Annotated in this window: 47 protein-coding genes (1 of these 47 running past the window's edge); 29 read left to right on the top strand and 18 right to left on the bottom strand. The window is 70.2% G+C overall.

Annotated elements, in window-relative coordinates; genetic code table 11:
- From yjfF to mmsB (AB0B68_RS27180), 8 genes are all read left to right on the top strand, one after another.
- Window positions 1-713, top strand: partial view of a galactofuranose ABC transporter, permease protein YjfF gene (gene yjfF, locus AB0B68_RS27215; RefSeq protein WP_355006877.1) — the 3' portion only. 277 nt of this gene lie to the left of the window's left edge; the window shows 713 of its 990 coding nt (coding positions 278-990); its start codon lies beyond the left edge, outside the window; the stop codon is at window positions 711-713.
- Between the two features lie 26 nt (window positions 714-739).
- Window positions 740-2242 carry an L-arabinose isomerase gene (gene araA / locus AB0B68_RS27210; RefSeq protein WP_357205451.1) on the top strand — a complete coding sequence of 501 codons (1503 nt, stop codon included), beginning with the start codon at window positions 740-742 and terminating at the stop codon, window positions 2240-2242.
- Between the two features lie 340 nt (window positions 2243-2582).
- Window positions 2583-4703, top strand: a complete 2121-nt coding sequence (locus AB0B68_RS27205) for an RICIN domain-containing protein (RefSeq protein WP_357205454.1) — start codon at window positions 2583-2585, stop codon at window positions 4701-4703.
- Between the two features lie 411 nt (window positions 4704-5114).
- Complete coding sequence (locus AB0B68_RS27200; protein WP_357205456.1) at window positions 5115-6101, top strand: LacI family DNA-binding transcriptional regulator; 987 nt, start codon at window positions 5115-5117, stop codon at window positions 6099-6101.
- Between the two features lie 302 nt (window positions 6102-6403).
- Window positions 6404-8059 carry a ricin-type beta-trefoil lectin domain protein gene (locus tag AB0B68_RS27195; protein ID WP_357263643.1) on the top strand — a complete coding sequence of 552 codons (1656 nt, stop codon included), beginning with the start codon at window positions 6404-6406 and terminating at the stop codon, window positions 8057-8059.
- 312 nt (window positions 8060-8371) lie between these two features.
- On the top strand, window positions 8372-9514 hold the full coding sequence (gene chvE, locus AB0B68_RS27190; protein ID WP_357263640.1) for a multiple monosaccharide ABC transporter substrate-binding protein: 1143 nt from the start codon (window positions 8372-8374) through the stop codon (window positions 9512-9514).
- Between the two features lie 85 nt (window positions 9515-9599).
- Window positions 9600-11138, top strand: coding sequence for a multiple monosaccharide ABC transporter ATP-binding protein (gene mmsA / locus AB0B68_RS27185; RefSeq protein ID WP_357208410.1), 1539 nt, complete (start codon window positions 9600-9602; stop codon window positions 11136-11138).
- Window positions 11135-12385, top strand: coding sequence for a multiple monosaccharide ABC transporter permease (gene mmsB / locus AB0B68_RS27180; RefSeq protein ID WP_355006870.1), 1251 nt, complete (start codon window positions 11135-11137; stop codon window positions 12383-12385). Before mmsA (AB0B68_RS27185) ends, mmsB (AB0B68_RS27180) begins: the two co-directional genes overlap by 4 nt.
- 186 nt (window positions 12386-12571) lie before the next feature.
- On the opposite strand, the gene AB0B68_RS27175 is transcribed toward mmsB (AB0B68_RS27180), so the two are convergent.
- A complete protein-coding gene (locus AB0B68_RS27175) occupies window positions 12572-13951 on the bottom strand; it encodes a DNRLRE domain-containing protein (protein WP_357263637.1) in 1380 nt (459 codons plus the stop codon).
- 213 nt (window positions 13952-14164) lie between these two features.
- Between AB0B68_RS27175 and AB0B68_RS27170 the strand changes: the two genes are divergently transcribed.
- From AB0B68_RS27170 to AB0B68_RS27155, 4 genes are all read left to right on the top strand, one after another.
- Window positions 14165-15460, top strand: coding sequence for an MFS transporter (locus AB0B68_RS27170; protein ID WP_357263634.1), 1296 nt, complete (start codon window positions 14165-14167; stop codon window positions 15458-15460).
- Window positions 15457-16440, top strand: coding sequence for a hypothetical protein (locus tag AB0B68_RS27165; protein ID WP_357263631.1), 984 nt, complete (start codon window positions 15457-15459; stop codon window positions 16438-16440). Before AB0B68_RS27170 ends, AB0B68_RS27165 begins: the two co-directional genes overlap by 4 nt.
- A gap of 218 nt (window positions 16441-16658) precedes the next feature.
- Entirely contained in the window at window positions 16659-17825 is a 1167-nt protein-coding gene (locus AB0B68_RS27160) for a peptidoglycan DD-metalloendopeptidase family protein (protein WP_357198963.1), read from the top strand.
- Window positions 17826-17891: 66 nt separating this feature from the next.
- Entirely contained in the window at window positions 17892-19265 is a 1374-nt protein-coding gene (locus AB0B68_RS27155) for an N-acetylmuramoyl-L-alanine amidase (protein WP_357263628.1), read from the top strand.
- Window positions 19266-19288: 23 nt separating this feature from the next.
- Here AB0B68_RS27155 and AB0B68_RS27150 read toward each other — a convergent pair whose 3' ends face one another.
- The 3 genes from AB0B68_RS27150 to AB0B68_RS27140 are packed head-to-tail and all read right to left on the bottom strand — an operon-like array spanning window position 19289 to window position 23025.
- Window positions 19289-19870 carry a TetR family transcriptional regulator gene (locus tag AB0B68_RS27150; RefSeq protein ID WP_357263625.1) on the bottom strand — a complete coding sequence of 194 codons (582 nt, stop codon included), beginning with the start codon at window positions 19868-19870 and terminating at the stop codon, window positions 19289-19291.
- Between the two features lie 51 nt (window positions 19871-19921).
- On the bottom strand, window positions 19922-20587 hold the full coding sequence (locus AB0B68_RS27145; protein WP_357230093.1) for a hypothetical protein: 666 nt from the start codon (window positions 20585-20587) through the stop codon (window positions 19922-19924).
- Complete coding sequence (locus tag AB0B68_RS27140; RefSeq protein ID WP_357263622.1) at window positions 20584-23025, bottom strand: PEP/pyruvate-binding domain-containing protein; 2442 nt, start codon at window positions 23023-23025, stop codon at window positions 20584-20586. The genes AB0B68_RS27145 and AB0B68_RS27140 overlap by 4 nt, the downstream gene beginning before the upstream one ends.
- A 121-nt stretch (window positions 23026-23146) precedes the next feature.
- Between AB0B68_RS27140 and AB0B68_RS27135 the strand changes: the two genes are divergently transcribed.
- From AB0B68_RS27135 to AB0B68_RS27125, 3 genes are all read left to right on the top strand, one after another.
- On the top strand, window positions 23147-23806 hold the full coding sequence (locus tag AB0B68_RS27135; protein WP_357205107.1) for a M23 family metallopeptidase: 660 nt from the start codon (window positions 23147-23149) through the stop codon (window positions 23804-23806).
- Between the two features lie 72 nt (window positions 23807-23878).
- Window positions 23879-24109 (top strand): DUF2188 domain-containing protein, encoded by a 231-nt coding sequence (locus AB0B68_RS27130; RefSeq protein WP_354942245.1) that lies wholly within the window; start codon window positions 23879-23881, stop codon window positions 24107-24109.
- Window positions 24110-24270: 161 nt separating this feature from the next.
- On the top strand, window positions 24271-27279 hold the full coding sequence (locus AB0B68_RS27125; protein ID WP_357263619.1) for a fibronectin type III domain-containing protein: 3009 nt from the start codon (window positions 24271-24273) through the stop codon (window positions 27277-27279).
- A gap of 190 nt (window positions 27280-27469) precedes the next feature.
- On the opposite strand, the gene AB0B68_RS27120 is transcribed toward AB0B68_RS27125, so the two are convergent.
- From AB0B68_RS27120 to AB0B68_RS27105, 4 genes are all read right to left on the bottom strand, one after another.
- Window positions 27470-28393 carry a hypothetical protein gene (locus tag AB0B68_RS27120; RefSeq protein ID WP_357205101.1) on the bottom strand — a complete coding sequence of 308 codons (924 nt, stop codon included), beginning with the start codon at window positions 28391-28393 and terminating at the stop codon, window positions 27470-27472.
- A gap of 76 nt (window positions 28394-28469) precedes the next feature.
- On the bottom strand, window positions 28470-29015 hold the full coding sequence (locus AB0B68_RS27115; RefSeq protein ID WP_357205098.1) for a hypothetical protein: 546 nt from the start codon (window positions 29013-29015) through the stop codon (window positions 28470-28472).
- A 250-nt stretch (window positions 29016-29265) separates the two neighbouring features.
- Window positions 29266-30288, bottom strand: coding sequence for a DUF4331 family protein (locus AB0B68_RS27110; protein WP_357205095.1), 1023 nt, complete (start codon window positions 30286-30288; stop codon window positions 29266-29268).
- 170 nt (window positions 30289-30458) lie between these two features.
- Window positions 30459-31718 carry a family 16 glycosylhydrolase gene (locus AB0B68_RS27105; protein ID WP_357205092.1) on the bottom strand — a complete coding sequence of 420 codons (1260 nt, stop codon included), beginning with the start codon at window positions 31716-31718 and terminating at the stop codon, window positions 30459-30461.
- A gap of 377 nt (window positions 31719-32095) precedes the next feature.
- On the opposite strand from AB0B68_RS27105, the gene AB0B68_RS27100 reads away from it, so the two are divergent.
- A complete protein-coding gene (locus AB0B68_RS27100) occupies window positions 32096-32494 on the top strand; it encodes a hypothetical protein (protein ID WP_112585399.1) in 399 nt (132 codons plus the stop codon).
- Window positions 32495-32512: 18 nt separating this feature from the next.
- Here the strand turns inward: AB0B68_RS27100 and AB0B68_RS27095 are convergent, their stop codons facing one another.
- The 3 genes from AB0B68_RS27095 to AB0B68_RS27085 form a co-directional block, all read right to left on the bottom strand.
- A complete protein-coding gene (locus AB0B68_RS27095; RefSeq protein ID WP_357263616.1) occupies window positions 32513-33979 on the bottom strand; it encodes an aminotransferase class V-fold PLP-dependent enzyme in 1467 nt (488 codons plus the stop codon).
- Entirely contained in the window at window positions 33969-35654 is a 1686-nt protein-coding gene (locus tag AB0B68_RS27090) for an ATP-binding cassette domain-containing protein (RefSeq protein ID WP_357205086.1), read from the bottom strand. Before AB0B68_RS27090 ends, AB0B68_RS27095 begins: the two co-directional genes overlap by 11 nt.
- 111 nt (window positions 35655-35765) lie before the next feature.
- Entirely contained in the window at window positions 35766-36386 is a 621-nt protein-coding gene (locus AB0B68_RS27085; RefSeq protein WP_357205083.1) for a TetR/AcrR family transcriptional regulator, read from the bottom strand.
- Window positions 36387-36454: 68 nt separating this feature from the next.
- Between AB0B68_RS27085 and AB0B68_RS27080 the strand changes: the two genes are divergently transcribed.
- Entirely contained in the window at window positions 36455-37171 is a 717-nt protein-coding gene (locus tag AB0B68_RS27080) for an SDR family oxidoreductase (RefSeq protein WP_357205079.1), read from the top strand.
- 89 nt (window positions 37172-37260) lie between these two features.
- Here AB0B68_RS27080 and AB0B68_RS27075 read toward each other — a convergent pair whose 3' ends face one another.
- Both AB0B68_RS27075 and AB0B68_RS27070 read right to left on the bottom strand, forming a co-directional pair.
- Window positions 37261-38094 (bottom strand): alpha/beta fold hydrolase, encoded by an 834-nt coding sequence (locus AB0B68_RS27075; RefSeq protein ID WP_357263613.1) that lies wholly within the window; start codon window positions 38092-38094, stop codon window positions 37261-37263.
- Window positions 38091-38675 (bottom strand): TetR/AcrR family transcriptional regulator, encoded by a 585-nt coding sequence (locus AB0B68_RS27070; protein ID WP_357263610.1) that lies wholly within the window; start codon window positions 38673-38675, stop codon window positions 38091-38093. Before AB0B68_RS27070 ends, AB0B68_RS27075 begins: the two co-directional genes overlap by 4 nt.
- 718 nt (window positions 38676-39393) lie before the next feature.
- Here AB0B68_RS27070 and mmsA (AB0B68_RS27065) point away from each other — a divergent pair.
- The 7 genes from mmsA (AB0B68_RS27065) (at window position 39394) to AB0B68_RS27035 (ending at window position 47884) form a co-directional block, all read left to right on the top strand.
- Complete coding sequence (mmsA, locus tag AB0B68_RS27065) at window positions 39394-40941, top strand: multiple monosaccharide ABC transporter ATP-binding protein (protein WP_357207873.1); 1548 nt, start codon at window positions 39394-39396, stop codon at window positions 40939-40941.
- Window positions 40938-42236: a multiple monosaccharide ABC transporter permease gene (gene mmsB, locus AB0B68_RS27060; RefSeq protein ID WP_357207871.1), complete on the top strand. Its 1299-nt coding sequence runs from the start codon at window positions 40938-40940 to the stop codon at window positions 42234-42236. The genes mmsA (AB0B68_RS27065) and mmsB (AB0B68_RS27060) overlap by 4 nt, the downstream gene beginning before the upstream one ends.
- 52 nt (window positions 42237-42288) lie before the next feature.
- The gene (locus AB0B68_RS27055; protein ID WP_357207869.1) at window positions 42289-43392 is read left to right on the top strand and encodes a sugar-binding protein; all 1104 of its coding nucleotides are present in this window, start codon (window positions 42289-42291) and stop codon (window positions 43390-43392) included.
- Window positions 43393-43561: 169 nt separating this feature from the next.
- Window positions 43562-44767: an ROK family transcriptional regulator gene (locus AB0B68_RS27050; RefSeq protein WP_357263649.1), complete on the top strand. Its 1206-nt coding sequence runs from the start codon at window positions 43562-43564 to the stop codon at window positions 44765-44767.
- Window positions 44768-44932: 165 nt separating this feature from the next.
- On the top strand, window positions 44933-45898 hold the full coding sequence (locus AB0B68_RS27045) for an ATP-binding cassette domain-containing protein (RefSeq protein ID WP_357263607.1): 966 nt from the start codon (window positions 44933-44935) through the stop codon (window positions 45896-45898).
- A complete protein-coding gene (locus AB0B68_RS27040; RefSeq protein ID WP_357263604.1) occupies window positions 45895-46725 on the top strand; it encodes an ABC transporter permease in 831 nt (276 codons plus the stop codon). The genes AB0B68_RS27045 and AB0B68_RS27040 overlap by 4 nt, the downstream gene beginning before the upstream one ends.
- 70 nt (window positions 46726-46795) lie before the next feature.
- Window positions 46796-47884 (top strand): crosslink repair DNA glycosylase YcaQ family protein, encoded by a 1089-nt coding sequence (locus AB0B68_RS27035; protein ID WP_357263601.1) that lies wholly within the window; start codon window positions 46796-46798, stop codon window positions 47882-47884.
- A gap of 47 nt (window positions 47885-47931) precedes the next feature.
- On the opposite strand, the gene AB0B68_RS27030 is transcribed toward AB0B68_RS27035, so the two are convergent.
- From AB0B68_RS27030 to AB0B68_RS27020, 3 genes are all read right to left on the bottom strand, one after another.
- Window positions 47932-48918 (bottom strand): transporter, encoded by a 987-nt coding sequence (locus AB0B68_RS27030; RefSeq protein WP_357263598.1) that lies wholly within the window; start codon window positions 48916-48918, stop codon window positions 47932-47934.
- A complete protein-coding gene (locus AB0B68_RS27025; protein ID WP_357206278.1) occupies window positions 48915-49805 on the bottom strand; it encodes an ABC transporter ATP-binding protein in 891 nt (296 codons plus the stop codon). Before AB0B68_RS27025 ends, AB0B68_RS27030 begins: the two co-directional genes overlap by 4 nt.
- Before the next feature lie 85 nt (window positions 49806-49890).
- Complete coding sequence (locus AB0B68_RS27020) at window positions 49891-50298, bottom strand: GntR family transcriptional regulator (protein ID WP_112678633.1); 408 nt, start codon at window positions 50296-50298, stop codon at window positions 49891-49893.
- A 263-nt stretch (window positions 50299-50561) separates the two neighbouring features.
- Between AB0B68_RS27020 and AB0B68_RS27015 the strand changes: the two genes are divergently transcribed.
- Entirely contained in the window at window positions 50562-51830 is a 1269-nt protein-coding gene (locus AB0B68_RS27015; RefSeq protein WP_357206281.1) for an Nramp family divalent metal transporter, read from the top strand.
- Window positions 51831-51919: 89 nt separating this feature from the next.
- On the opposite strand, the gene AB0B68_RS27010 is transcribed toward AB0B68_RS27015, so the two are convergent.
- Complete coding sequence (locus tag AB0B68_RS27010; protein WP_357206283.1) at window positions 51920-52192, bottom strand: hypothetical protein; 273 nt, start codon at window positions 52190-52192, stop codon at window positions 51920-51922.
- Between the two features lie 266 nt (window positions 52193-52458).
- Complete coding sequence (locus tag AB0B68_RS27005; protein ID WP_357263595.1) at window positions 52459-53409, bottom strand: hypothetical protein; 951 nt, start codon at window positions 53407-53409, stop codon at window positions 52459-52461.
- 150 nt (window positions 53410-53559) lie between these two features.
- On the opposite strand from AB0B68_RS27005, the gene AB0B68_RS27000 reads away from it, so the two are divergent.
- The 4 genes from AB0B68_RS27000 to AB0B68_RS26985 all read left to right on the top strand — a co-directional run bounded on the left by AB0B68_RS27000 (window position 53560) and on the right by AB0B68_RS26985 (window position 57565).
- Window positions 53560-54672 carry a hypothetical protein gene (locus AB0B68_RS27000; protein WP_357263592.1) on the top strand — a complete coding sequence of 371 codons (1113 nt, stop codon included), beginning with the start codon at window positions 53560-53562 and terminating at the stop codon, window positions 54670-54672.
- Window positions 54673-54701: 29 nt separating this feature from the next.
- Complete coding sequence (locus AB0B68_RS26995) at window positions 54702-55751, top strand: nitronate monooxygenase (protein WP_357263589.1); 1050 nt, start codon at window positions 54702-54704, stop codon at window positions 55749-55751.
- A 67-nt stretch (window positions 55752-55818) separates the two neighbouring features.
- Complete coding sequence (locus tag AB0B68_RS26990; protein ID WP_357206291.1) at window positions 55819-56916, top strand: SRPBCC domain-containing protein; 1098 nt, start codon at window positions 55819-55821, stop codon at window positions 56914-56916.
- A 13-nt stretch (window positions 56917-56929) separates the two neighbouring features.
- The gene (locus AB0B68_RS26985; RefSeq protein WP_357263587.1) at window positions 56930-57565 is read left to right on the top strand and encodes a hypothetical protein; all 636 of its coding nucleotides are present in this window, start codon (window positions 56930-56932) and stop codon (window positions 57563-57565) included.
- The last annotated feature ends 106 nt before the right edge of the window (window positions 57566-57671 follow it).

Here is a 57671-nt window from a genome sequence, read left to right as displayed (position 1 = left end):
TGCTGCAGGACGGCATGCCGGCGGCGCTGGTGCTGGTCATCGCCCTGCTCATCGGTCCGACGCTCGGCCTGTTGATGGGCTGCGTCATCCACTTCTTCGAGATCCAGCCGTTCATCGTGACGCTCGCCGGGATGTTCTTCGCCCGGGGCATGTGCACCTTCATCTCCGGCGCGTCGATCCCGATCACCGACGGGTTCTGGACCTCGATGTCGCAGGAGCGGATCGGGGACCCGCGGGGCAACTTCGTGTCGATCAGCGTGCTGATCGCCTTCGTGGTGGTCGTCATCGCCGCGTACGTGCTGGCCTACACCCGGCTGGGACGCAACGTGTACGCCATCGGCGGCAACCCGCAGTCGGCGCTGCTGATGGGCCTGCCGGTGGGGCGGACCCGGATCGCCGTCTACACGATCAGTGGTCTGTGCTCGGCCATCGGCGGGATCCTGCTGTCCTTCTACACCCTCTCCGGCGCGCCGCTGATCGCCGTGGGGATGGAGCTGGACGTCATTGCCGCCGTCGTCATCGGTGGCACTGTGCTCACCGGCGGCGCGGGTTACGTCTTCGGCACGGTGCTCGGCGTGCTGGTCCTCGGCGTGATCCAGACTCTCATCACCTTCGACGGGAGCCTCAACTCCTGGTGGACCAAGATCGTGATTGGCGGTCTGCTCTTCGCGTTCATCCTGCTTCAGCGCCTCATCGGAATCCGTTACAAGTGACCGCCCCTCTCGCGGAAGGCAACTCCATGGCACCACACACCGAACCCGAGATCTGGTTCCTCACCGGCAGCCAAGGCATGTACGGCGAGGAGACGCTCCGCCAGGTGGCAGAGCAGTCTCGCCAGATAGCGGCCGCGCTCGACGACTCGCCGCAGATTCCCGCCCGCGTGGTCTGGAAGCCCGTCCTGACCAACAGCGGTGAGATTCTGCAGGTCTGCCGGGACGCCGCCGCTCAGGGTGCCGTCGGGGTCATCGCCTGGATGCACACGTTCTCGCCGGCCAAGATGTGGATCTCCGGTCTGGACGCGTTGCAGACACCGCTGCTGCACCTGCACACCCAGGCCAACGTTCTGCTGCCGTGGAACGACATCGACATGGACTTCATGAACCTGAACCAGGCCGCCCACGGCGACCGCGAGTTCGGGTACATCCAGACGCGTCTCGGCGTGGCCCGCAAGACGGTGGCCGGGCACGTCAGTGACCCGCGGGTGACCAACCGGGTCGGGGCGTGGGCCCGCGCCGCGCTGGGCTGGTCGGCGATGCGGTCGCTGCGCCTGGCCCGCTTCGGTGACAACATGCGCGACGTCGCGGTGACCGAGGGCGACAAGGTCGAGGCCGAGCTGCGGTTCGGGGTCTCGGTCAACACCTACGGGGTCAACGACCTGGTCGAGGTGGTCGGCGAGGTCACCGACGCGCAGGTGGACGACCTGGTCAAGGAGTACGAGGACACCTACCGCATCGTCGGCGCGCTGCTGCCCGGCGGCGAGCAGCACGACTCGCTGCGGTACGCCGCGCGCCTGGAGCTGGGCATGCGCGCCTTCCTGGACGCTGGCGGTTTCCGGGCCTTCACGACGAACTTCGAGGACCTCGGTGGGCTGCGTCAGCTTCCGGGCATCGCCGTGCAGCGGCTGATGGCGGACGGCTACGGCTTCGGCGGTGAGGGCGACTGGAAGACCTCGGTCCTGGTCCGCACCCTCAAGGCGATGTCGGTGGGCGTGAGCGGCGGCACGTCGTTCATGGAGGATTACACCTACGACCTCACCCCCGGCAACGAGTTGGTGCTGGGCGCCCACATGCTGGAGGTCTGCCCGACCATCGCCTCCGACGTACCCAACGTGGAGATCCATCCGCTGAGCATCGGTGGCCGGGAGGACCCGGTCCGGTTGGTGTTCGACGCCGCTGCCGGTCCGGCCGTGGTGCTCGGGCTGGCCGACATGGGGGAGCGCTTCCGGCTCGTGGCCAACGAGATCGACGTGGTGGCCCCGCCGCAACCACTGCGCCGGCTGCCGGTTGCCCGTGCCGTCTGGCGTCCGCGCCCCGACCTGCCGGTCTCGGCCGAGTCGTGGATCACCGCGGGCGCCCCGCACCACACCGTCCTGTCGCAGGCGGTGGGCGTGGAGGAGCTGCACGACCTGGCGGAGATGAGCCGCACCGAGCTGGTCGTCATCGACGCCGCCACGGAGCCTCGCCGCTTCGCCGACGAGCTGCGCTGGAACCAGGCCTACCACCGGCTGGCTCGCGGCTTCTGATCAGCGCGGCCTGACGGCCCCCCTCGATACGGGTGGTCCATCCCTGCCTGCGGGCTGGGTGGACCACCCGTTCGCGTGTGGTCCTGGCAGCGACGCGAGGCGGCTGTGTTACGGCTTGACTAACAGCATGTTATCGCTCACAGTCTATAGCCAAGATGGTCGATGTCTTTGGCTGTCCGGCCACGCGCTCCCCACCTCTCCCGGTTTCGGCATCTCGTCGCCGTCACTGTCGGGCTGGCGGTGTTAGCGATCACATGGTCGGGCTCGGTCAGATTGGCGCCCCGCCCGGTGCCGCAGACGCCGACCCAGATCGCTCGGTTCGCGTCAGCAGAGGAGGATCATGCTTTCCATCGGTCGGGTTCCCCGGGGTGCGCCACGTCGGCGCGGGTGGCTGTCGAGACTTGCTGTCGCCGCGATGGCACTGGTGGTCGGTGGCGCGGCCTCAGCCGTCGCCTCGTCGCCCGCGTCAGCGGCGACTGTCGACACCAATGCGTGGTACGTGTTGGTGAACCGCAACAGCGGCAAGGCGCTGGACGTCTACAACCTGGCGACGAACGACGGCGCGCGGATCACCCAGTGGACCCGCAACAGCGGCAATCAGCAGCAGTGGCAGTTCGTCGACTCCGGTGGTGGCTACTACCGGGTGAAGTCGCGGCTCTCCGGCAAGGTGCTGGACGTCTCGGGCTTCTCGACCGCCAACGGCGGCAGCATCGTGCAGTGGAGCGACACCAATGGCACCAACCAGCAGTTCCGGCTTGCCGACTCCGACGGTGGCTACGTTCGGTTGATCAACCGCAACAGCAACAAGGTGATGGAGGTGCAGGGCGCCTCGACCGCCGACGGCGGCAACATCGTGCAGTACGACGACTGGAACGGCACCAACCAGCAGTGGCAGTTCGTCCGCGTCGACGGCGGGACCGACCCCACGACGCCGCCCCCCACCACGCCGCCCCCGTCGAACGGTACGTTCTCGAACCCGGCCATCTGGCAGGACTTCGCCGACGTCGACATCATCCGGGTCGACAACGTCTACTACCTGACGTCGTCCACCATGCACTACTCGCCCGGCGCGCCGGTCCTGCGCTCGTACGACCTGGTGAACTGGGAGTTCGCGGGTCACGCCGTACCCCGACTCGACTTCGGGTCGAAGTACGACATGAGCGGCGGTAACGCGTACGTCGACGGGATCTGGGCGTCGACGTTGAACTACCGGCCGAGCAACAGGCAGTACTACTGGGCCGGGTGCATCGACTTCGCGCAGACCCACATCTACACCGCGTCCGCCGTCGACAGCACGTGGAGCAAGCACGCCACCATCCCCAACTGCTACTACGACGCCGGCCTGCTGTTCGACGACAACGACACCCCGTACGTCGCGTACGGCAACGGCACCATCAGCGTCGCGCAGCTCTCCGCGGACGGGAAGTCCCAGGTTCGTGCCCAGCAGGTGTACCAGACGCCGTCGAGCATCGGGACGCTGGAAGGCGCCCGCTTCTACAAGCGCAACGGCGCGTACTACATCTGGCTCACCCGCCCGGCCAACGGCCAGTACGTGCTGAAGTCGACGAACGGCCCGTTCGGCCCGTACGAGCAGCGTCAGGTGCTGCTCAACCTGCCCGGCCCGATCTCCGGTGGCGGTGTGCCGCACCAGGGTGGGCTGGTGCAGACCCAGAACGGGGACTGGTACTACATGTCCTTCGTCGACGCGTACCCCGGTGGTCGGATGCCGGCCCTGGCCCCGATCACCTGGACCGGCGACGGGTGGCCCGTGCTGCAGACGGTCAACGGCGCGTGGGGCAGTTCGTACCCGAAGCCGAATCTGCCCGCCCCGCCCCGGGCGGTCAAGCCGCTCACCGGCACCGACACGTTCGCCGGCACCACGCTCGGCCCGCAGTGGGAGTGGAACCACAACCCGGACAACAGCAAGTGGTCGGTCAACAACGGGCTGAACCTGCAGACCGCCACCGTCACCGGTGACCTGTACAAGGCGCGCAACACGCTGACCCACCGCATCCAGGGTCCCACCTCGACCGCGACCATCGAGTTGGACTACTCCACCATGCGCGACGGTGACCGCACCGGCCTGGCGGTGCTGCGCAACTCGTCGGCCTGGATCGGAATCAGACGCGACAACGGCTCCACCCGGCTGGTGATGCAGAACGGTCTGACGATGGACGGCAGCTGGAACACCACGAGTACCGGCAGCGAGGTGGCGAGCACCGCCGTCTCCGGTGGCCGGATCTGGTTGCGCGCCAACGCCGACATCAGACCAGGTTCCGGCCGACAGGCACGCTTCTCGTACAGCACGGACGGGGTGAACTTCACCTCGTTCGGCAACGCCCTGACACTGGCGAACAACTGGCAGTTCTTCATGGGCTACCGGTTCGCCGTGTTCAACCACGCGACGCAGGCGCTCGGTGGCGCGGTCACCGTGCGGCGTTTCGACCTGACCACCCCGTGACACCGATCACACGACGATCGCTCTGACCGGTGGCGCTGCGACGCAGGCCTGGCGGCATGTGTTGCCCGCGCCACCGCGTCAGGTCCTCGCCGGCCTGTTCCGCGCTCTGTCCAGGAGTGAGGAACAGGCCGGCGCACCACACAAGGACCATGTCCCGTACCGGTTGGTGCGGGATTCCGGACGGCACCGCGTTGTACGGCTTCGGCGCGTCGGGCGGTCCCCGCACAGGCATGCCGTGTCCGGGGTCGTTGCTGGCGTAGACTGTCGGCGATCCAGCGCTGGTCACCTGGGATTCAGCACCGGCGTGGTGACTGAGCGAGGGGGATCGGGCCGGACCGCTCCAGTCGACGTCGACGGGCCGCGGGCCGGAGATGTAGCGGGGGGAGCGAAATGGCCGTCCACGGTCCCGCGATGACGGACGTTGCTCGTCTCGCCGGTGTCTCCCATCAGACGGTGTCGCGGGTGCTCAACGGGCACCCCAACGTCCGTGAGCAGACCCGGCTTCGGGTCCGCGCGGCGATTGCCGAACTCGGCTACCGCCCCAACGGCGCGGCACGCGCCCTGGTGACCGGTCGATCGCAGGTCATCGGCGTGGTCGCGCAGAACACGACGCTCTACGGTCCGGCATCGCTGCTGGCCGCGCTGGAGCAGACCGCCGCCGAAGAGGGCTTCGCGGTCAGCGTCGGCAGCGTGCGGAACCTGGACCACCGCTCCATCTCGGCCGCCGTGGAGCGGCACCTGTCGCACCGGGTCGCCGGCATCGTGGTCATCGCCCCGGTCGAGTCGGCCGGTGAGGCGCTGGAGCGCCTGCCCAAGGATGTCCCGCTGGTCACGGTCGACGGTGACCCGAGTCGGCCGGTGCCGTTGGTGACCGTCGACCAGGTGGCGGGCGCCCGGGCAGCGACGCAACATCTGCTCGACGCCGGGCACCGCACCGTCTGGCACGTCTCCGGGCCGACCGACTGGTTCGACAGCGTGGGTCGGATCGACGGTTGGAGGCAGGCGTTGCTGGCCGCCGGGCTGGATCCGCCGCCGCCGATGCCGGGGGACTGGTCCGCGGCCTCCGGTTACCGGTGCGGGCAGATGTTGGCGCGGATGCCGGAGGTCACCGCCGTCTTCACCGCCAACGACCATCTCGCGCTGGGCGTGCTGCGGGCGCTGCACGAGTTCGGCCGACAGGTGCCGCACGAGATCAGCGTGGTCGGCTTCGACGACGTGCCGGAGGCGGCGTACTTCATTCCGCCACTGACCACCGTCCGACCGGACTTCGACGCGGTGGCGCGAGCGAGCCTGCAGATGCTGCTGTCGCAGATCGAGTCGGGCACCGGCGGGGCGCTGCGGCAGACCATCGCCCCCGCTCTGGTCGCCCGCGAGAGCGTCGCTCCACCTCGCCGCTGACCGTCGGAGCAACCGCAGGTCGCCCCGCGTAGTGGCGGGGAGCAGTCCCACCGCAGCGCGTATGGGTCCGCGCCAGCGTGCGCGAATTCCGCCTTCCTCGTCTGATAAGACGTGACTCGATGGGTTGCACAGTGTGACCAATCGATGTCTAGCGATGCAGAGCGGTGAAGGTATTGAACCTCGTGAAATGTCGCCGTAACATGATGGGCGTCTCTGTTAACGCTAACAAAAATTGGCACCCAACTATCGGCGTACCGACCAGAGATCGTAATCACGGGCGGGCGTCACTGACAGGAGGCTCGATGAACCGCAATACCCGAGGTCGTCGCTGGGGGAGCGTACTGGCGGCCGGAATACTGCTCGCCGGCACCCTCGTCGGCCTCCGTGCCCCGGCGGCGCAGGCACTCGACAACGGCGTGGCGCGTACGCCCCCCATGGGTTGGAATTCATGGAACTCGTTCGGCTGCAACATCAACGAGGCGCTGATCCGGCAGACGGCTGATGCGATCGTCAGCAGCGGCATGCGCGACCTGGGCTACAACTACGTCGTGGTCGACGACTGCTGGTTCAACCCCAACCGCGACAGCTCCGGCAACATCCAGGGCGACCCCACCCGGTTCCCCAGCGGAATGAAGGCGCTCGGCGACTATCTGCACGCCCGGAACCTGAAGTTCGGCCTCTATCAGGTGCCGGTCGACAAGACCTGTGCCCAGTACTTCGGCTCCTACCCCGGCGCGACCGGCAGCCGCGGCCACGAGGTGCAGGACGCACGCCAGTTCGCCGCCTGGGGCGTCGACTTCCTCAAGTACGACTGGTGCTCGCCGGAGGGCAGCATCAACGACCAGGTGACCACCTTCGCCAAGATGCGTGACGCCCTGGCCGCCACCGGCCGACCGATCGTCTACAGCATCAACTCCAACAGCATCCACGCCAAGACCGGCCCGCAGCGCAACTGGGGCGACGTGGCGAACATGTGGCGAACCACCGAGGACATCACCAACGCGTGGGACACCGGCCAGAGCAACGGGTACCCGATGGGCATCCAGAACATCATCAACGTGACCGTTCCGCTGGCGTCCTACGCGCGCCCGGGTGGGTTCAACGACCCCGACATGATGGAGGTCGGTCGCGGCGGCATGAACGACACGGAGATGCGCAGCCACTTCGCCATGTGGGCGATCATGGCGTCTCCGCTGATCGCCGGCAACGACGTGCGGAACATGAACGCCGCCACGCAGACCATCCTCAAGAACGCCAACCTGATCGCGATCAACCAGGACTCGCTCGGGTTGCAGGGGGCGCAGGTGTCGTTCGACGGCACGCGTCGGGTGTTGGCCAAGCGGCTCGCCAACGGTGACGTCGCCGTCGCCCTCCTCAACCAGGGCGGCTCGACGACGACGATCTCGACCACGACAGCGGCCATCGGCAAGTCCGGCTCGTCGTTCACCCTGGTCGAGGCGTGGACCGGCGGCACGAGCACCAGCAGCGGGACCATCAGCGCCAGCGTCCCCGCCCACGGCACCGTGGTGTACCGGGTCAGCGGTGGCGGGACGACTCCTCCGACGACGCCGCCGCCGACCACGTCGAGCGCGTATGCCAGCGCCTCCTCCGGCCGCTGCCTCGACGTGCCGAACAGCAACACGACGAACGGCACGCAGCCGGTCATCTGGGACTGCAACGGCGCCGCCAACCAGCGCTGGACCAGGAGCGGCCAGACCCTTCAGGCCCTGGGCAAGTGCCTGGACGCGCCGTCGAACGCCGCGGCCGGCGCCAAGGTGCAGATCTGGGACTGCAACGGCGGGACCAACCAGCAATGGGCGGTCAACTCCAACGGCACGATCAGCAACGCGCAGACCGGGCTCTGCCTGGACGTCAACAACAACGCGACGGCCAACGGCACCACGGTGATCCTCTGGACCTGCACCGCGGCGGCGAACCAGCGGTGGTCGCAGCGGTAGCCGACCGGGGTCGCCGACCGCCGAGGTCGAGGCGGCCCGCCTGATCCGACGGTGGTGCTGGTGCCCGCGGACGACAGATGTCGTCCGCGGGCATCCGTCTGTAGAGTGCGGCGGACGAACACGCAGAGTTGCCGCGTCCTGCCCTTCCGGCGGATCGGCCACATGGCTACGCTCGCCTGGATGCTCCGTTACGAGACCGTGACACCGGTATTTCGGATCTGGTGTTGACGCAATCTATGTGAGCGCTAACACTACCCGAAAGATGACAGTGGGCCCCGGCAGTCGGCGGGGGAGTCCAGAGAGGAGAAGCCCGTGGGCAGGAAATTCCTGGTTGCTCTCGGCGGCGCGGCACTCGCGCTGAGTTTGGCGGCGTGCAGCGGCGGGGGTGCGGGCAGCGGTGAGAAGTCCGGCGACGAGAAGCCGAGCGACCTGACCATCGGTGTTTCGATGCCGACCCAGACGTCGGAGCGGTGGATCGCCGACGGCAACGCGGTCAAGTCGAAGCTGGAGGCCAAGGGCTACAAGGTCGACCTCCAGTACGCCGGCGACGACATCCCCACGCAGTCGCAGCAGGTCGACCAGATGATCACCCAGGGTGCGGACGTCCTGATCCTCGCCGCGATCGACGGCACTGCCCTCAGCAGCCAGCTGCAGGCCGCCGCGGCCGCGAAGATCCCGGTCATCTCCTACGACCGACTGATCCGTGGCAGCAAGGACGTCGACTTCTACGTCAGCTTCGACAACTACAAGGTTGGCGTCGCCCAGGGCACCGCGCTGCTCGTCGGTCTCGGCCTGCTGAACAAGGACGGCTCGAAGGGCACCGCCAAGGGGCCGCTGAACGTCGAGCTCTTCGCCGGGTCGCTGGATGACAACAACACCCAGTTCTTCTTCGGCGGCGCGATGGACACGCTGAAGCCGTTCATCGACGATGGCACGCTCGTCGTCAAGTCCAAGCAGACCACCCCCGAGCAGGTAGCCACCCTGCGGTGGCAGCAGGAGACCGCGCAGAAGCGGATGGAGAACCTGCTGACCTCGGCCTACAACGACGGCTCGAAGGTCGACGGGGTGCTCTCGCCGTACGACGGCATCTCCCGCGGCATCATCACCGCCCTGCAGAACGCCGGCTACGGCAAGGGCGCGAAGAAGCTCCCCGTGGTGACCGGCCAGGACGCGGAGATCGCCTCGATCAAGCTGATCAACGACGGCGTGCAGAGCTCCACGGTCTTCAAGGACACCCGGCTGCTGGCCGAGCAGGCCGTGAACGCGGCCGAGGCCTTCCTTCAGAAGAAGGAGCCGCAGGCCAACGACACCAAGACGTACAACAACGGTGTCAAGGTCGTCCCGGCGTACCTGCTGCCGATCGCGACCGTCTACAAGGACGACATCAAGGCGACGCTGATCGACTCCGGCTACTGGACGGCGGAAGAGGTCGCCGCCGGTCAGGCCAAGAAGTAAGCCACTCGTCGGGCCCGGCGGTCACACCCGCCGGGCCCGACGCCTGGGCGTGTACCGCGTCCAGACCTGACGGAGGACAGTGACCATGGACGACACCATCCTCGAGATGCGTCGCATCACCAAGACCTTCCCCGGCGTGACCGCGCTGGAGGACGTCACCCTCGCAGTGCGCCGCGGGGAGATCCACGCCATCTGTGGTGAGAACGGCGCCGGCAAGTCCACCCTGATGAAGGTGCTGTCCGGCGTCTACCCGTCCGGCTCGTACGACGGCGAGATCCTCTTCGACGGCAAGCCGATGCAGTTCCGCGGCATTCGCGACAGCGAGGCCAACGGCATCGTCATCATCCACCAGGAGCTCGCTCTGGTGCCGTACCTGTCGATCGCGGAGAACATCTTCCTCGGCAACGAGCGGCGCGGCCGCAGCGGGCTCATCGACTGGAACTTCGCCAACGCCGAAGCAGCGAAGCTGCTGGCGTCCGTCGGGCTGCACGAGAACCCCGTCACCCCGGTCATTCAGCTCGGTGTCGGCAAGCAGCAGCTGGTGGAGATCGCCAAGGCGCTGTCGAAGAAGGTGCGCCTGCTCATCCTGGACGAGCCGACGGCCGCACTCAACGACATCGACTCGGCGCACCTGCTCGACCTGCTGCGGGCGCTCAAGGAGCAGGGCATCACCTGCATCATGATCTCGCACAAGCTCAACGAGATCACCGCCATCGCCGACTCGACCACCGTCATCCGTGACGGGCGCGCCGTGGAGACCCTCGACATGAGGTCGGACGAGGTGACCCAGCAGCGGATCATCCGCGGCATGGTCGGGCGCGACCTGGACAGCTTCTACCCCGACCGCGAGTCGTCGCCCGGTGACGAGGTCCTGCGCATCGAGGACTGGACGGTGCGGCACCCGGTCCAGGACCGGATGGTCGTCGAGGGCGTCGGGCTGTCCGTACGCGCCGGCGAGGTCGTCGGCATCGCGGGCCTCATGGGCGCCGGTCGGACCGAGCTGGCCATGAGCGTGTTCGGTCGGTCCTACGGGCGCGACATCCGGGGCCGACTCTTCGTCCACGAGCGGGAGGTGCAGGCGCGCACCGTCGCCGAGGCGATCGACAACGGCATCGCCTACGTCACCGAGGACCGCAAGCGCTACGGGCTCAACCTCATCGACGACGTGCGGCGCAACGTGTCCGCCGCCGCGCTGGACCGGCTGTCCCGCCTGGGCTGGGTGAACGGCAACGAGGAGATCAAGGTTGCCGAGACGAGCCGCAAGGAGATGAACATCCGCACGCCGAGCGTCATGGCGGTGGTCGGCAAGCTCTCCGGCGGCAACCAGCAGAAGGTCGTGCTGTCGAAGTGGCTGTTCACCGACCCGGACGTGCTGATCCTCGACGAGCCCACCCGCGGGATCGACGTCGGCGCCAAGTACGAGATCTACACAATCATCAACCGGCTGGTGGCCGCCGGTAAGGCAGTGATCGTCATCTCCTCCGAGCTGCCGGAGCTGCTCGGAATGTGCGACCGCATCTACACCCTCGCCGCCGGCCGGATCACCGGCGAGATGCCGGTGGCCGAGGCGACTCAGGAGAGCCTCATGGAGCTGATGACCAAGGACAAGGAGCTCGTCGGATGACCAGCATCAAGACCCCTTCGACGGAGCGCCCCACGCCCCCGGACAGCGCGCCCGGCGCCGCCCTGCACAGCGGGACGAGCGACCTGCGGGCGCTGGTGTTGAACAACCTGCGGCAGAGCGGGATCTACGTCGCCCTGGTCGTCATCGTCGCGCTCTTCGCGGTCCTGACCGACGGGGTGTTGCTGAGCCCCGGCAACATCACCAACATCGTCCTCCAGTACTCGTACATCCTGGTCCTCGCGATCGGGATGGTCATCCTGATCATCGGTGGGCACATCGACCTGTCGGTCGGGTCGGTCGTCGCGCTCACCGGAGCGGTCTCCGCCGTCCTGGTGATCCAGCAGGGTCACCCGTGGTGGATCGGCGTCGTCGCCGCGCTGGTCGTCGGCGTCGCGGTCGGCGCGTGGCACGGGTTCTGGGTGGCGTACGCCGGCATTCCGGCCTTCATCGTGACCCTGGCCGGCATGCTGCTGTTCCGGGGTCTGACACTGCGGGTGCTCGACAACATCTCGCTGTCGCCGTTCCCGTCCGAGTACCAGCAGGTCGCGGCGGGCTTCCTCAACGGCCTGCTCGGTGGGCAGGGCTTCGACGCCTTCACGTTGCTGATCGGCGCCATCGCCGTGGCCGGCTACGCGGTCAGCGGCTTCCGCACCCGCGTGGCGCGTATCCGCTACCAGCAGCCCGTCGAGTCGTTCCCGCTCTTCGTCGCCCGGGTCGTGCTGGTCGGCGCGGTCCTCATGTACTTCGCCTGGCAGTTGGCGCACGCCCGAGGGCTGCCGATCGTGCTGATCATCCTGGCGGTCCTGGTGCTGGTCTACGGCCTGCTCACCCGGCGTACCGTCTTCGGTCGGCAGGTCTACGCGATCGGCGGCAACCTGTCGGCGGCGGCGCTCTCCGGGGTGAAGGTCCGCACCGTCAACTTCTGGATGTTCGTCAACATGGGCTTCCTGGCGGCGGTGGCCGGCGTCATCTACTCGTCGCGGTCCAACGGCGCCCAGCCCGCCGCCGGCAACATGTTCGAGCTGGACGCCATCGCCGCCGCCTTCATCGGCGGTGCGGCGGTCACCGGCGGCGTGGGCACCGTGGTGGGCGCGATGGTCGGTGGTCTGATCATGGCGGTGATGAGCAACGGCATGCAGCTGATGGGCATCGACCAGTCGACCCAGTCGGTGGTGAAGGGTCTCGTTCTGCTCGTCGCGGTCGCCTTCGACGTCTACAACAAGCGTCGCGCCGGCACCGCCCGCTGACGCCTGCACGAAGCCGAGATGGCCCCTGACCGCTACGCGGTCAGGGGCCATCTGCGTTCCAACCGACTCCGCGATCTTGCACTTGGTGTCGACGATCTGCGGCTTATGCGGCATAAGTCGGGACAGAAAGTGCAAGATCGACGGGGCGGTGGGGTGGGGTGGGGGGGCGGGGTGGGGTGGGGTTGGTTAGTGGCAGGTGGTGGTGCCGGTGTCGGTGTAGGTCTGGCCGGCTACCGGTACGAACTGCCAGTCGTAGCTGTTGGAGTGGAGGGTGAACTTCAGTAGCCCCCACGCCGAGCTGTTACGCGCCTCGCTGTTGGGCTGGATGGTGCCGAAGCCGTAGTGGCCGGCGCCGCCCATCCCGGCGACGAAGCTGCGCAGACCCCGGCTTGAGTCGGCGCCACCGGCCGGGTTCATCGGGGCGAACCGCTCGTACACGTGGTTGTGCCCCCAGACCACGACGTCGGCGTTGTAGTCGTAGAGAGCCTGGTACAGCGGGCGCGTCGACGTCGACGGCGCGTGGTTGGAGCTGGACGTGAACAGCGGGTGGTGCCAGTACGCGATAGTGCACGGCTTGCTGCTGGCGGCCAGGTCCGCGCGCAGCCACTGCTCCTGCGTCGAGCCGGCCGACATGCTGATGTTCGAGTTCAGCGACACGACGTGCCAGTTGCCCAGGTCGAACGAGTAGTACCCGCGACCGCTCGGGCCGGCCGACGTACCGAAGTAGTTGTAGTAACCGCTCGCGCCCGACGTGTTGTAGTCGTGGTTGCCCGGCGACGGGCGGGTGCGGGACTTGTGCCGACCCCAGGTGGGCTCGTAGTAGCTGTTGAACTGCGACGCCGTCCCGCTGTCGTAGACGTTGTCGCCGGTGGTGAAGACCGTTCCCGGGATGCTGTCGAGCAGCGTCGCGGTGGCGCTGTCGCCGGAGCCCGAGTCGGCGATGTCGCCGGCGCCGACGAAGACCGGGTCGCCCGACGGGGGCGGCGTGGTGCTGCCGGTGGTGACCACCAGTTGCGGAGCGTCAGCGCCGCTCTCGCGGGTGTCGTAGTAGGCGCCGTCACCGCTGGTCGAGGTGGCACCGAAGCTGTACGTGCCGTTGCCGGTGACAGCGGCAGTGACGTCGACCTCGTACCAGGTGTTGCCGCTGACCGCGCCGATCGTGCCGAGCGTGGCCCCGTCGATGGCCGGCTGGTTGTTCCAGGTGGTGCCGGTCTCCGACCAGGTCGTGTTGGACATCCGGCGGAACGTGCCACCGGCGTCGCTGCCGCTGTTGCCGCTGATCGTGCGCAGTCGCAGCTTGGCGCCGGTCACCGTGCCGCTGACACCGCTCACCGTGAAGCGCAGGAACGAGCGCCGCACGGGCGAGTTGTCGACCACGACCTGCGTGGACGTGCCGTAGTTGGTGGCCGCCGTGTCGCTCTGGACGTAGGTGTCGGCGACGGGCGTGAAGGTCACGCTCGCCGCCGACGCCGCGCCGGCGCCGGTCACGACGACGGCGGCGGTCGCGGCGACGATCACCGTGACCACCCCCAGCGTCACCGACGGACGGGGGAATCGAATGTCCATCCAGGACTCCTTACCTCGTGGGAAGAGCGCAAGGAATGTAGGAAGGTCGATGAGCCGGCGGGCGACGGGCGGATGAACAGTGCGTCCCGACAGGCGAACACCTCGCTGTTGGGAGCCTGTTCAACAGTCCCTCGCCCGGATGCCACCCGCGGTGCGTTGTGCCTCCTCCACTGAGTACGGACGATGGCTGCCCGTCGATCAGAGGAGATGCTCGTGTACCTGTCGACCGTCTCCCGACCGGTCGCCGATGAGCCAGGATCGGGGCCTCACCGCCGTCGGTTCACGATGGTCAGCGGCAATGTCGTCGCGCTCGGCACGGTCAGTCTGATCACCGACGTGTCGGCCGAGATGGTGGCCGCGGTCCTGCCGCTCTATCTGGTGCTGGGCCTGCACCTCAGCCCGGTGGCCTTCGGCGTGCTGGACGGCGTCCACACCGGCGCCACAGCGCTGCTGCGGGTCGTCGGTGGTTTCGCCGCCGACCGGTTCCGGCGGCGCAAGTTGATCGCCGGCATCGGGTACGCGCTCTCGGCGGTCGCGAAGCTCGGTCTGCTGCTCGCTGGTCGGTCGATCCCGGCGATCGGCGCGGTCATCGCCGTCGACCGGATCGGCAAGGGGGTGCGAAGCGCGCCGCGTGACGCGTTGATCACGCTCTCCACGCCTCCGGAGGCGCTGGGTCGGGCGTTCGGGGTGCACCGGGCGATGGACAGCGTCGGCGCGTTCCTCGGGCCACTCGCCGCGTTCGCGGTCCTGCTGGTCGTCGGGCAGTCGTACGACGCGGTGTTCGTCACCAGCTTCTGCATCGCAGCCCTGGCCGTGGTGGTGCTCGTGCTCTTCGTCAGGGAGCAGCCGTCCGGCGAGGGGGTGGACGGCGGGGCGGCGGACGAGACCAACGAGGCGAAGGTCTCCGTCCGCGAGGCGTTCGGGCTGCTGCGCGCAGGACCGGCCCGGCGGCTGGTGCTGGCCGCCGCGATGCTCGGGCTGGCCACCATCGGCGACGGCTTCGTGTACCTGCTGCTGCAACGCCGAATGGACCTCGGCCTGCGCTGGTTTCCGCTGCTCGCGGTGGGAACCAGCCTGGCGTACCTGCTGCTCGCCGCTCCGCTCGGCGTACTCGCCGACCGGATCGGTCGCCTGCCCGTGGTGATCGGCGGCTACACCGCCCTCGGCGCGACGTACCTGCTGCTGGCCGGCCCGGTCGACGGTTGGCCGCTGATCGCCCTCGCGCTGACCCTGTACGGCGCCTTCTACGCGGCCACCGACGGGATCCTCATCGCGCTCGCCGGTCCGGTGCTGCCGGCGCGTCTGCGGACCACCGGAATCGCGTTGGTGCAGACCGGGCAGGCCCTCGCGTACCTCGTCTCCTCCGTGCTGTTCGGTCTGGCCTGGCAGGCGTGGGGGCCGGAGAGCGCGATCCGCGCGGCGGCCGTGGCCGTCGCCGGCGTCCTGGTCGGCACGCTGCTCCTGCTGGCCTCCCCGTCTCGACTCACCACCCGGAAGGTGCCCCGATGACCGCGATGTCGACCCGAGCGAAGCTCGGTGTGGTGGTCGCCTCGGCCGTGCTGTTGGGCGCGGTGGCGGCCGGCTACGCCGCCAGGGCCGGGCAGGCTCCCCGGACGCCGCCACCCGCCGGCGCCGAGCAGGCGGTCACCTTGACGTCCGGGCCGCGCCTGCTGGCGATCACCGACCGGCACGTCTCCACAGTCGCCGCGACCGACCCCGCCGGGCCGCGCATGATCGCCGGCCTGGAATGCCTCCGGGTGTACGCGGCCGCCGGCACCGGGGTCTGCCTGAAGCCGGAGACCGCGTGGTCGTACCAGGTCGTCGTCCTCGACGCGACGCTACGCCAGACGAGGGCGGTCAGTGTGCCGGGGCTGCCGAACCGGGCCCGGGTCTCGGCGTCCGGCCGAATGGTCTCCTGGACGACGTTCGTCGGTGGTGACTCGTACACCTCCAGTGGCTTCTCCACCCGCACCGGGATCCTCGACGCCCGCACCGACACCACTGTGGCCTCGCTCGAAGAGTTCGCGATCACCCGGGACGGCAGGGGCTACCGCAACGCGGACGTCAACTACTGGGGCGTCACCTTCGCCGCCGACGACAACCGCTTCTACGCGACGATGGCGACCGGGGGCAGGAGATACCTCGTCCGGGGTGACCTCGCGGCTCGTACCGTCGAGACGCTGAAGGAGAACGTCGAATGCCCGTCGCTGTCACCGGACGGCACCCGGCTCGCGTTCAAGGAGGCGGTCGACGCCGACCCGGCGAAGGGCTGGCGGCTGTCGGTCCTGGACCTGTCGAGCATGCGGGTCACCGCGACCGCCGAGGTCCGCAGCGTCGATGACCAGGCCGCGTGGCTGGACAACGGCAAGCTGGCCTACACGCTGCGCCGCGACGACGGCCAGCCCGACGTCTGGGGCGTTGCGGCGGACGGGTCCGGCACGCCGACGCTTGTCATCCCCGGCGCGGAGTCGCCGTCCCCGCTCACCTGACGGTCCGGTCCGCGGCCCCGGCGGTCCGGAAACCTGTAGGAAACCTTCGATGAGCGCGTTGACTTCGACGTTTTACTACACAACAATCGTCATCAATATTTACGTTTATCTTTCGAACCTTGCAGTCGCCGCTGCTCAGGCCCGCCGGCACTGCACCCATCAGCGGCCACGGGCTCTGCATCAAGCCGGCCCGAGCCCCAATCGAAGGTGAGGGTACGATGAAACACGGTCGACGAGTGGCCGGCGGCGTCGCCGCGGCCCTGATGACGGTCACGAGCCTGATCGGGGCCGCGCCCAGTGCCGCCGCCGCAGCCGTGACCCCCACGCTCACCAGTGCGGTGACCGCCAAACTGCTCGGCACCGCCGAGCTGTCCGCCGCCGATGCCCAACCAGAGACCCGAATCACCGTCAGCCGCACCAGCGGCCGGTGGGCCTTCGGCACCGCCGTCGCGCTCGCGTCCCGACAGAAGGACGCCCACCCGACCGGGTCGATCTTCATCGCCCGGTCCGAGCCCGCCGGGTGGCGCATCGCCTTCGACGGCGAGGCAACCTTCGGTGCGCTGGCCGCGGAATCGCCCCTGATGACAAGCCAGGAGAAGAGCGTGCTCACCACAACCCCCACCCCGATGTACGCGGGCGGGGACTACCGGACCGGAATGGCCCTGCCGTTTGGTGTGGGCCAGACGTGGACGCTCACCAGCGGCCCGCACGGCTGGGGTGGAACCGAGTCGCCGTACAGCTCCGTCGACCTGGCCGGTGGCGACCAGGTGGTCCGCGCCGCCCGCGCCGGGGCGGCGTACACGATGTGCCAGGGATGGATCCGGGTCATTCACGACCGGGGCTACTCGACCGACTACTACCACCTGTGGAACAGCATCTCCGTCAACGGCGCCAGCGTCGGCCAGGGCGCCGTCCTGGGCAACACCGGCACCGACGTCACCTGCGGCGGAGCCGCCTACGGTCGGCACGTCCACTTCGGGCTCCGGCAGAACAGCGCGTACGTGCCGATCGCCGGCCACGACATCGGGAAGTGGGTACTCGCCAACGGCGCCGCCGCGTACCAGGGCGGGGCGCGGCACGGGTCGGCCTGGGCCGGCGCCGGCGGCGGCCTGTACAACTACGGCGCGCTCGGCTTCAACCAGGGGGTCGTCGACGCGAACGGCGGCGGGGTGCTCACCCGACGTGCCGGGCCGGGGACCGGCTACGGCTCGCTGGGCTCGGTGGCCGACGGCGCAACGGTCACCATCTCCTGCTCCGCCAACGGCACCTCCCACACCGGCCGGTACGGCACCACGGCGCTCTGGAACAGGTTGAGCGACGGCAGTTGGGTGTCCGACGCCTACCTGTCGACCGGTGTGAACGGCCCGATCAACGGCTGGTGCTGACGAGGTCCATCCCTGCGGGTTGGCGGCTCACCGGCCGCCAACCCGCAGTCATCGCAAGGAGGACTCATGTCCGTTCGCACCTTCCACCGGGGCCGGCTCCTGCTCGCCCTGACCACCGCCCTGACCGGAGTCGTCGCGGTCGCGTCACCGGCTGTCGCCGACCCCGGTGGAACGCCAGCGCCGGCCGCCCCGCTCGCCGTCGCATTCGACACCGCCGCGGCGCGGTACGACGTGCCACGCGACCTGCTGGTGGCACTGGGGTACGCCGAGTCGCGGCTCGACATGCACGCCCGCACACCAAGCGCGGCGGGCGGTCACGGGCTGATGCACCTGGCGAGCGTCCCCGGCGTGCGCACCCTGGACGAGGCTGCCGCGCTCACCCGGCTCAGCCCGACCGCGCTGCGGACCGAACCCGCGGCGAACGTGCTCGGGGCGGCAGCCGTGCTGCGCTCGTACGCCGATCAGGCCGGCCTCACCGCCGCGGCGCGCGACGACGTGAACGGTTGGTACGGAGCGGTAGCCCGGTACGGCGGCGCCAGCGAGGCGTCGGTCGCGCGGCTCTACGCCGACACCATCTACGACCTGCTGCGGACCGGGTTCACCGAGCGCGGCGAGGCGGTGGCTGGGCGACCGGTCGCGCCCCGGCGGGGTGGCCTGGAGCGGGCCGCCGTGCTCGGCGGGATCGGCACCTTGAGCACCGACTACGGGCCGGCCGCGTGGGCGCCGGCCAGCACGAGCAACTACACGGCGGCCAGTCGACCGGGCAGTCACCCGGTCACCCGCATCGTCATCCACCTGACGCAGGGCTCGTACGCCGGCGCCGTCAGCTGGTTCCAGAACCCGGCCGCCCAGGCCAGCGCGCACTACACCTTCCGCTCCTCCGACGGGGCCGTCACCCAGTCGGTGCGGGAGAAGGACATCGCCTGGCACGCCGGCAACTGGACCTACAACACCGAGTCGATCGGCATCGAGCACGAGGGGTTCGTCGACAACCCCGCCTGGTTCACCGACGCCATGTACCGAGCCTCGGCCGCGCTCACCCGCAGCCTCACCACGAAGTACGGCATTCCCCGGGACAGGGCGCACATCATCGCCCACAGTGAGGTGCCCGGTGCCACCCACACCGACCCGGGCCCGAACTGGAACTGGACCTACTACATGCAGCTGGTGAATGGCATCACCGGCATCGGCTCCGGCACGGTGACCACCGAGGCGTCCAGCCTCAACGTGCGCTCCGGCCCCGGCGCCAGCTATCCGGTCGTCGGCTCGGTCGCCGACGGCGCCACCGTCGCCGTCTACTGCCAGGCCGTCGGCAGCACTGTCACCGGCCCGTACGGCACGACTGCCGTCTGGAACCGGATCGGCACCAACCGCTACGTCTCCGACGCCTTCGTACTGACCGGCTACGACGGGTACATCCCGAACGTGCCGCGCTGCTGAGGGCGCGGTACGACCACGAACGCTCAGGCGGCCGCCGACGAGCCGAAGAGCAGGTCCAGCTGGGCGTCCAGCGCGCCCAGCGCCTGTTCGGCGGTGTACTGCCCGCCCAGCAGGTAGACACCGAGCCCCTCCATCAGCGCCAGCAGGCCGGCCGCGGCGGCGACGCCGTGCCGGTCGGGCAGGACGCTGGCGATGAACCCGGTGAACTGCGCGGTGTCCTCGTGCAGGCTGGGCGCGGCCGACGGTCGCACCGCCGTGTAGGCGAGGAACGCGAGCGCCACCCGCCCGTTGTCGCGGGTGCCTTCGTCGAGCGGCAGCAGCGCGGCGAGCATCGTCCGCAGCAGCAGTCGAGGTGACGGGGTCTCGCCCAGCCGTGCCACCGCCTCGGTGACCCGGCTCTGGCTGCGCTCCCGCACCACACTCAACGCGAAGGCCATCATCTCGTCCTTGGTCCGGAAGTAGTGCTGGACCATCCCCGCCGAGACCCCGGCCTCGGCCGCGACGTGTCGAAGGCTGACGGCCTCCAGGCCCTGATCCGCGGCGACCCGCATCAGCGCGTCCGCGATGAGGGTGCGTCGTTCCTGGTGATCGACCTTCTTGGGCATGGCCTCGATCGTTTCACAGTGGGTGGCCCGGAGACTCCGCCAGCGCGGTGGTCACCGGCTGACGGTCTGGCTCACCGGAGTGCCCCGCGCGCTGCGCAGCAGGCCGTCCGGGTCGTCGGCGTACAGTCGCAGCTCGTTCACCGGCGTGGACCCGGCCCTCGGCAGGTCGAAGGTCAGCGGCCGGCGCAGCAGAACGTCGATGCTGGTCTGGCTGCCGACCGAGATGGACACCACCCGCCGGTCGCCCTCCTGCTCGACCTGCACGGATCTGCTCGACGGCAGCGATCGGTAGCGCTTGCGCAGCGCCTCGACGTCCGTCCACGGGATCCAGATGTCGATGCCCGAGCTGAGCCGCACCCGCAGGCCCCGGTCGCCCACGACGTGGGGGTGGATCGTCATGCTGGCGAACAGGCCGATCATCCAGAGCAGACCCCAGATGCCGAGGCCCAGAACGATCCAGCGGGCGGGCCGCCACGGCACCACGTGGGTGACCACCACGTCGAAGATCGGGATCTCCACGACCGACAGGCCGATGAAGATGCCCAGGATCGGCTTGACCACGCCGAGGTAGCCGAACGGCTCGTCGCCGGGCCCCAGCGGCAGTGGACGACGTCGCGCCCACACGTACAGGCTGCGCCACGTCGCGGCCTCGGCCTCGGCCGCCCGACGCAGCAGCGGGCCCACCCGCGCCCTGGTCGGTGTCGTCGTGTCGGTCATGGTCGTCCTACTCGCTCGGGGGTCGACGGTCCGTGCGGCGTGACGGTTCCGGCGCCGCCGTCCACTGTGACGAGCTGCCCGGTGGTGATGGTCCGGGTGGCGTCCGGCACGCAGATGACGGCGGGAATGCCGTACTCACGGGCCACTGTCGGGCCGTGCGCCATGATCGCGCCGGTCTCGGTGACCAGCGCCGCCGCGGTGAGGAACAGCGGGGTCCAGCCGGGGTCCGTGGTCGCGGCCACCAGGACCTCGCCGGGCTCGACGTGGGCGGTGCCCGGGTCGTGCACGACCCGGGCGGGGCCGGTCACCCGGCCCGCCGACGCGCCCACTCCGGCGAGCGTCCCGTCGCCGGTCGATGCCGCCGGCAGGACCGTCTCGACATCCGTACCGTCGGAGAGCAGTGCCACCGGCACGGTTCGACGCCGCAGCTCCCGGCGGTGCACCGCCCGCCGGGCGGTGACGGTGCCGCGCAGATCAACACCCTGGTGTACGGCGGTGTGCACCTCGTCGAGGGTCAGGAACATGATGTCGTCGGGCTGGTCCAGCAACCCGTGGGCGTGCAGGTCGGCGCCGATGAGCAGCAGTTGGCGACGGGTCTCGCGCAGCGGGTACAGCCCGGCGAACTTGCCGGCCTCGCGCAGGCCGGCCAACGACCGCGCGCGGCGCAACAGGAAACCGGCGAGCCGGCCCCGCACCGGCCGCCGACGGCGCGCTCGGGTGACCAACTCCTCCAGCGCTGTCTCCGCCGCTGAGGCGGCCCGCTGGAAGCGCTGGTCGGGGCCCTGTTGCGGATCGGTCACCCGCAGGTAGTTGGCGACCGCGGCGAAGACCGGCGTGGGGTCCTCCGCCCAACGCGGCACCCCGAGGTCGACTTCGGCGACGCCCCGGTGCCCGTACACGTCCAGGAAGGCCGCCATGCCGATGTCGGGCAGCGTCCCGTGCAGGTGGCGTGCGGCCAACTCGGCCGGCGGGGTGTCGAGGAGAAGCCGGCGGTGGTCGCCCACGCCCTGGGCGAGCCGCCACAGGGCCAGGTCCATCTCGATGGTGACGTTGTGCGGCATGCCGCCCAGCACGGTGTGGATCTCGTCCGGGCCGGCGACGCCCTTGAGCAGCGCGGTCGGCAGGGCGGCGGCGAGCATCCCGGCGACGATCGGCCACATGATCGCGTCGGCGGTGTCGTCGGCGTCGGCGTCCTGCGCCTGCACGAAGCGCAGCCGGTCACCGGTGGTACGCAGGTCGGCGGGGGCGGCTGAGCTCACCCTCAGCTGCTCGACCGCCTCGAACATCCGGGTCCGCGCGGCCTCGGGACGGGCCAGCGCCCGCAGGATCCCCGCCACCGCGCGACGGGCCGTCCGCAGCGACGCGGCTCCCGATGCCCCACCGCGCCGGTCGCCGCCGCTGGTCGGGGCGAACCGGGGATCCGCCAGCACGTGCTGCATCACCGCCTGGGCGCGCGGCCCGAAGTCGACAGCCAGGAGCTTCACCAGCCGTTTGCGGGACGACCGGTCGCGGGCCAGGTCGGTCAGGTCGCCGTAGAGGCGACCGCCGATGTCGACGATCTCGACACGTACCCCGAGCGCGGCGAGCATCGCGGCGATCTGCCTGCGCAGTGTCGACATGCCCATCGGGGTGACCGGTTGCAGCATGCCCTGGACGTGCCCGAACTCCAGGTAGACGCGGGGGAGGGGCTTCTCGCTGGACGGTGGGGCGGGGAACAGGCTGGTGATGGGCCGGGACTGGAGGAGCCACAGCACGTCCTCCGCGTCGATCGCCCACTCGACATCCTGTGGGCAGCCGAAGTGGGCCTGCAACCGCTCGCCGGTGGCGCGGAGGCGGGCCAGTTGCGGGGACGTCAGGCATCCGGCCTCGGCGCGCGTGATGTCGTCGAGAATGTAGTGGTCGACGGCGGCGGCGCCGTCCACCACTGTGGTGCCGAGGCCGGCAGCGGCGTCGACGGCCATCTCGTCGCGGCGCCCGGTCAGCGGGTTCGCGGTGAACAGCACTCCCGCCACAGTGGGTCTGACCATGCGCTGCACGACGACGGCCATCCGCACTGTCCGGGAATCGATGCCGCGGGCGTCGCGGTAGGCGGTCGCCCGGTCGCTGTGCAGCGAAGCCCAGCATTTCTCGATGGCGGCGATCAGCTCGTCGGTGCCGGTGACGTCGAGGACGGTGTCCTGCTGCCCGGCGAAGCTCGCGTCCGGGAGGTCCTCGGCGGTCGCGCTGGAGCGCACCGCCACCGGGCCCGCGCCGAGCCGCTGGTACGCGGCGACGACCTCGGCGGTGGGGACGACGCCGAGCCGGTGTGCCTCGGTGGTGACGCAGAAGCCGTCGGGGACCTGCTCGCCGTGCCGGATCAGCTCGCCCAGCCCGGCCGCCTTGCCCCCGACCAGGGCGGTCATGGCGTCGGTCACCTCGGACAATGCGATCACGTGCATGGGAGCCCACTCTCGTTGCAATACAACTGCATTGCATCTGACGGTATCTCGTTTGCGATTCGAGTGCAATGTCGAGGCTGTGGGGTGCCACCTCGGAGCCGGGAGGTTGCCCGGATCTGCCATGCTCGGCCCGGTGACGACCGGTCGCCCCACCCGATCCCGCTCCCACCGCCGCCCTCGAAGCCGTGCCATCCGCATCCTGCTCGCGCTCGTCGCGGTGGCGGCCCTCGTGGGTGTCGCGGTGGTCGCGGTGCCGATGCTGCGACCGGCCGGTCCGCGCCCGCTCTTCCAGATGCCGGTGACCTGCGGCGAGACGTGGCAGCTCAGCACCTACCCCGGTCACGACGACTACGACGTCGACTTCTTCCCGGTCGAGGGCGAGACGTGGGGGCGGCCGGTGCTCGCGTCGTACGCCGGCACTGTCACAGTGGCGGGCATCAACGGCTCGCTGGGCGGCCGCAACCCGGAGAACCCGGAAGGCCCGCGGGGGCGTGGCGGCGGCTACTGGGTGAAGATCGACCACGGCGGCAAGTGGGAGACGCAGTACCTGCACATGCTCGAACCACCACTGGTCACCGTCGGCCAGAAGGTGGCCCAGGGTGACCAGATCGGACGGCTCGGCAGCACCGGCAACTCCGGCGCGCCGCACCTGCACTACGAGCAGCGCAAGGGCTGGGAGAAGGTAGAGACCCACTTCGACGGCGCGCCGTCGGGCATCACCACCGACGAACGCGAACAGATCCTCCGGCGGGTGAGCAACAACTGCCCGGCCGTCTCCTGAGGAATCCGGTTTGCCCCGCACGGCTCGGGGCACTGATTCGGGAGACAGTTCCGACGCAGGGAGGAGCCGGCCATGGCCAAGGGTGATGTCGACACGTACCACGAGGACGGGCAGTGGAAGAACAAGCCGGAGGGCCACGAGCGGGCCACCAGCACGCATGACGTGAAGGCTGACGCGCAGGCCCAGGGTCGCGAGATGGCGGCCGACCGCGGCGTCGAGCACGTGATCAAGAAGCAGGACGGCACGATCGGGGAGAAGAACACCTACCCCCGCAGCCGTGACCCCCGCGACATCGAGGGCTGACAGCTCCCAGCCCCGGCGCACCGACCTCCTCGGCATGGCCGAGGAGGTCGGTGCGTTTCTGAGGGCCGAGTCCCGGGCCGGCTTTATCCCCGTACAAGAAATATGGGTGTTTTTGGGGGATATAGTCCAGCTCGGGACTGGAGTGAAAGCTGGGAGTGGGCATGTCGTTTCGGGGCCGGCGTCGTCAGAGCAGCATCGCAACGCTGGCGGTAGCCGTGACCGTGGGAGTTCTCGCGGTCGCGCCCCTCCCGGCGTGGGCGGCCGGTTCCGTCCTGTTCGATCAACCCTTCCACAACAACACAGCGAACGGCATCGGCGCTGTGGCGGTACCCGCGGTGCCCGGCCTCCTCGCCACGAACGCCGCCTGCCTGAGTGCGGCCGGCAACTCCACCAGCGGCCCGCTGCTCAGTTGCACCACCTCCACCGACCCGCAGGGCGCCGGCAAACTGCGCCTCACCCCCGCCACCATCAACCGGCAGGGCGGGGTGTTCGGAGCGGTGAGTGTGCCCACCTCGCAGGGCCTGCACCTCACCTTCAACACCTACCAGTACGGCGGCACGAACCCGGGCGCCGACGGCCTGGCCTTCGCGCTGGCCGCTGTGGACCCCGCCAACCCGAGGTCCCCGTCGACCCTCGGCCCGTCGGGTGGCTCGCTGGGCTACTCGGCGGCGTTCAACGGCGTGTCCGCGGGACTCTCCAATGGCTACATGGGCGTCGGTCTCGACGTCTTCGGCAACTTCAGCAACAGCACCTATCAGGGCACCGGCTGCACCAACCCGCCGTACATCTCGACCACCGGCGGGCGGGTCCCCGGCCAGGTCGTGATCCGCGGGCCAGGCCGCAACGGCGTCGGCTACTGCGCCATCGACAGCAGCGCAGGCAGCACCTCGGCACCCGCCCTGCCGCTACGGGCCAGCACCCGGGCCGCGTCCGTGGTGCCGGTCGAGGTCGTCATCAACACCACCTCGTCGCCGTACACCACCGACACCGGTATCACCACCCCGGCGGGCCAGTACCGGGTCAGGTTCACCCCGGTCGGCGGGGCCGCCCGGACCCTGTCAGGCATGCTTCCGGTCGTGTCGCCCAGCCTGTACCCGTCACCGACCTGGCTGAACGCCAGCGGCTACCCACGGCAACTCGCCTTCGGCTGGGTGGGCTCGACCGGCTCGGTCACCGACTTCCACGAGGTCGACAACGCTCAAGCGGTCAGCTTCAACCCCGTGCCCGACCTGAACGTGTCACAGACCAGTTCCGTCGGCGCCTCCCCGCAGCCCGGTGACCCGGTCACCTACTCGATCACCGCCGGGGTCGACGCCGGCGCCACCGAGACGTCGCCGATCTCGGTCACCCAGACCGTCCCCGCCGGTGTCGTTCCCCGCGCCGCGTACGGCTCCGGTTGGGTCTGTGCCGCACCGTCCGGCCAGGCCGTCACCTGCACCAACAGCAACGGCCCGTTCGCCGGCGGCACCTCCCTGCCGCCCATCACCGTCGTCGCGACAGTCACCGGCACCGGTGTCACGCCGACGCAGATCCAGACCACGACAGTCGCTACCTCGTCGTCGATCGACGCCAACCCCGGTCTCGCCACCGGCACCACACCTGTCGCGCCGGCCACCGCGCCCAGCGGCATCACCGTCACCCCGGCCCAGAGCTCCGTCTCCGGGGGCGTCCCGGTGACCGTGGGCGGCAGCAACCTCACCGGCGCCACCGCGATCACCATCGGTACGGCCGCCGAACAGCAGGCCGGCACGTCGGTGCTGCTGGTGCCGTGCACCTCCGGCCCGGCCGCCGGCTGTTTCACAGTGAACCCCAACGGCACCCTCGCCATCTCGTCCATGCCCGCCCGGTCCGGCCCGGCGACGGTCACGGTCAGCGTCATCACCCGAGGCTCGGCCGGGTCGGCGAACTTCGTCTACGCCTCCACGCCAGGCACGCCCACCACCCCCACAGCGGTCGCGGGCGTCACCAGCGCCACAGTGAGCTGGACCGCGCCGGACAACAACGGCAGCCCGATCACCAGCTACCTGATCACCCCGATCCGGGACGGCGTCACCCAACCGACCCTGACCTTCGACGCCTCCACCACCAGCCGCACCCTGACCGGGCTCACCGCAGGCTCGTCGTACGCCTTCCGGGTGGCGGCGGTGAACGCGTTCGGCACCGGGGCGGCCAGCCCACCCTCGGCGGCCGTGGTCCCGTACACAGTGCCGGGAGCGCCGACGAACACCTCGGCCACCGCCGGCACCAACGCCGCCAGGGTGAGCTGGACCGCCCCGGCCAACGGGGGGTCGCCGATCACCGGTTACACGGTGACGCCGTACCTCAACGGGGTGGCGCAGACACCCCGGGTCTTCAGCGGAACCGCAACGACCCAGATCGTCACGGGGCTGGCCGCCGGTGCCACGTACACCTTCCGGGTGGCCGCGACGAACGCCGGCGGGACCGGCCCCCAGTCGGCCCCCTCCGGGCCGGTGACGGTCAACGCGCCACCGACGCTGACCTTCCCACCGCCCCCACCCGGCAAGGCGTACGAGCCGTACCAGTACCAGCTCACGGTGACCGGCGGCACGGGCCCGTTCACCTGGTCGGTCAGCGCCGGGAGCCTGCCCGCCGGGCTGACCCTCGACCCGGTCACGGGCCTGCTCTCCGGCACGCCCACAGTGTCCGGGACGTTCCCGTTCACCGTCCGGGTGACCGACTCGTTCGACCAGTCCGCGACCCGACCGGTCGACCTGGTCATCACCCCGCTCGGTGGACTCTCCATCAGCGTCCCGGCGATCTCGGCGCTCGGCACCGTCACCTCGGGCACCACCGGCGTCTCGGGCCAACTCGGCCCGGTGACCGTCACCGACGACCGTGGCCCCTTCTCCGGCAACTGGGTCAGCGTCGTCTCCAGCACGAGCTTCACCACCGGCTCCGGCTCGGGGGGCGAGACCATCCCCAACAGCAACATCACGTACGCCTCGGGGCCCGCCCTCGCCAGCACCGGTGTCGGATCGTTCGTTCCGCAGCCCGGGGCGGTGCTGAACACCCCGCGGGTGGCCGCAGTATGGTCCGGTCAGGCGGGAGGCTCGAACTCCGCAACCTGGAACCCCACGCTGTTCGTGACCCTCCCGTCCGGGGTGGTGGTCGGCAACTACGTGTCGGTCGTGACGCACTCCGTCATCTAGCTACCCCCGCCCCGCCCCGCCCCGCGCCCCGCGCCTCAGCCCCGACGATCATGGAGTTGTGGTGGGTGGCGAATCGGTTTTGTCGCTCTCAAATCGGGCACCACAAGTCCATGATCGACTCGCGGAACGATGCTGCCCGGCCGTTCCGGGGGAACGGCCGGGCAGATGGGGTGGTGCGGTGGGTGGGTGGTCAGGCCCACTGGGCCTGGCGTCGGCGGACGAGGTACCAGCCACCAAGGGTGACCAGCACCAGCAGGGCGATGCCGCCGACCGTGTAGACCAGCCAACTCGGCCCGCTGGACGTCGCGACAGTCATCGGCGCCGCGACGGGTAGGACGATCTTCCCGGTCGCGGTGCGTTCCACGGTGCCGCTGGCGAGCTTCGCGTGCACGTCCCACGTCCCGGCGGGCAGGGCCTGGTTGACCTCGATCCGGACCTGACCGCTCTGGCCGGGCAGGATCGTCACGCCGTTGGTCACCTTGAACGGACCGGCCTGGACCGCCGCCTTGGTCAGCGACAGGGTGCCGGTCATGTCCAGCGCACGTTCGCCGGTATTGGTGACCTTCGCGGTGACCACGGGGAACTCACCGGTGCCCGGCTCGGCGGCCAATCCTTCGATCCGGAAGTCCGTTGGCGGCTCACCACCGGGACCGATGTCGAGGTAGACCCGGATGCCCACCCGGTGGATCTGGGTGACGTTGCCGGTGCGCTCCTTCGTGCTGGTGACCTGCGCCCAGATCGCGGCGTACCGCTCGCCCTTCGACGCCTTCTTCGGCACGGCGACCTCGACCTCGACCGGTCGTCGCTCGCCCGGGTCCAGCCGCATCGTGGCGGTCTTCAGCCGGATCCACCCGCTCAGTTCGTTACCCGTACGCCCTTCGGGCACTGTGAAGGCGTTGTTCTCGACCGAAGCGGCTCCGGAATAGAACTCGATCTTCTGCACCTCGGCGGAGGTGTTCTGCACCTCGACCCGGCGGTTGATCGTCGTGCCGGGTTTCAGGTGATCCACGATGTAGACCTGGGCCCTCGGGTCCTGTACCCGACTGGCCGGGATGTCCAGCATCCGGATGCTGATCGCGGCTTCCTCGGCCGGGTCCTGTCGCTGCTCCCGCACGGCAACGGCTGGTGCCGCCGGAACCCCGAGCGCCACGAGGGCGACCGAGGCCAGCAGCACCAGCCGGCCGAGCGGCTCAGAACACCGAATGTGTCACCGTCCCGGTGTAGACACCCTGGACGGTGCCGACGGGGATGTTCACCACCAGGGTGGGGTTCCAGGTGGCGAAGTTGTTGCCGGTGCCGCCGGTGTGGGTCATCGCCGTCCGGGGAACGTTGATGATCACCTGCTGGGCCGCGGTGGGTTGGCCCGGCGTGAAGGTGCCAGTGCCGGCGGTCGCCGTGGCGGGGCCGGACCAGTACAGAACGTTGATGTTCGGGATCGTCTCTCCGGAGGAGCCGCCACCGGTGGTGAAGTCGGTGGAGATGACGCTGGCGGTCCAGTTGGGGGTGAGCGAACCTCGTTGGTCCAGCACGGTGACCGGGCCGAGCAGACCGGTGACGGTCGAGCCCTCAATGCCGTGACCGATGTTGGCCGTCGCCGGCACGGTGATCGACAGGCCACCGGCGGCGTCGACGGTGAGGGTCACGATCGTGTCGCCCGTGGTGTCCGCGGCGGCCGGTCCGGCGAGCGCGACGACGGCGGCGACGCCGGCCAAGCCCGCGAGAATCTTTCTGCGCATCGAGTCTCCTTTGTCCTAAAGAGCGCTGGGAAGCACTTAAGAGACTATCTACGCAAAACGCCCATACGGGCTGGAATAGCTCGAGCATCACCCGGTGGGCGTTCGATGATCGTGCTCGACCCTGGATGTGGTGGCGTCGTGTGTGCGTCGAGCACGAGCATTGACGGCCCCTGCGCGTGCTGGGCACTCACGGCGGGCGCGCACGGCAAGGGCTCGGCGCCGTACCGGCCGCCGAGCCCTACGAGCGGATTCAGGCCGCGACCACGTACGGGAACGTGGCGGAACGCGCGGCCTTCGTGACCTCCGAGGTGAGGCCGGCAGTGGTGCCGGTGTTGAGGACCAGGGAGAACATCACCTCGGGCGCGTTGTCAGCGAGGGTTCGTCCGTTGCGGACCGCGAAGCCGAAGTTCGCTGCCGTGCCGACCGTGTACGACAGCAGGTCGGGGTAGAGCTGCCGGGCGACGCTCCAGCCGTACGCCTGCGGATCCGGTGCGGTGCCGTTCGCCTTGACCACCCCGGCGACCGCGTTCGCGATCTCCTCCCCGCCCTCGGCGAGGTCGTTGCCGGGGTGCCGGAAGTTGGCGGGGTCGGAGAAGTCGGTGTCGTGGGGCCAGAAGATCGGCCACATCATGGGGTGGCCGGCGCGGTTGATCTGGCGCCACCCGCCCGCGTCGGTGGCCAGCATGGTGCGGCACCACACGCCGATCTCGGTGCCGTCGCGCAGCAGCGGCTCGTCGTGGGAGACCTCGAGGACGATCGACTCGACTGTGGTGCCGGCGAAGCTGTTCTTGGCCTGGTCGACCCGCCACGCCGAGCGGTCCACCCGCGAACCGTTCTTGACCGCGCCGTTGATGGTGGCGAGTTCGTCGAGGTCGACGAAGAAGGGGTCGGCGATCCGGCCGGCCCAGATCCGGACGTTGCCGCCGGTCGTCACCTCGCCGGTTCGCCCCTCGGCGATGGGGGTGCCCATCGCGGCGTCGTCGCGGGCGTCCGCGCCGGTGAGCTCGTACAACTGGAGGGTCTGCCGGGCGCCGCCGTCCGGCTCGCCGAAGGCGAACCGGTACGTCAGGTCCTCCGCCTCGGTGCCGTTGATGTGAATCTTGATCTCGTAACGCGCCTCGGCGTGGAAGCCGCGCTTGATGTCGGCCTTGGTCACCGAGCTGTTGACGTCCATGACGAACACGGTGGCGCGGTCACCGTTGAAGACGTACAGGTCGTCGATGTACAACTGGCCGCCCTGAGCGGCCAGGGGTGTATCGAGATGGTGCGACATGAGCTCACTCCCGGGACTGCCGGATTCAGGACTAATCCGAACATAGTGGTCATGAGCCTGGCCTCCCCGCCCATCGAGTCAATCTGGTTCGAGGAGGTGGGCGAAGGTCGCTACGGCGATGGGCCGCCCGAGTGACTCCTCGGACGGCCCACGCCTTGGTGCTCGGGTGATCAGATGCGGGACCACTTCTGGTTGGCGGCGCCGAGGCAGTCCCACAGGTGCAGCTTGCCACCGTTGTTGGGGTTGGCCTCCCGTACGTCGACGCACTTGTTGGCGTTGAGGTTGACCAGATCGCCGGCGCCGTTGAGGGTGAAGCGTTGCGCGGTGTTGCCGTTGCAACTGACCAGGTTGACCTCGGTGCCGTTGGCGGTGCCGGCCCAGGCCGGGTCCATGCACTTGCCCATCGCCCGGACCGTCCCGTCGGACGCGAAGGTCCAGCTCTGGGCCGCCGTGGTGTTGCAGTCCCAGATCTGGAGCTTTGCGCCCTCGACCGGGTCCGCGCCGGGGATGTCGATGCAGCGACCGCTCTGCGCGCCCCTGATCCGGTTGGTGCCCGGAGTGGGGTCGCCCCCGCCACCCGAGGTGTAGCTGGACACCCGGACGTAGTCGACCAGCATCTGCTGCGGGAACTGGGTCGAGCCGTCGGGGTAGCCGGGCCAGTTACCGCCGACCGCGACGTTGAGGATCATGAAGAAGGGGTGGTCGAACACCCAGCGGCTGCCGCCGAGCCGAGCGGGGTCGACCCGGTGGTACTGCACCCCGTCGACGTACCAGGTTATGACGTTCGGCTCCCAGTCCACCCGGTAGGTGTGGAAGGTGTCGGCGAGCGGCGCGCCGAGGGTGCGGCTGCCAGTGATGCCGCCGGCTCCGGAGTAGCCGGGCCCGTGCACGGTGCCGTAGACGGTGTTGGGCTCCCGGCCGATGTTCTCCATGACGTCGATCTCGCCGGCGTCGGGCCACCCGCCGCCGGTGCCGAGCATCCAGAAGGCCGGCCAGATGCCCTGACCACGCGGGATCTTGATCCGGGCCTCGAACCGCCCGTACGTCTGGGTGAAGGTGGCCGCCGTCAGCAACCGCGCTGACGTGTACTCGCAGCGCCCGTAGTGGCACTGGTAGTTGGCGGGATTGTCCCGGCGGGCGGTGATGACCAGGTTGCCCTGGCCGTCGTGGACCGCGTTGCTGGTGCTGTTCGTGTAGTACTGCCGCTCGTTGTTGCCCCAGCCGCCACCGCCGGTGTCGAAGCGCCACTTGTTCTGGTCGACGGGCGTGCCGGCGGGGGAGTTGAACTCGTCCTGCCAGCTGATGGGACCGATGGCGGCCTCGGCCCGGTCGGGGTGCGCCGGGACGACGAGCGCCGTCGCGGTCGCGACGAGGGTGGCCGCCAGGAGTACGAGCGGGCGGAAGCGGAGGCTGGGCCGGGCTGTGAACACGGGAGGCTCCTCAGCGTGGGGGTGATGGAGGCGGTTTACCAGGATAGAGAGCGCTCTCTAAGCGAAGCATGTCGATATGACGTCTTTCTGTCAAGAGTGTTTCCAATATCACGACCGTCCGTTACCGCCCGATGCTGACGAGTGAGCGGCGACGTGCCGACGCCGGTCGTCGCAGTGGCATCGCTCGATGCCTCCGAGATGGACGACGCCGACCCATCGAAGGAGCTCGGCGCGGCTGAGGGTTACTCGATAGCGGTCGAATCGACCCTTCCTATTGCCGTGGGGCGTCCACGCGGGACAGGATGACGAGGCGTGCCGGAAACTTTCCCGTAACCTGCGCGCTGCTGGTCTCTGTCACAAGGAAGTGGGAGTCAGTCATGAGCGAGGCGTCGACGGCGCTGGGTGTGCGCCTCTACCCGGATCTGGTCGAGCGGGGTGGCCTGGCCCCCGCGCTGATCGAAACTGCTGCCCGCCACGGGCTCGACGTCGGCCGGGTGACCGCGCCGGAGCAGGGGCGGGCCCGGTTCACCTGCGCCGAGCTGCACTCCGACGAGGGCGTGGTGTGCGTGGGGCTGGGATCGCAGGCCCGGTACTTCATGATTGACCTGCGCGTCTCGGGAGAGGTTCTCGCCCGCGGCGACGTCATGGACCTGGTGCAGGTCGCCCAGGTGGCCGCGGCCTGGCGGGCCGGCCTGACGTTCGCCGAGCTGACCGCCCGGTTCCCGTTCATGGAGGAGATCAAGCACCGCCCCGCGCCGGTGGCCCAGGTCAGCTAGTCGGCCGGGTCGGGCAGGTCAGCAGCGCAGCCGGGGTGGCAGTGGTGACTCCGTACCGGCACTCCGGTTGAGGTAGGTCGACTGGACGAAGTCGACGAGGCGCTCCGCGTCGGTAGCGGTCGAGGCCAGTCCGAACGAGACGCGGACCGCGCCGCCCGTCGGCAGCCCCAGCGTGGTGAGGTACTGGTCGATCGTGTCGACCCCCGCCAACAGCCGCTGCCGCATCGACGTCCGGCTCATCCCGAACGCGCCCTCGGCCGCGCCCGGATTGCAGAAACAGCCGGTCCGCAGGGAGAGGCCCGCCGCTGCCGCCTCCCGCGCCACGAGCCGTTCGTCGACCAGCGTGCCGTCCGGGTGGCGGAGGTTGAAGGTCACGGTGCCACCGCGCCCCGCGCCCGTCGTCGGCCCGTACACCTGGACCAGCGGCCCGCCGGTGTCGTGCCGCAGGGTGGCCAACCGCGTCAGCAGCCACTCGGTGAGCAGGCCGACCCGGGCGTGGACCAGGTCCACGCCGATCGAGTCGAGCCAGCGCAACCCGAACTCCACGTCCGGGATGCTCAGGAAGTTGAGCGTGCCGTCCTCGAACGCCGACTCGTCGTCCATCGGCCGGTGCCAGTCGCCCTGCACGCTCACCGCGCGGATCGTGCCGCCGGCGAACCACGGCCGGCGCAACCGGGCCAGCGCCGAACGGCGGGCCAGCAGCGCGCCGACCCCGGTGGGGTAGCCGAAGAGCTTGTACCAGCTCAGACAGACGAAATCCGGTCGGACGACGCTGAGGTCCAGCCGGTTCGTCGGCGCGAAGGCGGCCGCGTCGAGCAGCACGTCGTAGCCCCGCTGCTGGGCCAGCTCCACCCAGCCCAGCGGGTGCTGCACCCCGGAGAAGTTGCTCTGCGCCGGGTAGGCGAACAGCCCGCGACGACCGGGCCGGCCCCACCGGCGGGTCAGGCCACCCCGGCCGGCGTCGAGCGCCGCGACCAGCTCCGACTCGGCGATCCGCAGTTCCGGCCCGTTCAGCGGCAGGTAGCGTACGGACGCGCGAGCCGACCGGGCGTACTCACGGATGCCGTTGACCGAGTTGTGGTTGTCCCAGGTGAGCACCAGCGGCGCGGCCCGGCCGAAGTCGTACGCCTCGCCGACCAGCCGGCAGGCGCCACTGGCGTTCGGGGTGAAGATGACCGCGTACTCGTCCGGGTCGGCGCGGAAGAAGTCGAGCACCGCGCGTCGCGCCGACTCCACCAGCGAGCCCGCCGCCACGCTCGTGGGGTTCTCCGAGTGAGGGTTGCTGTAGAGGCCGGCGAGCAACCGGTCGTGGTGGGCGCGGACCTGCGCCTGGGCGGCCACCCCGGCTCCGGCGTAGTCGAGGTAGACCTGCCCGCCGGTGTCCAGGTGTCGGTACTCGGTGGCGCGCAGCTCGTCGATCCGGCCCGTGGCGGCGTATCCCGGCAGCGCCGTGGGGGAGGCGGGCGGCATCGGGTCAGGACCCACGACGAGGATCCCGTCGGAGCAGGACCGCCCAGGCCGCGCCCAGGAAGAGCAGCACGAAACCGCCGAGCACCAGCCAGTCGACCCACACCGGCCGGGAGAAGCTGTCGCCGTACGTGGCCAGCAGCGGCGGGCCGAGCGGGGAGCCGCCGTCGCGCCAGAGCCGCTCCACCCCGGCGGTGTGCCCCAGGCCCTCGAACGCCCACCGGTTCGACATCGCGTAGCTGAGCCACTGACCGCCGACCGCCATCGCCGGCACCGGCAGGATCGCGCCGACGAACAGCACCTGTGGGAAGCAGAGCATCGGCAGCATGAGCGTCGCCTGGGCCGCGTCGGACACGGCCGCCGAGCAGAGCAGACCGAGGGCCAGCGCCGCCGCCGAAGAGAGCAGCAGTGTCGCGTACAGGGCGGCGAAGTCGGCGCCGCCGACCGGCGGCAGCCGGTCCATGCCGCGCAGCACCCCGAGCAGGGCCAGGTCCACCAGGGCCAGCAGCGGCAGCAGCACCGCCACCTTCGCCAACAGGTACGGGACCAGCCGGACCCCGGCCAGCCGCTCCCGGCGCAGGATCGGCAGCTCGGTGCAGATCTGGAGGAGCCCGTAGGTCAGCCCGAAGAAGAAGCCGCCGAACGCGATCCAGAACAGGATCATCACGGTCACCGTCGGGCTGGGTCTGGTTGGCTCGAACGCCCCCGGGCGGAACAGCAGCGCGAACATGCCGAGCACCATCAGCGGCGAGCCGAGCAGGATCGCCAACGTCAGTCGGTTGCGGACGACGATCTCCGTGTTGCGCGCGGTGAGCACCGCCCACTGGCGCAGCCGGCCGACGCGCCGGGACGGCGTCGCGGCGACGTCACCCCCGTCGGGAGGACGGGGCGGCTGTTCGGCCGCGCGCCGCTCGGCGAAGCGATCGGGCCACTCGGCCGGCTGCGTCGCTTCGTCGAGCCGGAGGTGCACCTCGGCCAGGGACCGCAGGCCGAAGAACTCCCGGGCGGCGGTCGGGGTGCCGGTGAACGCCAACCGGCCCTGACGGGTCAGCACGACGACACTGTCGCAGTGGTCCACGTCGGTGACCTGGTGAGTGGTCAGCACGACTGTGGTGCCCGTGTCGGCGAGCGCGCGGAGCACCCGGAGCAGCTCCACGGCGATCGCCGGGTCCAATCCGGAGGTGGGCTCGTCCAGGAAGAACACGCCGGGTCGGGTGAGCAGCTCGACGGCGATGCTGGCGCGCTTGCGTTCACCGCCGCTGAGCAGGCCGACCGGCGTGGCGGCCCGGTCGGTGAGTCGCAGCTCGGCGAGCACCTCCGCGACCCGGTCATTGATCTCGGCCGGCCCAGCGGTGGAGGGCAGGCGCAGTCGGGCCGCGTACCGCAGGGTGCGGGCCAGGGGCAGCTCGCGGTGGATGATGTCGTCCTGGGGAACGACACCGATGGTGCCTGCCATGGTGTTGCCGGCGTACGTGACGGTGCCCGCCACCGGGCGCTGCACCCCGGAGAGGATCTCCAGCAGGGTGGTCTTGCCGGCGCCGCTGGCACCGATGATCGCGACCAGCTCGCCCGGCGCGATGCTCACCGAGATGTCGGTCAGGATCTGGCGACCGCTCCGGACGCTCTGGCCCAGCCCCTGAGCGGCGATGCTGACACCGGCACGTGGGGGAGACGTGGTCTGCTCGGTCGTCATGTCGAGTGCTCGATCCGGTCGGGAGTGGTCCGCCTGAATATCGTGCCTCGCCGATGTTACTGAGCGGCCGCGCAGTGCGCCCGGAGTGGACGGTCAGCGACAGTCGTCCGTTCAGCCGGTGGTGGTCCGTGCCTGTGCCGGCACCTGGAGGAGGTCGAGGCAGTTGCGCCACAACGTCTCCAGCTGGGTCGGATCGTTGAGCAGCTTCGCGAGCAGGACCCGCCCCTCGATCTGCGCGACTATCGATCGGGCGGCCTCCCGGCTGTCGACCGACGGGCCCGCCAGGCCGCGCTCCTTGGCCTCGGCGACGACCTGCTCGATGAGGCCGATCTGCTCCTCGAAGATCTCCTGGAGTCGACCGCGGATCTCCTCGGCCTGGTTGCTCAGTTCGAGGGCGAGGTTGCCGAACAGGCAGCCCGCGACCACTCCGGCTCTCTGCTGGCCGACGCGCTGGACCTCCTCGGTGGCCTCGAACAGGTCCCGGAGTCGCTGTAGCGGGTCGCGCTCGCTGCCGAGCAACTGCTCCCACTGGCGGCGCTGGGTGACCCAGTGCTCGTCGATGACGGTGCGGGCGAGCGCCTGCTTGGACTCGAAGAAGTAGTAGAAGCTGCCCTTCGGCACGCCCGCCGCCGCGCAGATCTCGGCGACCCCGAGCGCCGTGTAGCCGCGCTGCTCGATGAGCGTGGCGGCAGCGTCGAGGATTTTGTTCTTCGCGTCACTGGTTCGACCCATGTCTCGACGATACACGACCGGTCGGCTAGCGTTTAGTCGACCAGTCGTCTAGTGAAGGTGGTTTCCTCATGAACAGCAGTCAGGGCCAGAAGGTCGTCGTGATCACCGGCGCTTCCCAGGGCATCGGCGCCGGCCTCGTGGACGCCTACCGCAAGCTGGGGTACGGCGTCGTGGCAACCTCTCGGTCGATCGGCGCGTCCGACGACCCGGAGATCGTCACGGTCCGGGGTGACATCGCCGAGGCCGACACCGCGGAGCGGGTGGTGCGTGCCGCAGTGGACCGGTTCGGGCGGATCGACACCCTGGTGAACAACGCCGGCGTCTTCGTCGCCAAGCCCTTCACCGACTACACCGACGAGGACTTCGAGCAGGTCACTGGGATCAACCTCGCCGGGTTCTTCCACCTCACCCAGCGCGCGATGCCGCACCTGCTGGCCAGCGGGGCCGGTCACGTCGTCAGCATCACAACGAGCTTCGTCGACCAGCCCAACTCGAACGTCCCGTCGGTGCTCGCGTCATTGACCAAGGGTGGCCTCAGCTCGGCGACCAAGTCGCTGGCCATCGAGTACGCCGGTCGCGGTGTCCGGGTCAACGCCGTCGCACCCGGCGTCATCAAGACCCCGATGCACCCGGTCGAGACGCACCAGACGCTCGCGGGTCTGCACCCGGTGGGTCGGATGGGCGAGACCAGCGACGTCGTCGACGCCGTGGTCTACCTCGAGTCCGCACCGTTCGTCACCGGCGAGATCCTGCACGTCGACGGCGGGCAGAACGCCGGTCACTGATCCCGCCACACCGAGCAGGCCGCCCACCGATGTGTGGGGGCAGGATCCGCACCGCCGGTGCGGATCCTGCCCGACGGCGGCCGGCTTGGCTAGGCGGCGGGTACCGCGGCGAAGAACTGCCGCAGCGCGTCGGCGACCAGGGTGGGTGCCGTCATGGTCGCGAAGTGCGACTGACCTGGCCAGACGACGTAACGGGCCGCTGGAATCGCCCGCGCGAGGGCGTTCATCGTGGTGGGCATCGGCTCCCAGGTGTCCGCGCCGGCCAGCAGGAGAGTCGGCACGGCGATCGAGGACCACCGGGTGATGTCGGTGCTGTCCTGCGCGAGCGCCTCCAGATCGTGCAGCCAGCCGACCGCCGAGCGGCGCGCCTCGACCGGGTCGGGCACCCGATCTCCCGCGCCAGCGGCCATCGCGGCGACGATCTCGGCCGGAACCCGCGTCACCTCGTTCAGGGCCGCTGCCATCGCGGTGGCGTCGTCGCGCTCGAAGGCGGCACGGTACCGGTCGAGCAGCGGCGCGACCTGCGCTCCGGCCGCGAAGAGCGGCGGCTCGAAGATCGCCAGGGAGCGTACGTCGCGCGGATCGACCAAGGTGGTGTGCAACGCCAGGGTCGCTCCGTAGGACGCGCCGACGAGATGGACCGGTCGGCCCGAGGATCGCCGGGCGGCCTCGATGACGGCGAGCAGGTCGGCGGTCTCGTCCGGGAAGGACTTGGTGCCGGCCGGGACGTCGCTGGGACCGTATCCGCGCCGGGCCGGCAGCCACACCTCGTGGTCCTGGGTCAGGTGCTCCGCGACGGTGGCCCAGGAGTGCAGCCCGCCACCCGAGCCGTGCACCAGGACGACGGGGTCTCCGACGCCCAGTCGTCGTACCACCAGGTGGGTTCCGTCGGCCGACTCGACCGACTGATCGTGGCTGCTCACTGCTGCTCCTGTTTCTGGCTCGGCCAGTTGCTCAACGTGGTGTGCACCGCGTCGAGGATCGACTGCCACGACGCGTCGACAGCGCGGGGATGCCCGAAACCGTCGACCGTTTCGAGGCTCACGAAGCCGTGGAAGGTGCTGCGGACGAATCGGATGGCGTCGGTCAGGGCCGGCTCGTCGAGCCCGTACCCGCGCAGCATCGCGTAACTCAGCTCGATCAGGCGTAGGTGCCCGGCCGACCGGGTGCCGACCTCGGGCGGCAGTTGGAGCTGGGTCGCCGCGTACTGCCCCGGATGGGTGACGGCGAACGCGCGCCAGGCGTCGGCGAATCCGACCAGGGCCTGGCGGCCGGCCCGCCCCGCCACCGCGATCGCCAGCGCGTCGGCGAAGGTGGCCGCCGCCCGGACCGCGACGTGCTCGATCAATGCGTCCCGGCTGCGGACGTGCACGTACAGGGCCGCGTCCGAGACCCCGAAGTGCCGGGCGACGGCGGCGACGGTCAACCGGGACAGGCCGACCGAATCCGCCAGCTCGGCAGCGGCGGCTGAGACGCGCGCGTTGGTCAGACCCTGCCGTGGCATACCGGACCTTTGCTTCACTAGGAAATAGCTTAGGGTCCCTAAGATAGCACCGCGGTCGGCTGCTGGGTCGGGCAGGCATGAACTGCCCAGTCGGGGGAAGACCGGCCCTTCCACCGCTCGCCGAGCCCTGCACTCCCGGTCCAACTCATTCGTGAAGCGAGCGGCGCCCTCGGCGTCTCCGCCGTGGAGACGGAGACAGTACGAACTGGGTACGATCCGCTCTTAAGGGACGTTAAGTCGCACGTCCCACTCCTGGTCGCGCACCTGAGGAGACGATCATTGTCGATCGGGCCTCAGGACCGAGGCGTGGGTCACACCGTCGGCCATCGGTCGTCGTCGCGTCGTGGGTGCGACGTCGGCGTCCTGGTCGAATCACGATCACTCGATGACGACGAGACCGCCCACCCGCCGCCCGCGCTCGGCCGGTAGTGGATCGTGCCTGGTGGCGGGCCTGTCGAGGATGATCCGAGCTGATCGCGCCGTCGCGCTACATTTGACAACGTTGCCACCGGCAGGCCAAGGTGCCCGAAGGGGCTCCTGAGGTAGCAGTGACAGGCGAATACTCTGCTACGTCTATATTGCCGGATTGTTACTTTTTCAACAGTCCCTCGCCTTGCGGATGGCCCTCCGGCCGCAATACGTTGCCGTCAACAACAAAACCAAGTGAAGGTTCAACCTTCCGGAGGCAACCGATGACGTTGGCGAGGTGGTACGAGCAATGAGCAACGTGCCCACCCTCCTTGAGATGCGCTCCATCACCAAGGAGTTCCCCGGAGTCAAGGCCCTCTCCGACGTCAACCTGGTGGTTCGCGCCGGCGAGATCCATGCCATCTGCGGCGAGAACGGTGCGGGCAAGTCCACCCTGATGAAGGTCCTCAGCGGGGTGTACCCACACGGCACCTACGACGGCAAGATCATCTACCAGGGGTCGGAGAGCAAGTTCTCCGACATCCGGGCCAGTGAGAACGCCGGCATCGTGATCATCCACCAGGAGCTCGCGCTCATTCCAGGGATGTCGATCGCCGAGAACATCTTCCTCGGCAACGAACCGCGCAAGCGGGGCGCGATCGACTGGAAGGCCGCGAACCGGATGGCGCTGGACCTGATGGCCCGGGTCGGTCTGGAAGAGGACCCGGACACCCTGATCAAGGACATCGGGGTCGGCAAGCAGCAGCTCGTCGAGATCGCCAAGGCGTTCGCCAAGGACGTGAAGCTGCTCATCCTCGACGAGCCCACTGCGGCGCTCAACGAGGCCGACTCCAAGCACCTGCTGGACCTGCTGCGCGGGTTCCGCTCCCGCGGCATCACCTCGATCATGATTTCGCACAAGCTGAACGAGATCGAGGCGATCGCCGACCAGATCACCATCCTGCGCGACGGCCGGACCGTGGAGACCCTCGACGTCAAGGCGGACGGGGTCGACGAGGACCGGATCGTGCGGGGCATGGTCGGCCGGGAGCTGAGCAGCCGGTTCCCGGACCACACCCCGAAGATCGGCGACGTCTTCTTCGAGGTCCGCGACTGGAACGTCCGGCACCCGATCTCCGCCGAGCGGCAGGTCTGCAAGAACGAGAGCTTCGTGGTGCGCCGCGGCGAGATCGTCGGCTTCGCCGGTCTCATGGGCGCGGGCCGCACGGAACTCGCGATGAGTGTCTTCGGCCGCTCCTACGGGGTGTTCGAGTCGGGCACGATCATCAAGGACGGCAAGGAGATCGTGCTGAAGTCGGTGGCGGATGCCATCGACAACGGTCTCGCCTACGTCAGCGAGGACCGCAAGGCGATCGGCCTCAACCTGCTCGACGACATCAAGACGTCGACGGTGGCCGCCAAGCTGTCCAAGATCACGCACCACGGCGTCCTGAACGAGGTCGAGGAATACCAGGCGGCTGAGTCGTACCGCAAGGAGTTGCGGACCAAGGCCCCGACGGTCGACGAGAGCGTCTCCAAGCTCTCCGGCGGCAACCAGCAGAAGGTCGTCCTGGCCAAGTGGATGTTCACCGACCCGGACCTGCTGATCCTCGACGAGCCGACGCGCGGCATCGACGTGGGCGCCAAGTACGAGATCTACGGCATCATCCAGCGGCTCGCCGACCAGGGGAAGGGCGTCATCGTCATCTCCTCGGAGCTGCCTGAGCTGATCGGGCTGTGCGACCGCATCTACACCGTGTTCGAAGGCGCCATCACGGGCGAGATCGCCCGGGCCGACGCCACCCCGGAAACCCTCATGAAGCAGATGACCTCTACGAAGAAGATGGCCACACGATGAGCCGATTGAAGGACCTTCAGAAGAACCTGTTCGGAGGCACCACCTCCAACGCTCGCCAGTTCGGAATGATCTTCACCCTGGTGGCGATCGTCGTCCTGTTCCAGATCCTGACGGACGGCCTCACCCTGCGGTCGGACAACCTGATCGCGCTGTTCCAGCAGAACTCGTACATTCTGATTCTGGCCATCGGCATGCTCATGGTGATCGTGGCCGGGCACATCGACCTCTCGGTCGGCTCCGTCGCGGCCTTCGCCGGCATCCTGGTCGCCAAGTCGATGACCGAGTGGGACCTTCCCTGGCCCGCTGCCATCGTGTTCGGCCTCGCCATCGGCGCGGCGATCGGCGCCTGGCAGGGCTTCTGGGTGGCCTACATCGGGGTGCCGGCGTTCATCGTCACCCTGGCCGGCATGCTGCTCTTCCGGGGCGGCAACCAGTTCATCGGTAACGCCAGCACCGTCCCGGTGCCGGAGGGCTTCCGGGAAATCGGCTCCGGCTTCCTGCCCGAGTTCGGCCCGAACACCGGCTACAACAACGCCACGCTGCTCCTCGGCCTGGCCGCGGCATTGGCGGTGGTGTGGCGGGAGATCCAGGCCCGCAAGACCCGACGGGCGATGGACGCCGACCCGGCACCCATGTGGATCTCCATCCTGCGGATGGCCATCATGGTCGGCGTGATCGCCTTCGCGGCGCTGCGCTTCGCCAGCGGTCGCGTCGGCACCAGCTTCCCGATCTCCGGCATCATCCTGCTGGTCCTGGTCATCGCGTACTCCTTCTACACCCGCAACACGGCCGGTGGCCGGCACATCTACGCGGTGGGCGGCAACTCCCGGGCGGCCGAGCTGTCCGGTGTGAAGCTCAAGCGGGTCAACTTCTTCGTCATGATGAACATGTCCGTCCTGGCTGCCCTGGCCGGCATGATCTTCGTGGCCCGTTCGGCGGCCTCCGGACCGCAGGACGGCAACGGCTGGGAACTGGACGCCATCGCCGCCGTCTTCATCGGTGGCGCGGCCGTCGCCGGCGGTATCGGCACCATCAGCGGCTCCATCGTCGGTGGTCTCGTCATGGCCGTGCTCAACAACGGCCTCCAGCTCATGGGTGTCGGCACCGACCGCGTCCAGATCATCAAGGGTCTGGTCCTGCTGCTGGCCGTCGCGATCGACGTCTACAACAAGAGCCAGGGGCGCTTCTCCATCATCGGGAGCCTGATGCGGCCGTTCCGCCGCGAGGACTCCGCCCCACCCGCCTCACCGCCGGACGCGGAGCGCGAGCCCGCCAAGGCAGCGGTGTCCGGCTGACGGCCACCGACCTCTCTACCCGCCTCACCATCTAGAAAGGCAAGTCCTCACCATGCGTAAATTCTTCGGCACTTCGGTGGTGGCCATCAGTGCCGCCGCGATGCTGGCCCTCGCCGGCTGCGGTTCCGGCCGCGACGGCGACAGCGGCTCCGGCGGCGAGGCCGCCAAGGGCTTCCCGGCGAACTCGCTGATCGGCGTGGCCCTGCCGGCCAAGACCTCGGAGAACTGGGTCCTCGCCGGTGACCTGTTCAGCAACGGTCTCAAGGAGGCCGGCTTCCAGGGTGACGTGCAGTACGCCGGCGCGTCGACCACTGTCGCCGACCAGCAGGCTCAGATCACCGCCATGGTCACCAAGGGCGCCAAGGTCATCGTCATCGGCGCGACCGACGCCGCGCAGCTGTCGACCCAGGTCGCGGCGGCCCACACGGCCGGTGTGAAGGTCATCGCCTACGACCGGCTCATCACGAACACCCCGGACCTCGACTACTACGTCGCCTTCGACAACTTCAAGGTCGGCCAGCTCCAGGGCCAGGCCCTGCTGGACGGCATGAAGGCCAAGAAGCCGAACGGCCCGTACAACATCGAGCTGTTCTCCGGCTCGCCGGACGACAACAACGCCGGTGTCTTCTTCAACGGCGCGATGGACGTGCTCAAGCCGGAGATCGACAAGGGCAACGTCGTCGTCGCCTCGGGTCAGAAGGACGTCAAGCAGACCGCCATCCAGGGCTGGAAGGCCGAGGGTGCGCAGGCCCGCATGGACCAGCTGCTGACCTCGACCTACGGCAACAAGGAGCTGGACGGCGTCCTCTCCCCGAACGACACGCTGGCCCGCGCCATCCTGACCTCGGTCAAGGGTGCTGGCAAGCCGACCCCGGTCGTCACCGGCCAGGACTCCGAGGTCGAGTCGGTCAAGTCGATCGTCAAGGGCGAGCAGTACATGACGATCAACAAGGACACCCGCAACCTGGTGAAGGAGACCATCAACATGGTCAAGGCTCTCCAGGCCGGCGACCAGCCGCAGGTGAACGACACCAAGTCCTACAACAACGGCAGCAAGGTCGTCGACACGTACCTGCTCCCGCCGGTCGCCGTCACCAAGGCGAACGCGGCTGAGGCGTACGCCAACGACCCGAAGCTCGCGCCGCTCACCAAGTAATCACCGCACGGTAGGTAGCAACGCCGATGGGTCCCGGGTCTCCTCTACCGGGACCCATCGTCGTCCCTGCACCCCCGCACCAACCGGCCTCGACCCGGAAGGAGGTCTGACCGTGGCGACACCAGTACGGGCCAGGCCAGCCGGCGTCGGCCGCAACGCGGAAACCCCGCTGCCGGCGCTCCCCGGCGCCAGCCAGGAGGAGATCCGGCGGCAGAACCTCGGCGCTGTGCTGCGCTACGTCCACCTGCACGGACCGACGTCCCGGGCCGAGCTGACCAGCCGGCTCGGCCTCAACCGAAGCACCATCGGCGCCCTCGCGGCCGACCTGGTCACCAGCGGCCTGGTCACCGAGGAGGTGCCGGCCACCACCCGCCGCGCCGGCCGACCCTCACTCGTGGTCAGCCCTCGCTCCGACCGGGTCTACGCACACGCGTTGAGCATCGACGCGGACCGGCTGCGTGCCGCCCGGGTCGGCCTGGGCGGGCAGATCCTCGATCTGCGGGAGATCCCTCGCCCCAGCGGCATGTCGGCGATCGACGCCGTCGGACCCCTCGGCGACCTGGTCCGTGACATGGAACGCTCGGTGGCCGGCGACGGCCTGCTGGTCGGCGGCGCCGCGGCGGTCACCGACACCACCCGCGACCCGGACGGCAGGCTCCGGATCGCCAGCATCGACGAAACGCTCGGCGTCGCGCTGGAGGCGGAGTTCAGCACCGGGCCTGGTTTCGTCGCCGGGGACCTGGCGGACATCGCCGGCCTGGCCGAGCACGCCAGGGGCGTCGCGGTCGGCATCGACGACGTCATCTACCTGCACGGAGACCTGGGCATCAGCGCCGGCATCATCGTCGGCGGCCGACTGGTGATCGGCCACCGGGGCCACAGCGGCAAGGTCGGCCACATGGTCGTCAACCCCAACGGCCTGCCGTGCGGCTGCGGTTCACGCGGCTGCTGGGAAACCGAGATCTCCGAAGCCGCGCTGTTGCGGCACGCCGGCCGTGATCCGAGCGACCGCGCGGCGGTGGCCGAGGTCCTGCGCGCCGCGGCTGCCGGCGACCCGACCGCCCGCGCGGCGGTCGAGCAGGTGGCGGACTGGCTCGGTTTCGGCGTGGCGAACCTGGTCAACGTGGTCAACCCGGACGCCGTGGTGTTCGGTGGCTCGCTGCGCGACATCTTCACCGCCGGTGCGGACGTGGTCCGGGACCGGCTCGACACCATGCCACTGCCCGCCTCCCGCGAGCACCTGCGGTTGCGCGCGGCGGCGCTCGGCCGCGACGCCGTTCTGATCGGCGCCGCCGAGTTGGCGTTCGACAAACTCCTGGCCGATCCGTTGAACGTCGGTGTCGTGGGCCAGGTCGGGACCGCCGACCCCGAGTAGCCGCGACTTTCCACCGGCGTGTGATCCAACGTCGGCCGCGACGCTCTCCGCCGGCCGCCGGCACCGTTCTGCCCCCCATTCGATCGGGCCTTCATGGGCGTTCCCGTACGCTCTATCGTACGTTGTACGGTAACGGGGACACGGTTTCAGGAGGGGAGCGCTCTGATGACAGGAGCCGACGCGATAGTGGCGCACGGGCTGCGCAAGCGGTATCGGGACCGGTACGCGCTGGACGGGTTCGACCTGCGGGTGCCGCGGGGAACCGTGTGCGGCCTGCTCGGCCCGAACGGGGCCGGCAAGACCACCTCGGTACGGATCCTCACCACCCTGCTCCGACTCGACGAGGGTCGTGCCGAGGTGGCCGGCTTCGACGTGACCAACCAGGCCGATCAGGTGCGCTACCGCATCGGGCTGGTAGGACAGCATCCCGCGCTCGACGAGGCGCTGAGCGGCCGGCAGAATCTGGTTCTCTTCGGCCGGCTGTTCCACCTGGGCCGCCGCCGGGCCCGCCAACGGGCGGTCGAGCTGCTGGAACGCTTCGGTCTCGCCGACGCCGCCGAGCAGCCGGTCAGCACGTACTCCGGCGGCATGCGCCGACGGCTCGACCTGGCGGCCGGCATGATCCTGGCCCCCGCGGTTCTCTTCCTCGACGAGCCCACCACCGGGCTGGACCCGCGTGGCCGCAACGAGGTGTGGGAGTCGGTCCGGGAGTTGGTGCGTACCGGCACCACAGTGCTGCTGACCACCCAGCAACTGGACGAGGCCGACCAACTCGCCGACCGGATCTCGGTGGTCGAGGCCGGCCGGGTGATCGCCGAGGGAACTCCGGACGACCTCAAGACCCGGCTCGGCGGCGATCGCATCGAGGTGGTCGTCGCGGCGCCGACCGACCTTGCCGCCGCCGTCGCCCAGATACGCCGGGCGGCCGACGACGAACCGACTGTCGACGTGGACCGACGGATGGTGAGCGTCCGGGTCGGCCACCAGGCCGGTGCGCTCGTCGACGTGTTGCGGGCACTCGACGCCGTGAACGTCCCGGTGGCGGACGTCGCGCTGCGCCGCCCAACCCTGGACGACGTGTTCCTGCACCTCACCGGCCACCGGGCGGCGACCGCGGAGGTGGCGGCATGAGCGCGGTGAGCATGCCGGTCCGGCCGGTGGATCTGACGCCCGGCCGGCCCACCCTCCTGGCCGACAGCGGCACGTTGATCTGGCGCGCCCTGGCCCGGTGGCGACGCGATCCCGGCCCGCTGGTCGCCTCGCTCGGCTTCAACATCCTGATCGTGCTGATGTTCGCCTACCTGTTCGGTGGCGCGTTGCAGGTGCCCGGCGGTGGGAGCTACCGAGAGTTCCTGATGCCGGGCATGTTCGTGATGACCATGGTCTTCGGCATCAGTCTCACCACGATCGCCGTTGCCGAGGACCTGGAGCGCGGGGTGACCGACCGGCTCCGGTCGATGCCCGTCTCACCGCTGGCGCCGCTGGCGGCCCGGGCCGTGGCCGACATGCTGTTCGCGCTGGTCACCCTCGGGGTCCTGCTGCTGACCGGTCTCGCGATCGGGTGGCGGGCACACGGTGGGGTCGGTGCCACGCTGGCGGCGGTGGGGTTGATCCTGCTGCTGCGCTTCGCCCTGATCTGGGTCGGCATCTTCCTCGGGTTGGTCACCCGCGGGCAGACGGCCGTGGTGGCCGTGCAGACCCTGGAGTTTCCGCTCGGCTTCCTCTCCAACGCGTTCGTCGCACCGTCCACAATGCCCGCCTGGCTCGGTGCGGTGGCCGCGTGGAACCCGCTGTCGGCGACCGTCGGTGCCACCCGTGAGCTGTTCGGCAACCCCGGTTGGGGCGGCGACTCCTGGGCGGCGCAGCACTACCCGGTGCTGGCGGTGCTCTGGCCGCTCGTCCTGGTCGCGGTTTTCCTGCCGCTCTCGGTGGCCCGGTACCGACGGCTGGCCGGCTGAGCCCGAACGGACGCGGGGTTCGACTCTCTGGGCCCGATCGGTGTCGGTGGTCGTCGTTAGGCTCACCGGCGTGGATGTGCACCGACTCGATCGGGCCCAGGCGCGGCGGATCGCCATCCGGGCCCAGCTGCTGGCCGCTCCGCGTCCGACCGACCTGCTGACCGTGGTCCGCCAGTTGACGCTGGTGCAGATCGACCCGACCGCCGCTGTCGCGCCCAGCGCCGACCTCGTCTGCTGGAGCCGGCTCGGCTCGTCGTACCAGCCAGCGCACATGCGCGAGGCCCTCGAACGGGACCGGACGCTCTTCGAGCACCACGCGATGGTGCGACCGATGGACGACCTGGGGCTCTTCCTCGCCGAGATGGCGGCCTCGCCCGGTCATGAGCGCCACCGCGAGTGGCTGCGCGCCAACGACTCGTTCCGGCGCGACGTGCTCGACCTGCTCGGCCGCCGTGGCCCACTGCTCTCCCGTGACATCCCGGACACCTGCGTCGTGCCCTGGCCGTCCTCCGGTTGGACGAACAACCGCAACATCACCCAGATGCTGGAGTTCCTGGTCCTGCGCGGCGAGGTCGCGATCGCGGGCCGCCAGGGGCGGCAGCGGCTCTGGGACGTCGCGGAGCGGGTCTATCCGTCCGGGGTGCCCGTCATCGAGCTGGAGCAGGCGCGCCGGCTTCGCAACGAGCGGCGGCTGCGGGCTCTGGGCATCGCCCGGCGGAAGGCGGTCATCGTTCCCGGAGAGCCCGCCGAGGTCGGTGACGCGGGGGAGCCGGCGGTGATCGAGGGCGTCGTGGGGGAGTGGCGGGTGGATCCGGCCGCGCTCGGGCAACCCTTCACCGGGCGTACGGCATTGTTGTCACCGTTCGACCGGCTGGTGCACGATCGGGTCCGCCTGGCCGACCTCTTCGAGTACGAGTACGTGCTGGAGATGTACAAGCCCAGGGCGAGTCGGCGGTGGGGCTACTTCGCGCTGCCGATCCTGCACGGCGACCGGCTGGTCGGAAAGGTGGACGCCACTGCCGATCGGCGGCGCGGCATGTTCACCGTGCACGCCATCCACGAGGACGTGCCGTTCGCCCCGGAGGTGACCCGGGCCGTGCACGAGGAGGTGCGCGACCTGGCGTCCTGGCTGTCGCTCACCGTCGAGGGTCTGCCCTGACGGGTGATCGCCGAGCCCCGTGGCCCCGGCGATCACCCGTCGTCGAGCTACGCGATCCGGCGCACCCGGCGAATGGCGAGGTAGAGCAGCAGGAAGGCCAGAGCGACGAAGATGCCGGTCTCGATGCCCTGGAACAGCCAGAACCGGTCCGCCGGTTGGTAGAGCTGCCAGTTGTACGCGCCCGGTTCGAGGCCCAACTCGGCACCGCAGACCCGACCGTCCGGCCCCTTCCCGGCCAGCGGGCACTGGATCCGGCCGTCCGAGATCAACTCTCCGTCGGGGTTACGGATGCCCTGGGCGAGGACCCAGTCCCCCCGGCTGATCTCCGGCGGCCCTTCCCCCTCGATGGGGAAGGTCTGGGTGCGGGCCGGCTGGTAGTGCGGTCGGGCCAGGATCGCCACAGCCGCTCGTACCCCGATGTACCCGGCGAGGGTGATGCCCATGGCGGGCAGCATCCGCTTCCAGATGGTGCCGACGAAGACGCCGAGCGCGACGGCGAAGAGGGTGTAGCCGATCGGAGCGACGCCCTGAAGGTCGAAGACGATCACGCCGAACCGACCCTCGAACGCCGCCTGCGTGAGCGGGTCGACCCACCACGACATGCCCAGCCCGTAGACCGCCGCGAGGAGCACGACCGCCGTGCCCACCAGCCCGAACTTCACCACGGCCCAGCGGGTCCGACCGACGCCCTGGGTCCAGACGAACCGGTGCGTGCCCTGCTCCACCTCGCGGGCGACGAGCGGGGCACCCCAGAACAGGCCGACAAGCGCCGGCAGGGTGATCAGCAGTACGGCCACCAGGTTCAGGCTGCCGTACTTGTTGCTGAAGCGGTGGAACCCCGCGTCGCAGGTCTCCCGGGTCGCCTGCGCCACGTCGGCGCGGGCGAGTTGGCTGGCACAGTCGGTAAGTCCGAGGTCGGCGAAGGTGTGCCGCATCGCGATGCCGATCGGTACCAGCAGGGCGGCGAGCGCGGCGAGCGCCAGCAGCGTGTAGAACGCCTGCTTGCGGTGTTGCCGCCAGGTCAACCAGATCATGCTGCTACCCCCCACTCGCTGTGACTGGTCTTCGTGGTGCCGTCGGCCAGGTATGCCAGCACGACGTCCTCCAGGCTCACCTCGCGGACCGTCCAGGCCGGATCGGTGACCGGCCCGTTGGCGCGGACCAGCAGAGTGGACTGCCGGTCGGTGTGGCTGGCCCGGATCACTGCGGCGACGCCCCCGATGACGCCGCCGTCGTGTCGTGGCCCGACGAGCTGCCGGTGCTCGGCGACCAGGTCGTCGACCGCGCCGGTGAGCTGCACCTGGGAGGCGTTCAGCACGATCAGGTAGTCACAGACCCGTTCCAGGTCGGCCAGCAGGTGCGAGGAGAGCAGGACGGTGGTGCCCGACTCCGCGACGCTGCCCATCAGCGACTGGAGGAACTCCCGTCGCGCCAGCGGGTCGAGGCTGGCGACCGGCTCGTCGAGCAGCAGCAGTCGGGGCTGCTTCGCCAGCGCCAGAGCCAGCGCGACCTGGGCCCGTTGACCGCCGGAGAGCTTGCCGACCGGCTTGTCCGGCGGGATGCCGAGCTGCGCCAGTCGCTGACGGGCCAACGCCGCGTCCCACCGCTTGTTCAGCTTGCCGCCGGCGATGACCAACTCGGCCGCCGTGAAGTCCCGGTACAGCGGGGTGTCCTGGGCGACGAAGCCGATGTCGGCCAGGCCCTCGGTGTCGCCGTACGGGGATCGGCCGAACACCCGGACCGCACCGGCATCGGGCTTGAGCAGCCCGACGGCCAGGTGCAGCAGCGTGCTCTTACCCGCGCCGTTCGGCCCGACCAGCGCGGCGATCCGGCCGGCCGGCAGATGCAGCGAGCAGTCCCGCAACGCCCAGGTGCTGCCGTACCGCTTGCCGAGCCGGTCTGCCTCCAAGACCATGTCCATTCCTTGTCCTCTCGTTCCGTTCACGCCACCGCTTCGCGGTCGCGCGAGCGCTCGTGGTGCCTGATGCTTCGTTCGCCCTGCTCGCTCACGCAGGCTCCTTCTGTGGGGCGTCGTCGGCGAGGGTGGCGCGCAGCGTCGTCTCCACCAGGGCGATGACGTCCTCCGCCGTGAGGCCGGCCGCCTGCGCCCGGTGCAGCCACGCGACCAGGTCGTCGCGCAGCTCGGCCTGGTTGGGCAGGGACGCGCTGGCCAGCGTGCGCTGGACGAACGTGCCCACCCCGGGTCGGCCGCCGACCAGACCCTCGATCTCCAACTCCCGGTACGCCTTCAGCACCGTGTTCGGGTTGATCGCCAGGGATTGCGCGACGTCCCGGACCTTCGGCAACTGGTCGCCCGGCGTCAGCAGGCCAACCCGGAGCGCCTGTTTCACCTGCTGCACGAGCTGCATGTAGGTGTTCACCTTCGACCGGCTGTCCAGTACGAACTCGATCACTCCCGATGATCCTTCCTGTTGTCCTACGACAGTAGGACTAATAGACAGCTTCATCGGTGGCCCACCGGCTGTCAAGCCCGACGGGGCACGTTCTGTTCGGGCGCGGCGCGTCTCGCCCGGCGCGCCGCGTTGCGTGCCGGCGGGCGCATCGAGTCCTGCCAGGCGGGCCGACCCAGGTGGCACCGGCAGGCCACCGGTTGGCACCCGAGGGTCAGCACGGGGGGAAGGGACCGGCAGCGATCCGCGTGGACGGGAGGTGTTCGATGGTCACCAACGAACTGACGACGTCGAGGGCGACTCCACTACAGGCCGCTCGCGCCCGGGGCCGCGTACGCGGGCGGTTGATCCTGCTCGGCCCGGCGTTCGTCGCCGCCGTCGCGTACGTCGACCCCGGCAACTTCGCCACCAACTCCGCCGCCGGGGCCCGCTACGGCTACCTGCTGGTCTGGGTCGTGGTGGTGGCGAACCTGATGGCGATGCTGGTGCAGACGCTCACCGCGAAGCTCGGGCTGGCCACCGGGCGCAGCCTGCCCGAGCTGTGCCGGGAACGCCTGCCCCGACCGCTGAACCGGGTGATGTGGGTGCAGGCCGAGTTGGTGGCCATGGCCACCGACCTGGCCGAGGTGATCGGTGGCGCGGTCGCCCTGTACCTGCTCTTCGGCATTCCCCTGCTGCCCGGCGGGATCATCATCGGCACTGCCGCCTTCGCCGTGCTGGCGTTGCGCTCACGCGGGTACCGCGCCTTCGAGATCGCCATCGCCGTCCTGCTCGGCGTGATCGTGCTGGCCTTCGCCGCCAACCTGCTCGCCTCCGGCTCCGATCCCGGCTCGGCCATGGCCGGCATGGTGCCGCGCCTACAGGGCACCGACAGCGTGCTGCTGGCCGCCGGCATCCTCGGCGCGACAGTCATGCCGCACGTCATCTACGTGCACTCCGCGCTCACCCGCGATCGCATCCCTGCCGCCGACGACGGCGAGCGTCGGATCCTGTTCCGCGGCCAGCGCACCGACGTGCTGCTCGCCCTGAGCGCCGCCGGCGCGGTCAACCTCGCCATGCTGCTGATCGCCGCGGCGAGCTTCCGTGGTGGCGGCCCGGGTGGCGCGGAGAGCCTGGAAGGGGTGCACGCCGGGCTCGGCCAGACCATCGGGACCGCCGCCGCGTTCGGCTTCGCCGTCGCACTGCTGGTCTCGGGGCTCGCCTCCACGAGCGTCGGCACCTACGCCGGAGAGGTGATCATGCAGGGCTTCCTGCGGCGGCGGGTACCGCTGCTGCTGCGTCGGCTGGTCACCCTGCTGCCCGCGTTGGCCGTGCTCGCCATCGGCCTCGACCCGACCCGGGCGCTCGTGCTGTCCCAGGTCATCCTCAGCTTCGGCATCCCGTTCGCACTGATCCCGGTGGTCGCCTTCACCCGCCGACGCGACCTGATGGGCAACCTGGTCAACCATCCGCTCACCACCGCCGCGGCGTCCCTGGTGGCCGTGCTGGTGGTCGCGCTCAACGCCTTCCTGCTCTGGCAGGTCGTCGCCGGGTGAGTAGGCCGCCGGTCGCCACTACCTCGATGTCGTACTGAACGGGATCCGGACCCGCTGAGCGCCAGGGGATCGAAGCCTGACCTCACGCGTCACGTCCGACGGCCCTCGTCGCGGACGGGAATCTCCTGGAGCTGTTCGAGGGCGTCCGCCGGGTTGGCGTCGGCAGGCAGCGAGGTGACCTCCTCCAGCGTGCCCGCCGGGAGGGCGCCCTGCTCGGCCAGGTCCGCCTCGGACGCTTCGGGGTCGACGTCACCCGACACCCGGTCCGGCGGCCCGACGTCGAACGCGTCCTGTCGTTGCTCCTGGGCATCCGCCTCCGGAGGAGGAAACGTTTCGCCCTGATCATCCCGGTACGTGCTCATCGGAGCCTCCCACCCGGCGGGTGTCGACATGCCGCCGGGCCGCTGCCTACCCGCCAGCGCCCCAGTCAGGCCGGCACGCCAGTCGAGATCTCGGCAGTTTCCGGGACAGTGCTGCCTCCGCAGCGGCGGAAGCAGCACCATCCCGGTGGTTGCGCGGATCTTGAGAGGGGTATCGCGTCATGCGCGCCGGCAGTTGCCGGCGGTCGGCGTCCGTACCGTGGCGGGTGACCCCAGGTCGCGCAGGCAGGTGACACCGGCCGTGACGGTCAGCGGGCCGGCGTGCCGGCCTGGCGGGTACCGGCGGCCAGCCCCAGCGCCAGCAGCACGCACACCGCGCCGACCAGGAAGAGCAGCGATGCGGCCGGCTGGCCCAGCCACTCCCAGTACGGGTGCCAGGCCGGGTGCGGTTCGCCGAGGTGGTGCGACAGCAGGGACGGGACGCTCAGCGGCAGCGGCAGCCACCACAGCACCGTGGCCACACCCATCAGACCGTTCACAGTGCCGCGGCTGCGGCGTCCCTCGGTGCGTCGGCTGACCCAGCCGAAGACCAGCCAACCGGCCACCGCGCCCAGCACCGTGCCGAGCACCCCGGCGGGGACCACCAGGGGTGGCGGCGCGCGGTGCAGCTCGACCGAGAGGTAGTTGGCGTCGACGGCTGTCTGCGAGGAGATCGAGGCGTTCAGGATGGTGTCGCCACGTCGGGCGGTCAGCGCGGTGTCGATGACCGCCCGCGGGGTGGCGCACATCTTGTCCGCGCAGGTCACGCGGTCAGAGACCTGTGGGTCGTACACCCGCCAGCCGGCACCGGTCAGGCGCTCCCGGGCCACCGTGACGATCTGCTCGGCGGGCGCCGGTGGCGCGCCGAGGGCGCCGGCGCCGGTGGCGCTCTCCTGGTACTCGCCGCCGTCACCGAGCACCAGGGTCTTGACCGTCGACAGGCGCAGCGCGTGCCCGTAGACGACGAAGAGCGCCGGCGGGGTGTCGATCTCGCCGAGGTCGTGGCCGGGAAAGATCTCGGTGAGGATGGCGGCGGCCTCGGCCCGGTCGGGTTGCGGTCGGGAGGTCTCCCAGGCGGCCCGGCTGGCCAGGGCGCCGGTGAAGAGGCCGCAGACGACAGCGGCGAGCGGCACCCAGGCGACGGCGGCGCCGCTGGCTGGCCGGCCGAGGCGGCGCAGCAGCCGCCGTGCGAACCGGGTGGCCGGCGCGGTGTCGCTCACGGACATGTCCACCCCCGGCGTGAAGATCAGGCTGAGCGACAGTACATCGACCAGGGGTCCCGGCGCGTCCCCCCGATCACCACCGACCGTGGCCGGGATCGGCCAGGATGGGCGGGTGGCCGGTCACGGCCGCGACGAGGAGGGTGGGCGATGCGGGTACGTGGACGGTTGACCTGGGGGCGGCGTGCTCGTGCGGGGGCGGTGGTGACCGTGTTGCTCGCGGGCGTGCTGCCGCCGGCCGTGGTGCTGGTGCCGGGCGCTGCCACGGCGGGCGCGGCAGCGGGGACGCCGGTCTGCCAGGTGCGCGACGACCGGCTGCGCGAGATCTCCGGGATGGTAGCCACCGACGACGGGTACGTGGTGATCAACGACGGGGCCGACGACGAGGCCCGCCGCCGGATCTTCTACCTCGACCAGCGCTGCGCCGTGGTGCGCACCGTCTCCTTCCCGTCCCGGCCCCGCGACACCGAGGACCTGGCCATCGGCCGGGACGGCACCGTCTGGGTGGCCGACATCGGTGACAACGACCGCTCCCGGCCGACGGTCGGCGTGTGGCGGCTGGCACCGGGCGCGAAGCAGCCGGTGCTGCACCGGATGACCTACCCGGACCGTCCGCACGACGCCGAGGCGCTGCTGCTCGACGCCTCCGGTCGGCCGCTGATCGTCACCAAGGGCGGCAGCGGCACTGTCTTCCTCTACGCGCCTGCCACCGCGTTGCGGCCGGACGCGACGACGCCGCTGACCGCGCTCGGTCAGGTGACAGTGCCCTCGACCACGACCAGCAACCCGTTCTCGTTCCTGGGGCGCGGCGTGATCACCGGCGCGGCCAGCGCACCGGACGGACGGCGGGTGGTGCTGCGCAGCTACGCCGACGCCTTCGAGTACGACGTCCCCGACGGCGACGTGGTCCGCGCGTTGACCACCGGCACCCCGCGGATCACCCCGTTGCCGGACGAGCCCCAGGGCGAGTCGATCACCTACAGTCGCGACGGCCGGTCGTTGCTGACCGTCTCCGAGTCCGCCGGTCAGCCAGCCGGCACCCGCTCGACGATCCTGCGCTACCCGGCGACGGCCACCATTGTCACCGCCGCGCCCTCCGCGGAGTCCGTCGACCCGGTGTCGCCCACGGCGGTCCGTCCGGCTGCCGGAGCGGCCGGCGCAGGGGGTGGGCGGGCCTGGCCGCTGGCCCTCGGCGCGGGGACACTGCTGGTCCTGCTCGGGTTCGCCGGCGTGCTGTGGTGGAGACACACCGCGCGCCGCTGAGCGGGCCGGCGCTGCGGCAGGATGGGGGGATGTCCATCCTGTCCACGTTGCGCCACCCGATCATCGCCGCCCCGATGGCTGGTGGCCCGTCCACGCCCGCGCTGGTGGCCGCCGTGTCCGCCGCGGGTGGGCTGGGCTTCCTCGCCGCCGGGATGATCGACACCGGCCGGCTGCTCGCCGACGTCGCCGAGGTCCGCTCGCGTACCGATCGGCCGTTCGGTGTGAACCTCTTCCTGCCCGATCCCGGCGGCGTCGACGAGGCCGCCGTCCGGGCGTACGCCGAACGGCTCGCCCCGCAGGCCGCGCAACGCGGCGTGAGCCTGGGCGAGCCGGTGGGCGGCGACGACGCGTACCCGGAGAAGCTGGCCGCGCTGCTCGCGGACCCGGTCCCGGTCGTGTCCTTCGTGTTCGGGTTGCCCGATCGGGCGGCGGTCACCGCCCTGCGCGAGCGGGGCACCGAGGTGTGGGCCACCGTCACCCGCCCGGACGCCGCGACCGCCGCCGCCGACCTGGGTGCGGACGCGGTGGTGGTGCAGGGCACCGAGGCCGGTGGGCATCGCGGTGGTCTGCCGGACGACGACGACTACGGGTTGCTGCCGCTGCTCCGGCTGACCGCCGCCCGCTGCGACCGGCCGTTGGTGGCCGCGGGTGGCCTCGTCGACGGCCCCTCGGTGGCCGCCGTGCTGGCCGCCGGCGCTGCCGCCGCGCAACTCGGCACGGCCTTCCTGCGCTGCCCGGAGGCGGGCAGTTCGCCGATGCACCGGGCGGCGGTGGCCGGTGCCGCACCGACCGCGTTGACCCGGGCGTACACCGGTAAGCGGGCCCGTGGCGTGGCCAACGACTTCCTGCGCGAGCACGACGCAGTGGCACCGCGTGGTTACCCCCAGGTGCTGCACCTGACGCGGCCCCTGCTCGCCGCCGCCCGGCGCGACGCGGACGCATCGGTGGCCAACCTGTGGGCCGGGCAGGCGCACCCGCTGGCCCGGGACGTGCCGGCGGCGCAGGTGGTCGCCGAGGTGAGCGCAGACGCCCGTGCCGCGCTGGCCACAGTGGTCGAGCGGTCCAGCCGCTGGGGCTGACCAGGCCGTCGGCAACCGGCTCGGGCGGGCGGGACAGGCCGGGCGGGCAACCCGTTAGAGTCTCGCCGTGATCGAGATCGGTGCGCAGGTCGAGCTGTCCCACCCGGCTGAGCGGGTCTGGCGCGCCCTGACCGATCGGGAGTTGCTCGGCCGGTGGTTCGCCGAGGCCGAGATGGTCGAGGGCGTACCGGACCGGGTGCTGCTGCGCACCGCCGGCCTGCCCGGCTTCCAGGCCGATGTCGAGGTCGAGGTCACCGAGCGGCAGGAGCCGGACCTGCTCGTGCTGGCCTGCGACGAGGCCGGTCGGCTCAGCGAGGTGACCTGTGACGTCACGGCCACGACTCAGGGCTGCCGGCTGGAGGTGCGGGAGGTCACCACGCACGGCGGGTGGTCGGTCGAGCAGCAGAAGCCACGCGAGCAACAGCTCCGGCAGGCGCTGACGGTACGACTGCCGGCCATTCTCGACTGGCTCGCCTTCCAGCAGGTCGACCTGAGCCGGGCCGACGGTGGGATGACCGCGGAACTGCCGCTGATCGGCGTACGCGGCAGGGCCGGCCGCAACCCCCGTCGACGTCGCACGGTGGTCGCCGTGGTCGCCGGGGCCGTGCTGCTGGCGGGGACGGCGGCATGGGTGACGTTGCCGCGCGACTCGAAGCCGGTCGCCGCGCCAGCAGCGACCGCGACCGCGTCCGCGTCGCCGACCGCGACGGCCGGCAGGGCGACGGTCGTCTCCACGGCGACCCCCTCGGCGCGCCCCTCCCGGGCCACCGCATCGGCGACCACCCGGCCGAGCCGGACCCCGTCGGCGAAGCCCTCGCTGACGCCCACGTCGGCGGCGCCACCTCCGCCACCGGCGCCCGTCACGGCCCGCTACGAGACCGAATCCGACCGACTGTTCGGCTACACCGGAGAGATCGTGGTCGGCAACCCCGGCGGCGCACCGGTGACGGACTGGGCAGTGGTGGTCACCCTCGCCGAAGGCACCACTGTCGACGACGTCGAGGGCGCGAACTGGCGACAGGACCGACGGGTGATCACCTTCACCGGAGCCGCCGTGGCGGCCGGGGGATCCCAGACGATCAGCTTCGACGTCCGCGACAGCCGGCCGAACGCCCGGGAGCCGGAGAGCTGCACGATCGGCGGACAGCCCTGCGCGGGCCTCTGACTAGGCTGCCGTCATGGCATTGCTGCACAGGGCGACCCTGCACCCCACGAAACTGGACCTGCTGACGGCCTGGCTGCCCACCCGACAGTGGTACGCCGGACCGACCGGAGTCGAGGTGGTCAGCCGGGGCGCCTACCGCTTCGACGACCCGGACGGCGAGGTCGGCATCGAGACGATGCTGGTCGGCGCCGCCGACGGCCCGGTCCACCATGTTCCGCTCACCTACCGCGCCGCGCCCCTCGACGGTGCGGACGGCTGGCTGGTCGGCACCACCGAGCATTCGGTGCTCGGCAAGCGCTGGGTGTACGACGGCTGCGTCGACCCGGTCTACGCGGCCGCGCTCGCCCACGCGATCCTCACCGGCAGCGGTCAGGCGGAGCAGTACTTCGAGGTCGACGGCCGGCGCGAGGTGCGTGAACCGACGGTGACGGTCGTCGTCGACGCCACCGCCGCCGCCCAGGTACCGGCCGTCGGCGCGGTGCGACGGGTGGTCGACGAGGACCGCACGCTCATCGCCACCGACACCGTCGAGCTGGTCGTCGTGCGCCGGCCGGGGGCCGGGGCCGACGGGTCGACCGGGGGCAGGCTGAGCGGCAGTTGGGACGGTCAGTCCACGACCGTTCCGCTGGCGTACGCCAGGACGCGCTGATCCGTGTGCGGTGGGCGGGCCGCGCGGTGGGGGCGCCCCCCGCCGTCACCCCCGCGCCGGGGGGGGGGGCGGGGCCCCCGGCGGGTCGGCGGGGGACCCGGAGGGA

Source organism: Micromonospora sp. NPDC049049, assembly GCF_040649115.1.
In the GTDB taxonomy this organism is placed as follows: Bacteria; Actinomycetota; Actinomycetes; order Mycobacteriales; family Micromonosporaceae; genus Micromonospora.
Note: the sequence above shows the minus strand (reverse complement) of the source record. Positions and strands in the feature narration are given on the sequence as shown.

Coding starts and splice junctions, on each gene's coding strand:
- AB0B68_RS27055 (WP_357207869.1), top strand. CDS start 42,289: ATGCGTAAATTCTTCGGCACTTCGGTGGTGGCCATCAGTGCCGCCGCG.
- AB0B68_RS27090 (WP_357205086.1), bottom strand. CDS start 35,654: ATGACGACCGAGCAGACCACGTCTCCCCCACGTGCCGGTGTCAGCATC.
- AB0B68_RS27080 (WP_357205079.1), top strand. CDS start 36,455: ATGAACAGCAGTCAGGGCCAGAAGGTCGTCGTGATCACCGGCGCTTCC.
- AB0B68_RS27070 (WP_357263610.1), bottom strand. CDS start 38,675: ATGCCACGGCAGGGTCTGACCAACGCGCGCGTCTCAGCCGCCGCTGCC.
- AB0B68_RS27025 (WP_357206278.1), bottom strand. CDS start 49,805: ATGGACATGGTCTTGGAGGCAGACCGGCTCGGCAAGCGGTACGGCAGC.
- AB0B68_RS27030 (WP_357263598.1), bottom strand. CDS start 48,918: ATGATCTGGTTGACCTGGCGGCAACACCGCAAGCAGGCGTTCTACACG.
- AB0B68_RS27125 (WP_357263619.1), top strand. CDS start 24,271: ATGTCGTTTCGGGGCCGGCGTCGTCAGAGCAGCATCGCAACGCTGGCG.
- AB0B68_RS27160 (WP_357198963.1), top strand. CDS start 16,659: ATGAAACACGGTCGACGAGTGGCCGGCGGCGTCGCCGCGGCCCTGATG.
- AB0B68_RS27040 (WP_357263604.1), top strand. CDS start 45,895: ATGAGCGCGGTGAGCATGCCGGTCCGGCCGGTGGATCTGACGCCCGGC.
- AB0B68_RS26985 (WP_357263587.1), top strand. CDS start 56,930: ATGGCATTGCTGCACAGGGCGACCCTGCACCCCACGAAACTGGACCTG.
- mmsB (WP_357207871.1), top strand. CDS start 40,938: ATGAGCCGATTGAAGGACCTTCAGAAGAACCTGTTCGGAGGCACCACC.
- AB0B68_RS27145 (WP_357230093.1), bottom strand. CDS start 20,587: ATGACCGACACGACGACACCGACCAGGGCGCGGGTGGGCCCGCTGCTG.
- AB0B68_RS27200 (WP_357205456.1), top strand. CDS start 5,115: ATGACGGACGTTGCTCGTCTCGCCGGTGTCTCCCATCAGACGGTGTCG.
- AB0B68_RS27115 (WP_357205098.1), bottom strand. CDS start 29,015: ATGCGCAGAAAGATTCTCGCGGGCTTGGCCGGCGTCGCCGCCGTCGTC.
- mmsB (WP_355006870.1), top strand. CDS start 11,135: ATGACCAGCATCAAGACCCCTTCGACGGAGCGCCCCACGCCCCCGGAC.
- AB0B68_RS27175 (WP_357263637.1), bottom strand. CDS start 13,951: ATGGACATTCGATTCCCCCGTCCGTCGGTGACGCTGGGGGTGGTCACG.
- araA (WP_357205451.1), top strand. CDS start 740: ATGGCACCACACACCGAACCCGAGATCTGGTTCCTCACCGGCAGCCAA.
- AB0B68_RS27150 (WP_357263625.1), bottom strand. CDS start 19,870: ATGCCCAAGAAGGTCGATCACCAGGAACGACGCACCCTCATCGCGGAC.
- mmsA (WP_357207873.1), top strand. CDS start 39,394: ATGAGCAACGTGCCCACCCTCCTTGAGATGCGCTCCATCACCAAGGAG.
- AB0B68_RS27010 (WP_357206283.1), bottom strand. CDS start 52,192: ATGAGCACGTACCGGGATGATCAGGGCGAAACGTTTCCTCCTCCGGAG.
- AB0B68_RS27140 (WP_357263622.1), bottom strand. CDS start 23,025: ATGCACGTGATCGCATTGTCCGAGGTGACCGACGCCATGACCGCCCTG.
- AB0B68_RS27195 (WP_357263643.1), top strand. CDS start 6,404: ATGAACCGCAATACCCGAGGTCGTCGCTGGGGGAGCGTACTGGCGGCC.
- AB0B68_RS27130 (WP_354942245.1), top strand. CDS start 23,879: ATGGCCAAGGGTGATGTCGACACGTACCACGAGGACGGGCAGTGGAAG.
- AB0B68_RS27015 (WP_357206281.1), top strand. CDS start 50,562: ATGGTCACCAACGAACTGACGACGTCGAGGGCGACTCCACTACAGGCC.
- AB0B68_RS27165 (WP_357263631.1), top strand. CDS start 15,457: ATGACCGCGATGTCGACCCGAGCGAAGCTCGGTGTGGTGGTCGCCTCG.
- AB0B68_RS27135 (WP_357205107.1), top strand. CDS start 23,147: ATGCTCGGCCCGGTGACGACCGGTCGCCCCACCCGATCCCGCTCCCAC.
- AB0B68_RS26995 (WP_357263589.1), top strand. CDS start 54,702: ATGTCCATCCTGTCCACGTTGCGCCACCCGATCATCGCCGCCCCGATG.
- AB0B68_RS27100 (WP_112585399.1), top strand. CDS start 32,096: ATGAGCGAGGCGTCGACGGCGCTGGGTGTGCGCCTCTACCCGGATCTG.
- AB0B68_RS27045 (WP_357263607.1), top strand. CDS start 44,933: ATGACAGGAGCCGACGCGATAGTGGCGCACGGGCTGCGCAAGCGGTAT.
- AB0B68_RS27155 (WP_357263628.1), top strand. CDS start 17,892: ATGTCCGTTCGCACCTTCCACCGGGGCCGGCTCCTGCTCGCCCTGACC.
- AB0B68_RS27085 (WP_357205083.1), bottom strand. CDS start 36,386: ATGGGTCGAACCAGTGACGCGAAGAACAAAATCCTCGACGCTGCCGCC.
- AB0B68_RS27205 (WP_357205454.1), top strand. CDS start 2,583: ATGCTTTCCATCGGTCGGGTTCCCCGGGGTGCGCCACGTCGGCGCGGG.
- mmsA (WP_357208410.1), top strand. CDS start 9,600: ATGGACGACACCATCCTCGAGATGCGTCGCATCACCAAGACCTTCCCC.
- AB0B68_RS27110 (WP_357205095.1), bottom strand. CDS start 30,288: ATGTCGCACCATCTCGATACACCCCTGGCCGCTCAGGGCGGCCAGTTG.
- AB0B68_RS27000 (WP_357263592.1), top strand. CDS start 53,560: ATGCGGGTACGTGGACGGTTGACCTGGGGGCGGCGTGCTCGTGCGGGG.